Origin of the sequence: Streptomyces roseirectus (assembly GCF_014489635.1) — a bacterium.
Taxonomy (GTDB): Bacteria; Actinomycetota; Actinomycetes; order Streptomycetales; family Streptomycetaceae; genus Streptomyces; species Streptomyces roseirectus.
Map to the genome: position 1 here is coordinate 687,482 of NZ_CP060828.1, position 55,288 is coordinate 742,769.

The following is a 55,288-nucleotide window of genomic DNA, read 5'->3' on the forward strand; positions in this document are numbered from 1 at the left end:
GCGGGACGACGGCGGCGACCGCCTTCCCGTCGGCGTACGCCTGCGTGGAGCTGCCGAACTCCGACGACGCGCCGACGCTCCGCTGGGAAGGCCGTGCGCGCTGGGCAGTCGGTCACCCGCGGCACCGTCGTGGCTGGTCGCGCCCACGCGGCGGTAGCCGCATGTCACATACAGCCCCGCGCCCCTGGGGTGCGCCTCCTCGGCCGTCGGCTTTCCGCTGTCGACACGACCTCTAACACAGAAGCGGAGGTTCCACATATTCCCCTGGAGAGTGATGCGGGGGCGTCGCGGATCACGGTTCCTGCCTCAGTTGATCCGCCTGTGCGACCGGCATGCGATTCAGCCACCCCCGCACGCCGGTGCGCGTTCGTCGCATGACCGGGTTGGCTGCTCGTACGCATCCGGCCGGCGTCGGCCGGGGCCCGCTTCGTCCAGCTCGACGGGAGTGAATGTGTCCACACCGGACGGTGTCACCACCGCCCCGCTCACCAGTCTCGGCACCCGCGCCGCCCGGCAGCTCGCCACGACCACCAAGTCCGAGCCGCAGATGCGGGGCATCAGCTCGCGCTGGCTGATCCGCTCCCTGCCGTGGATCGATGTGCGGGGCGGCACCTACCGCGTCAACCGGCGCCTCCAGCTGTCGGTGGGCCGGGGCCGGGTGCGGTTCGAGCAGAACGGCGCGGACGACGTCCGGATCATTCCCGAGACGCTGACCGAACTCCCGGCGCTGCGCGGCTACGCGGACACCGAGGTGCTGCGGGAGCTGGCCGGGCGGTTCCGGGTGCGTGAGGTGCGGGCCGGCGAGGTGCTGTGCGAGGCCGGGCAGCCGGTGACCGAGACGTACGTGGTGGCGCACGGCCGGCTCACGCGGTTCACGGCGGGGGCGTACGGCGAGGAGGAGGTCGTCGGCGTCGTCTCGGGCGGCGACCAGCTCGGGGACGAGGCCGTCGGGCAGCGGGATCCGCTGTGGGGGACGTCGGTACGGGCGGACACGGCGGGCGTGGTGCTGGCGCTGCCCCGGGACGCCGTCCAGGAGCTGACCGCGCGGGTGCCGTCGCTCGCGGCGCACCTGGAGGGGTACGCGGCGAGAGCGCGGCTGCCCATGAACCGCCGGGGCGAGGCCGCGGTGCCCGTACAAGCGGGCCACGTGGGCGAGCCGACGATCGACGCGGGGTTCGTCGACTACGAACTGGCACCGCGCGAGTACGAGTTGTCGCTGACGCAGACCATCCTGAAGGTCCACACCCGGGTCGCCGACCTCTACAACGAGCCGATGGACCAGACCCACCAGCAACTGCGGCTCACCGTCGAGGAGATCCGTGAGCGCCAGGAGTGGGAGCTGGTCAACAACCGGGAGTTCGGACTCCTGCACAACACGGACTACGACCAGCGCATCCCCACGTTCACCGGCCCGCCGACGCCGGACGACATGGACGAGCTGCTGTCGATGCGGCGCAAGACCAAGCTGTTCCTGGCGCATCCGAAGGCGATCGCGGCGTTCTTCCGGCAGTGCAACCGGCGCGGTCTGATGCCGGCGTCGGCCGAGGTGAACGGGCATCACGTGCCCGCGTGGCGGGGCGTGCCGATCTTCCCGTGCGGCAAGATCCCGGTCGGCCCCGACCTGACGACCAGCATCATCGCGCTGCGCACCGGCGAGGAGGACCAGGGCGTCGTCGGCCTCTACCAGACGGGCATCCCCGAGGAGTACCAGCCGGGGCTGAACGTGCGGTTCATGGGGATCGACCAGAACGCGATCATCCGCTACCTCGTCACCGCGTACTACTCGATGGCCGTGCTGGTGCCGGACGCGGTGGGGATCCTGGAGAACGTACAGATCGGACGGACGCCGGAATGACCTCGTTCACGCTGCCCGGACCGCCCGCCCCCTTCCGGCCGCTGAACGCGCGCCGCACCGGGGCCGTACCGGGGCTGAAGTACCGCCAGGTGGAGCCCGCCGACCCGGTGAGGACAGCCGAGGTGGACCGCAGGCTGGAGGAGTGGGCGAACGAGCTGGAGCTGTTCCCGCCGGAGTGGCACGGCGACTTCGCGGGCTTCCAGTTCGGCCGGGCCGTCGTCCTCCAGCACCCGCGCGCGCTGGACGTCGAGCGGCTGGTGGCGGCCGGGAAGCTGCTGCTCGCGGAGAACATCGTCGACGACTGCTACTGCGAGGAGGCCGAGGGGCGGGGCGGCAGCGCGGCCGGGCTCGGCGGGCGGCTCGTGATCGCGCAGTCCGCGCTCGACCCGTTCCACGGCCCGGCGGACCTCACCGAGGAGTGGCATGCCGGGATGCAGGCCGACAGTCCGCTGCGCTCGTACTTCTGGGCCATGAAGGACTACGCGGCGCTCGCGACGCCGAGCCAGGCGGACCGGTTCGTGCACGACATGGCGCGGCTGCACCTCGGCTACCTCGGCGAGGCGGCGTGGGCGCAGACCGGGTACGTGCCGAAGGTCTGGGAGTACCTGGTGATGCGGCAGTTCAACAACTTCCGGCCCTGTCTGTCGATCGTCGACGCGGTGGACGGCTACGAGCTGCCCGAGCAGATCTACGCCCGCCCCGAGATCCAGCGGATCACCGCGCTCGCCTCCAACGCGACGACCCTCGTCAACGACCTGTACTCCTTCACCAAGGAGCTGGCCACCGATCCGGACCACCTGAACCTCCCGCAGGTCATCGCGAAGAACGACAAGCGCGGGCTGAAGGCCGCCTATCTGAAGGCGGTCGGGATCCACAACCAGATCATGGACGCCTTCGAGGAGGAGTCCGCCCGCCTCGCCGCCCTCTCCCCGCTCGCGGAGCGCTACGCGCGGAGCCTGGACGACTGGGTGGCGGGCAACCACGAGTGGCACGCCACCAACACCCACCGATACCACCTGCCCGACTACTGGTGAGACCCCCGGTCCACCACGCACCGACCCGTACGACAGAGGAGCAAGCGTTGACCACAGCCCACGACACCCGACCCGGCCTCGCCTCGGTGCCGACCCAGTCCGTGTACCAGAATCGCGTCGCGGACTACTGGAACGCCGAGGAGAACCCGGTCAACCTCGACCTGGGCCGGATCGACGACCTGTACCACCACCACTACGGCATCGGCGAGGCCGACTGGAGCGTCCTCGACGAGCCGGACGCCGTGCTGCGCCGTGAGCGTCTGACGGCCGAGCTGCACCGACTGGAGCACGCCCAGGCGGAGCTGCTGGCCTCCAAGCTGGGTCCGCTGACCGCCGAGGACCGGGTCTTCGACGCGGGCTGCGGGCGCGGCGGCGGCAGCGTGACCGCGCACCTGCGCTACGGCTGCGGCGCGGACGGTGTGACGCTCTCCACCAAGCAGGCCGACTTCGCCAACGAGCAGGCCCGCAAGCGCGGGATCGACGGCAAGGTCAGGTACCACCACCGCAACATGCTGGACACCGGTTTCGAGACCGGGGCGTACGCGGCGTCGTGGAACAACGAGTCGACGATGTACGTCGAGCTGGACCTGCTGTTCGCGGAGCACGCGCGGCTGCTGCGCCGGGGCGGGCGCTATGTCACGATCACCGGCTGCTACAACGACACGTACGGGCGGGCGTCGCGTGAGGTGTCGCTGATCAACGCGCACTACATCTGTGACATCCACCCGCGCTCGGAGTACTTCCGGGCGATGTCGCGCAACCGGCTCGTCCCGGTCCACGTCGAGGACCTGACGCAGGCTGCGCTGCCCTACTGGGAGCTGCGCAGCCAGGCCGACCACCTGGTGACCGGGATCGAGGAAACGTTCCTGACGGCCTACCGCAACGGCAGTTTCCAGTACCTGATGATCGTCGCGGACCGCGTCTGAGCCCTCCGCGCGCCGCAGAGCAGCGCCGTAGGGCACACGCTCCGGCCGGGTCTTTCCCGGCCGGAGCTTTTCGCGCGCCCGCGCCGGACTCACTCGCCCTCGGCCGCCCTCTCCAGGGCCGCGATGTCGAGCTTGCCCATGGCCAGCATCGCCTTGTTGACGCGGGCCGCCCTGTCCTGGTCGGGATCGAAGAAGAGCTCCATGAACCGGGTCGGGACGACCTGCCAGGACACCCCGTACTTGTCCTTGAGCCAGCCACAGGGGCCGGGCTCGCCGCCCTCGGTGAGCTTGGCCCAGTAGTAGTCGACCTCCTCCTGGTCCGCGCACATGATCTGGAAGGAGATCGCCTCGTTGAAGGTGAACTCGGGGCCGCCGTTGAGGGCGACGAACCGCTGGCCGTTCGCGGTGAACTCGACGGTCAGGACGCTGCCTGCGGGGCGCGGGCCGCCCTCGGGGTAGCGGGAGACCTTGCCGACGCTGGAGTCCTTGAAGATGGACGCGTAGTGGTGGGCCGCCTCCTCCGCCTGGTCGTCGAACCAGAGGCAGGTGATGAATCCGTCGGTGGTCATGGGCACTCCCCAAGGTCTCGGTCGACCTGAGGTCCTGGTCGACGCGTTCATGTGTGTCGACCGGAGCGGCGCCGAGAACTCATCGTTCCGCCGGGTAAAAACCCGCCGGGATGCCGGATCGCCGCGAACTAGCATCGTGATCATGACGATCCAGCCGTTCCGCATCGACATACCGCAGGCCGACCTCGACGACCTCCACGACCGGCTCGACCGCACCCGCTGGCCGGACCAGATGCCCGGTTCGGGCTGGTCGCACGGGGTGCCGGTGGACTATCTGCGGGAGCTGGCCCACCACTGGCGGCACCGGTACGACTGGCGCGCGGCCGAGGCCCGGCTGAACGAGTGGCCCCAGTTCACGACCACGATCGACGGCGCCCGGGTCCACTTCGCGCACATCCGCTCCCCCGAGCCCGGCGCGACCCCGCTGATCCTCACGCACGGCTGGCCGGGGTCGGTCGTGGAGTTCCTGGACGTCGTCGGGCCGCTCACCGACCCGGTCGCGCACGGCGGGGACGCGGCCGACGCCTTCCACGTCGTCGTGCCGAGCATCCCGGGGTTCGGGTTCTCGGGGCCGACCACCGAGGGCGGCTGGGAGGCGGGCCGGATCGCGGACGCGTGGGCCGAGCTGATGACCCGCCTCGGCTACGAGCGGTTCGGCGCGCAGGGCGGCGACTGGGGCGCCGGGATCTCCCGGGAGCTGGGCCGCGCGCACCCCGAGCGGGTCATCGGCGTCCACCTCAACCTGCTGCCCGGCGCGCAGGCGACGACCGAGCCGACCGAGGAGGAGCTGGCGGCGCTGAGCCCCGCCGAGCGGGAGCGGACGCTGCTGTCCTGGCGCGCCTGGTCGGCGTGGACGGCCGACGGCTCCGCGTACGCCGCGCTCAACGCGACCCGGCCGCAGACCGTCGGATACGGCCTCACGGACTCGCCCGTCGGTCAACTCGCCTGGATCATCGAGAAGTTCCGCGAGTGGTCCGACTGCGAGCAGCTTCCGGAGGAGGCGATCGACCGCGACCTGCTGCTGACCAACGTGATGGTCTACTGGCTGACCGCGACGGCGCACTCGGCGGCGCGCATCTACTTCGAGCGGGCGCACACGACGACCGGCCGCTTCGCCCGGCCCACCGAGCCGTCGACGGCGCCGACCGCCCTCGCCCTGTTCCCGGCGGAACTCCAGATCGCGCTGCGCCACCGGGCCGAGCGCACCGACCACATCGTCCGCTGGACGCCCTACGAGCGGGGCGGCCACTTCCCGGCGCTGGAGGAGCCGGAGCTGCTGGTCGCGGACGTCCGGGCGTTCTTCCGGCAGGTGCGCTGATCTGCTGACGGCAGATCCGCTCTGCCGCGGGCAGACAAACCCCGGGCGACCGCCGCCGCGGGCCGAGAGTGGAGTCATCGACGCCGACCAAGGAGACGCGATGACCCCACCCCTCACCCTCGCCGACGGCGACACGCGGCCGACGCGCTTCGACGACCACCTCGCGAGCCAGCTCCTCGCGCAGCGCATGGTGTTCCTCGGGACGCAGGTCGACGAGGTGTCCGCCCAGCGGATCTGCACCCAGCTCCTCGTGCTGGCCTCGGAGGACCCGCGCGCGGACATCGTGCTGTGCGTCAACAGCCCCGGCGGCGAGGTCCATTCGGGCCTCGCCATCCACGACACGATGCAGCTGATCCCCAACGACGTGGCCACTCTCGCCATGGGGTTCGCCGCGAGCATGGGCCAGTTCCTGCTGACCGTGGGCGCGCCCGGCAAGCGGTACGCGCTGCCGCACGCCCGCGTGATGATGCACCAGCCGTCCGCCGGGATCGGCGGGACGACCGCCGACATCGAGATCCAGGCGGCGAACCTGGAGCACACCAAGCGGACCATCGAACGCCTCACGGCCGAACGCACCGGCCGGCCCCAGGAGGAGGTCTCCAGGGACGGCGACCGCGACCGCTGGTTCACCGCCGAGGAGGCCCTGGAGTACGGCATGGTCGACCGGATCGTCAGCTCCCTCGCGGATCTGCGGCCGGTGACCCGGGAACGACGGATGGGACTGTGACCATGGGCAGCTACACGATCCCCTACGTCGTCGAGCGCACCCCGCAGGGCGAGCGGTCCTACGACATCTACAGCCGGCTGCTGTCGGAGCGGATCGTCTTCCTCAGCACGGAGATCGACGACGGCGTCGCCAACGTGGTGATCGCACAGCTCCTGCACCTGGAGTCGGCGTCGCCGGAGAACGAGATCGCGCTCTACATCAACTCCCCCGGCGGCTCGTTCACCTCGCTGATGGCGATCTACGACACGATGTCGTACATCCGGGCGCCGATCTCGACGTTCTGCGTCGGCCAGGCCGCCTCCACGGCGGCGGTCCTCCTCTCGGGCGGCGATCCGGGGCGCCGGTTCGTCCTGGAACACGCGCGGGTGCTGCTGGGCCAGCCCGCGAGCGGCGGACAGCGCGGCATGGTCTCGGACCTCGCCCTCCAGGCGAAGGAAATGGTCCGCATCCGCTCCCAGGTCGAGGAGGTACTGGCCCGCCACACCGGCCGCGACACCGCGACCCTGCGCGCCGACATGGACCGCGACAAGGTGTTCACGGCCCGGGAGGCGGTGGCGTACGGACTCGCGGACGACGTGCTCAGCCGCCGCTGAGGCAGGCTCTGAGGCTCAGGCGGCCAGGCACAGTCCGTTGTCGCGGTAGGAGGAGGTCGTCGCGCGGCGCCGGGCGGGGGTCCGGCGGCTGGTGACGCGGATCAGCTCGTCCTGGGTGCGGGAGAGGAGGTCGCCGAGGCTCAGGCCGAGGGCGTGGGCGGCGGCGGCCAGGACCTCGGAGGAGGCTTCCTTGCGGCCCCGCTCGACCTCGGAGAGGTAGGGCATGGAGATCCGGGCCGCCTCGGCGACGTCCTTCAACGTGCGTTCCTGCGCCTGGCGTTCGCGCCGCAGGACATCTCCGACCAGGTCCCGCCACAGGGGCTCGCGGGGCGGGGCCAGGGGGATGACTCGGGCCTCGTCGTGGTTGCTCACCGCCCCAGCCTAGAAGGGGGGTTGGGGACGTGGCCCGGCGTTCCGCCGTGGGCGGAAAAGGCGGGGCGGAAAAGAGGAGGCGCGGGCGGGAGTCGGGACGGGAGACTGCGGCCTCCTCGTCCCGGGAAGTTCCCGAGAACTCCCGGACGTCCCGGGACCTTCCCGCAAGCCTCCCGAAAGGCGGATCCCCCATGCTGCGCGAGACCTTCGACGCCGTCGCCGAACGCTACGACCGGGTGCGCCCCCGCTACCCCGCCGCCCTGGTCGACGCGATCGTCACGGCGGCCGGCCTCGGCGAGGGCAGCCGTGTCCTCGAAATCGCCCCGGGCACCGGCCAGTTGACGGTGCCGCTGGCGGCGACGGGGTGCCGGCTGACCGCCGTGGAGCTGGGCGCGTCCCTCGCCGCCGTCGCCCGGCGCAACCTCGCGGACCGGCCCCGCGCCGAAGTTGTCGTCGCCGACTTCGACACGTGGGAGGTGCCCGCGGGGGCGTTCGACCTGGTGGCGTGCGCGACCGCGTTCCACTGGCTGGACCCGGCGACGCGGGTGGCGCGGACGGCGGCGGCGCTGCGTCCTGGCGGGCTGCTCGCGGTGGTGGTGACCGAGCATGTCGCGGGCGGCACCACTCAGTTCTTCCACGACTCACAGGCGCACTACGAACACTGGGACCCCTCGACCCCGCCGGGCCCGCTCCTCAAGGACGCCTCCGAAGTGGCCGCGGACACCGGGGAGTTCGGGCGCGACCCGCGCTACGAGGCGGTGTCCGTACGCCGGTTCGTCCAGGACGTCACGTACACCGCCGACGGCTATCTGGAGGTCCTGCTCACCTACTCGGGCCACCTCGCGCTCGACGAGCCGTCACGCGCCGGGCTGCTGGCGGCGCTGCGGGAGCTGATCGACACCCGGTACGGGGGCACGGTCACCAAACGGTATCTCCACGAACTCGTCACCGCCCGGCGCACGTTGGAGTGAACCGGGGTGCATGCGCCGCGTGCCTGTGGGTAGGCGCCCGGAGAGTGGGCCTCGTGGCGTTCGCCCGCCCCGGGGCCGGCACACCATGAAGCGCGAGGGAGAGGGCATGCGCACCGCCGTGATCGGCTCGCAGACAACGCCGGCCGTCGAGAGGACGGCCGGGTCCGCCGGGCTGCCCGGGGTCAGCGACCCCCGCAGCGTGGCCCCGCGTGACGCGCGCGAACTGTCCCGGCAGTTCTTCCGGCGGCTGGGTGAGCTGGAGGAGGGCACGCACGCGTACCAGTACGCCCGCAACACGCTGATAGAGATGAACATGTCGCTGGTCCGGTTCGCGGCAGGCCGGTTCCGGGGCCGCGGCGACGACATGGAGGACATCGTCCAGACCGGGATGATCGGGCTGATCAAGGCGATCGACCGGTTCGAGCCCGACCGCGAGGTGGAGTTCACGTCGTTCGCGCTGCCGTACATCGTCGGCGAGATCAAGCGGTTCTTCCGGGACACCACCTGGGCGGTCCACGTGCCGCGCCGGCTCCAGGAGCTGCGGGTCGAGCTGGCGAAGGCCCGCGACGAACTCGCCGGGCGCCTGGATAGGGAGCCGACGGTCGCGGAGCTGGCGACGCTGATGAACATCGCCGACCACGAGGTCGTCGAGGCGCAGATCGCCGCCAACGGGTACACGTCCTCGTCGCTGGACGCGGCCCTCACCGGCGACGGCTCCGAGCACGGCGAGGCGGTCCTGGCCGACTTCATCGGCGTCGAGGAGCACGCGATGCGGCTCGTCGAGGACTTCCACACGCTGGCCCCCCTGATGGCCGGGCTCAGCGAACGCGACCGGCGCATCCTGCACCTCAGGTTCGTCGAGGAGGCCACCCAGGCGGAGATCGGCACCCAGCTGGGCTGCTCGCAGATGCACGTCTCGCGGCTGATCAAACGCATCATCGCGCACCTGCGGGAGGGCATGCTCGCCTAGCCGCTCAGCCGGTCGCCCAGTCGGCTGCTCACCCCGAACGGCACGACGGCCCGGACGCGTTTGCCCACGGGGACGCGTTCGGCGCTGACCTCGGCCGCGAGGGCGTGGACGATCTCCAGGCCGTGACAGCCGACGCGCTCGGGGTCGCGCGGGAAGCGCAGCGGGAGGGCGTCGCTGCTGTCGTACACGCAGACCGTCACCGAGGCGTCGGTGCCCTCCAGCTCCAGGATGTACGGGCCGTTGCTGTGCCGGTCGGCGTTCGTGACCAGCTCGCTCACCACGAGCATCACCTCGTTCACGATCCGGTCGTCGATGACCGCGCACCACTCGGTTCTCAGCTGGTCGACGAAGCGCCCCGCGAACGTGCGGGCCTCTCCGATGCAACCGGGGTCACCCGTGTAGTGCGCGGCCCGCCGTAGCGGTTCCACCGGTACGTCGAAACCAGTCGGTATCACTGCCCCGTCCAGATACTCGGTCGTGCTTCTCTCTCGTGCGTCGCTCTCGGAGGCCGGACTGGCCGGACGCTGCTGCATTGTGCTCGTACCCCGTGCCGGGCCGAGCAGTCCCCTCATACACCAGGGGAAGACGGGGGTTCCTCGGGAGCGGGGGACGGAGCGGCGGACACGGGGTCCGACGGGCTGAGGGTACCGGTGAGCGGCGAGGGCTCCGGCGAATCCGCCGCCGTACTGGGCGAGTCGGCCGGGGAGGGGGACGGGAACGGGCTCGGCGCCGGCTCGGAAGGCGAGGGGGACGGGGAGGTGCTGTCACCGGAGCTGGAGCTCGGACTGGTGCTCGGGCTCGGCGGGGGCGAGGGCGTCGGCGTCGCGCTGCTGCTCGGCGAGGCAGAGGGAGAGGGGGAGGGAGAGGGAGTGGGCGTGGGCGTGGGCGTCGGGCTCGGGCTCGGGCTCGGCGGCGGTGTCGTGGGCCGGTCCCCGTGGCCCGAGTCGCCCCGGGGCCGGGCGATCCAGCCGTGGTCGTCGTGGTCGTACAGGACGAACACGTTGACGACGGTGATCGACGGCGCGACCACGACCACGTTCGCGGGCCGGTACCCGGGCCAGGCGTCGCCGGTCGCGCGGGGCGCGCCGGACTGGGCGAGGGGCCGGCCGAGGGGGTTGCCGCAGGCGCAGCGCACGCGCGGGACGCCGTAGCCGTCGACGAGGACGGCCGTACCGGCCTGGAGGACGGACTGGTAGCTGGTCGCGGCGCCGTCGCGGAACCCGTGGTTGGTGACCCTGGTGTCGGCCCGGAGCTGGACGGGGGTGAGGGAGCGCAGGTAGGAGGGCACCTGGGAGGGCTGGACGCCGGCGACGGAGGCGAACGCGGCGTTCTTCGCGGGGGCCGCCGCGAGGACGCGGATCTGTTTCCCGACGTCGCAGGCGGCGACGTCCCTGCTGCCGCCGTAGAGGCCGGCCGAGCCGCCGTCGACGCTGCGCAGGGCGCCGTCGGGGGCCTGCGAGGGAGTGGTGGCGGGCGGGGCGGTGCCGTGGACGGCCGTCGACTCGGTGAACGGGTCGGGGCCCGGTCGCGCGGCGGCCTGGAGGAAGACCTCGCCGCCGCTCGCGCCGGTGTCCTTGCCGGAGTCGCCGGAGCGGGTGAGGAGCAGGGCGACGGCGGTGACGGCGACGGCGGTGGTCGTGGCGAGGGCGATCCGGGGCGCGGATCTCCACCAGGGCCGGCGCGGTTCGCCCGGGGGCGGTCCCGAGGACGGCGGTTCGACGCTCACGCACCCTCCTGAAGTGGGGTCGTTTTGTCAGCAAACCTCCCCATTGTGTGCTCCATTCGGGTGTCCCCCGCAAGCCGACACCGACGGCGCACCCGGCAGGCGCTCCCCGACGGGCCTGCCTAGCGTGACGGCATGATCGATTCCGTACCCGCCCGGCACGGCTGGCCGCAGGCCCTGGCCGCCGTGCTGGCCGGGGTGCTCACGATGGGGCTCGTGGCGGGGCTGGGGCTGCTGCTGGCGGGGGCCGGGGAGCTGCCTGACGGCGCGTTCCCGAGCGTGGTCGCGGCGACGGTGGTGACGGCGGTCGGCGGGACGGTGGAGCTGTCCGGCACGGCGGGGGCCCTGGCGGGCGGCGGGGCCGGGATGAGCGTGGTCCCGCTGTCGGTGACGCTGGCCGGGGCGCTGGTGACCGGCGCGGGGTTCCTGCGTCCGCTGCGCCGCCGCGCGGTGGCCGGGGCGGTGGAGCCGGCGGGGTGGGCGGCGCGGCTCGCGGCCGTCTGGCTGCTGGCCCTGCTGGGGCTGGCGCTCGCCGCGCGGCACACGTTCCGGATCTCCCTGGGCCAGGGGACGCTGGGCGACCTCGCGGACCTGTTCGGCGTCGACCCGGAGGTTGGGTTCACCACCGACGTGCCGCTCACCCTGGCCGTCGGCCTGGTGTGGCTGGCGGGCGTCCTGCTGCTCGCGCTGCTGGTGTCGCCCGGCGCGCCGCTGCCGGGGCGGCTGCTGCGGGCGCGGGAGACGGTGCGGCCGGTGTCGCACGCGCTCCTCGTGCTGCTCCTGGCGTGGGTCGCCCTCGGGGCGCTCGCCGCGCTGGGGGTGACGGTGGGCCGGGGGCACCGCGCGGAGACGGTCGCCGTGGTGCTGCTGGGCCTGCCGAACCTGATGTGGCTGACGCTGACGCTCGGCCTCGGGGCGAGTTGGGAGGGGCGCGTGCAGGGGCCGTTCGGGCTGCCGATGCCGCAGGTGCTCGACGAGGTGATGCGGACGCCGGACCTGTCCACCCTCGACCTGCGGGCGCTGGCCGCGCGCGACGGGCGGGTGTGGTGGCTGCTCGCGGTGGAGGCGGTGCTGCTGCTCGCGGCGGCCCGCGTGATGGTCCGGCGCTCACCGGCGGGGACCCCCGCCTGGCGGCACGGGCTGCACCTGGCGGTCGGCCTGACGCTCGCCGTCCTCGCGGTGTTCCTCCTGTGCCGCGCCGAGGCCCGTTACGGTCTGTCCCTCCTCGGCATCGGGGACCTCGCCGGCGGTCTCGGCGGCTCACTGGACCTGCGGCCCCGGTGGTGGCCGGGGCTGGGGCTCGCGGCACTGTGGGGGTTCGTGGCCGGGTTCGTCGCGGGGGCGCTGCCCAGAAGACGACGGCGCCCCAGCCCGGGGGCCGGGACACGCTCCTGACCTCCCTGACCTCCCCGCCCTCCCTGGCCTCCCGGTCCTGAGAGGGCGGCGGTGTAGCGGCGGACCAGGGTGGAGAGCTGGGCCCGCCGGCCGCGCGGGCGGGGCGTGGGCGGGACGGCGACCGGGTCGCGCCGGGGCAGCCGGGGCTGGGCGGTGGCGTCGCGGACGTACCGGCGGTGCTGCGGCGACAGCAGGTACTCGCCCGCCCAGTCCCGGTCGCGTTCGAGGGCTTCGAAGACCTCCGGCCACTGCTCGGCGCCGAAGCAGCCGAGCGCGTCGGCCGGCGGCCCGTAGTAGGCGGTGCGCCCGCCGGGGGCGAGTCCGGAGGTCGGCTCGTCGAGGAAGAGCAGGGACGGTTTCGTCAGGAGTTCCAGGGCGACGGACACCCTCTTGCGCTGCCCTCCCGAAAGACTGTGCACGGCCTGGTCGGCGCGCTGGTCGAGGCCGAGTTCGCCGATGACCTCCTCGACGCGGGCGCGGCGTTCGGCCCGCGCGGTGTCCTCGGGGAAGCGGAGTTCGGCGGCGTGGGTGAGGGCGGCGCGGACGGTGAGCTGGACGTGGAGGATGTCGTCCTGCGGGACGAGGCCGATGCGCCGGCGCAGTTCGGCGTGGTCGCGGTAGAGGTCGCGGCCGTCGTAGCCGACGGTGCCGTGGTCGGCGGGGCGCTGTCCGGTGAGCGCGCCGAGCAGCGTCGACTCGCCGACGCCGCTCGGCCCGACGACCGCGAGCAGCCACTTCTCCCCGACCGGGAAGGAGACGTGGTCGAGCAGGACGCGCCGGCCCTGGTCGACGGTGACGGTGAGGTCCTGGACGTCGAGGGAGACCTCGCCGGTGTCGACCTACTCCTGGAGCCGGCCGTCCGCGAGGAGGAAGGCGGAGTGGCCGAGGTCGGCGATCTCGAAGGTGCCGTCGGGCAGGGCGCGGGGGCCGTCGTCGGGGCTGCCGAAGCCGATGACGCTGCCGGGGCCGACGTCCGCCGCGTCGGCGCGGTGGCCCTCGATGCAGGTGCCGTTGGTGCTGTGCTCGTCCTCGACCCTCCAGTGGTCGCCGTCGGGGCGCAGGACCGCGTGGCGCCAGGAGACGCGGGAGTCGTCGAGGACGATATCGCTGAGGGGGTCGCGGCCGACGCGGTAGGCGTGGGCCGGGGTCAGCACGGTCGCGCCCGTCTCGGTCTCCAGCACGAGGTCGGGTGCGGTCGGGACGACCGACGGCTCCGCCATGCCCGAATTCTGACGATCAGCCCATTCGTGCGCCCCTCGGAGGCGCCTCAGCCGACCGGCATCACCAGCGCCGGGATCGTCCGCTGCATCCGCAGCGCGTCCACCGACTCCGCGAGGAGTTCGTACTCGGTGGTGTCGTCGCTCAGGGCGACCCGGACCAGCCGGCCGACCGCCAACTCGTCGGCCACCAGCTCCTGTTGGCCCATGTCGGCGCACCAGGCGCGCAGCGCGCCGGGGACGTCGGGGACGGTGTGGGCGACGGGGACGAGGGCTCCGGGAGGGACGGCGCCGCCCTCGGGCTGCGGATCGAGGCGTTCGGCGATCCAGGAGGCCCGGTCACGCAGCCACCACAGGGCCAGCGCGAGGGTCGGCGCGCGGTAGGTGCCGAGCGGTACGCCGATGCGGCGGCCGTCGCAGACACCGTACGCGGTGACATGGCACAGGAATTCGTCGTGCACGTCGTTCTCCCCCGTCGCTCGCCTGCCGGGTGGGTCCCCTCGCTCCCCCATGTGGTACCTGTGCGTGAACTACCCCTCACGACGAGTATGTTCACTTCTAAAACACTGTCACCATGTCTTTTTGGCCAGTCTCCTGGCATATTCGGCGCCCGGCTTGGCCGGAATGCGCGGGGCACCGAAGGGGCTTCGCCGTGACTGTCCGGGGCTGACTCCCCGCGCACCGTGGCCGGATCGCGTCCCGCCCCGCCGGAGCAGGACGGCCGGATCGTTGCCGTCCCGGAGCGGGTGTGAACGGCTCTGCCCGCCCGGTTCGTGACAGAGAGTGCCGGGCGGGCAGAGGAAGTGGATCAGCGGTCACCGCGCCACAGCCGCGCGAGGCGGGAGCGGAGCGCCGACCGGACGCTTCAACCGTTCACGATCTTGTCGATCTGCGCGAGTTCCGCGTCCTCGAAGTCCAGGTGGGCGAGCGCGCCGACGCTGTCCTCGATCTGCCGGTCGCTGCTCGCGCCGACCAGCGCGGAGGTGACCCGGCCGCCGCGCAGCACCCAGGCGAGGGCGAGCTGGGCGAGGGTCTGGCCGCGTCCGGCCGCGATCTCGTTCAGCGCGCGGAGCTTGGCGACCAGGTCCTCGGTGAGGGCGTCGGAGTTCAGGAACGGGCTGTCGCTCGCCGCGCGGGAGCCCTCCGGGATGCCGTCGAGGTAGCGGGAGGACAGGACGCCCTGCTCCAGCGGGGAGAAGACGATCGAGCCGACCTCCAGCTCGTCGAGCGCGTCCAGCAGGCCGCCGCTCTCCGGGCGCCGGTCGAGCATCGAGTACCGGGGCTGGTGGATCAGCAGCGGGGTGCCCAGCTCACCGAGGATGCGGGCGGCCTCGCGGGTCTGCTCGGCGGAGTAGTTGGAGACGCCGACGTACAGCGCCTTGCCCTGCTGGACCGCCGAGTGCAGCGCGCCCATGGTCTCTTCGAGCGGGGTCTCGGGGTCGGGGCGGTGCGAGTAGAAGATGTCGACGTAGTCGAGGCCCATCCGCTTGAGGGACTGGTCCAGCGACGACAGTACGTACTTGCGGGATCCCCACTCGCCGTACGGGCCGGGCCACATCAGGTAGCCGGCCTTGGTCGAGATGACCATCTCGTCGCGGTAGGGCGCGAAGTCGGCCTTCAGGAACTCGCCGAACGCGGACTCGGCGGCGCCGGGCGGCGGGCCGTAGTTGTTGGCGAGGTCGAAGTGGGTGATGCCGAGGTCGAAGGCGCGGCGCAGGATCGAGCGCTGCGTGTCGACCGAGCGGTCCGGGCCGAAGTTGTGCCACAGGCCGAGCGACAGCGCCGGGAGCTTGAGGCCGCTGCGGCCGGAGCGGCGGTAGGGCATGTCCGCGTAGCGGTCGGGGTGTGCGGTGTAGGACAACGCGACTCCATCAGGGGGTGAGGCACAGCAATCGAGCGTTTCCCACCTTTCCCGACCTGCGGGGAGAGGTCCAACAGAAGAATCCGATGGAATTCAGCGACTACGCTTCTCAGTCATGGAACTGCGCCACCTCCAGCACTTCGTCGCGGTCGCCGAGGACCAGCACTTCACCCGGGCCGCCGAACGCCTCATGGTGTCCCAGTCCGGCCTGTCCGCGTCGATCCGCGCCCTGGAGCGGGAACTGCGCGCTCCGCTGTTCGTGCGTACGACCCGCAGGGTGACGCTGACGGAGGCGGGCCGGGCGCTGCTGACGGAGGCCGAGCGCATCCTCGCGCAGGTGAGGTCGGCGCACGAGGCGGTGGCCGCCGTGCAGGGCGTGCTGCGCGGCACGCTGTCCGTCGGCGCCGAGCAGTGCATCGCGGGCGTCCACCCGCCGGGGCTGCTCGCGGCGTTCCGGCGCACCCATCCGGACGTCGAGGTGCGGCTGCGCCAGCACGGCTCGACGGTGCTCGCCGAGGAGGTCGCGGCCGGGCGCCTCGACCTCGCGTTCGCCTACCGGACGCAGGACGACACCGACCAGCTCAGGTCGGTGTCGCTGGCGGTGGAGCCGATGTACGTGCTGTGCCACCCCGAGCACCGGCTTGCGGGCGCGGCCGCCGCACTGAGCTGCGAGGACGTGGGTGACGAGGTGTTCGTCGACTTCCACCCCGACTGGGGGCCGCGCCGGGCGACCGACGCGGCGTTCGCGGAGGCGGGGGTGCGGCGGACCGTCGCCCTGGAGGTCAACGACGTGCACAGCCTGCTCGACCTGATCGACGAGAACCTGGGGGTGGCCGTCGTCCCGAGGCACTTCCGGCACAAGCGGCCCGCGCTCACCGCGCTGCCGCTGAAGGGCGCCGGGGAGCGGGGGTACGAGACGGTGGCGCTGCTGCCGCCGGACGGGGCGCGCAGTCCCGCGGCCCGTGCCCTCATGGGGTTGCTGGAAACCGGGGGCGGCTGAGGCCCGCGCGGGGCATGGTGGTCGTATGCATGCGAAGGACATTCTCATCGACGGGTACGGCCGCATCCGGGAAGAGGTCCACGCGGCGGTCGCCGGCCTCGACGCGGACGGACTCAACCACCGGCCCTCTCCCCAGGCCAACTCGGTGGCCTGGCTGATCTGGCATCTCACGCGGGTCCAGGACGACCATGTCGCCGACGCGTTCGGTCTGGAGCAGGTGTGGCACGCGCAGGGGTGGGAGAAGCTGTTCGGCCTCGACCTGCCCTCCCACGACACCGGGTACGGGCACGGGCCCGAGCAGGTGGCGCAGGTGCGGGTGGCCGGGGCGAACCTGCTGACCGGGTACTACGACGCCGTCCACGAACAGACGCTGGAGGCGCTGGTCACGGTGGGCGCGGAGGATCTGGAGCGGATCGTCGACATCCGCTGGGACCCGCCGGTCAGCCTCGGGGTGCGCCTGGTGAGCGTGCTCGCGGACGACCTCGAACACGCCGGCCAGGCGGCCTACCTGCGGGGGCTGATTCAGAGCGCGGAGGAGTAGCCCGGCAGGACGACGTCCTCGATCAGCCTGACGCGCTCGTCGAACGGGATGAACGCGCTCTTGAGGGCGTTCACGGTGACGTCGCGCAGGTCGGCGGTGCTCCAGCCGGCCTGCTCGACCAGCAGGGCCATCTCGCGCGTCATCGTCGTGCCGGAGACCAGGCGGTTGTCGGTGTTGAGGGTGACGCGGAAGCCGAGTTCCTTGAGCGCGGTGATCGGGTGCTCGGCGATGGAGGTGGCGGCGCCGGTCTGGAGGTTGGAGGTGGGGCACATCTCCAGGGCGATCCGCCGGTCGCGGACCCAGCCGGCGAGGCGGCCGAGCTTGCCGGCGGCGAGGTCGGCGATGTCGTCCGTGATGCGCACGCCGTGGCCGATGCGCTGGGCGCCGCAGGTCTGGAGGGCCTGGTGGATGCTGGACAGGCCGTCGGCCTCGCCCGCGTGGATCGTGAACGGCACGTTCTCGCCGCGCAGGTACGCGAACGCCTCGGCGTGGTCGGCGGCCGGGAAGCCCGCCTCGGCGCCGGCGATGTCGAAGCCGACGACGCCCGCGTCCCGGTAGGCGACGGCCATCTCGGCGGCCTCGCGGACGCGGTCGAACATCCGCATGCCGCACAGCAGGGTGCCGACGCGGACCGGGGTGCCCGCGGCGGCGGCCTTCGCCATGCCGGCCGCGAGCCCTTCCTGCACGGTCTCGACGACCTCCCGCATCGTCAGCCCGCCGCGCGTGTTCAGCTCCGGGGCGTACCTGACCTCGCCGTACACCACGCCGTCGGCGGCCAGGTCGAGGACGTACTCCTCGGCGACCCTCAGCAGGCCCTCACGGGTCTGGAGCACGGCCAGCGTGTGGTCGAAGGTCGCGATGTAACGGACCAGGTCACCGGAGTTGGCGGCCTCGAAGAACCACGCGGCGAGCTGGTCGGGGTCGGTGGTGGGGAGGGTGTGGCCCACCTCCGCGGCCAGCTCGACGAGGGTCGCGGGGCGCAGGCCGCCGTCGAGGTGGTCGTGCAGGACGGCTTTGGGGAGGGTGCGGATGACATCGGCGTCTACGCGCGTAGGCGTCATGGTGCGGGCTCCTTGCGGTCGAGGGGGTGGTGTCGGGGTGCGGTGCGGGAGGTCTGTGCGGGGGCACCCGCCGTGCGGGATCGGTCGAGGGGTGGGGCGGGGCGGCCGGAGCGGGGGCACCGGATACGGAGGGCGCTGGGGCCGTCGGCCCCGGCGCGTCGAGCGGGTCTCGCCGGGGCCGGTCGGCCGGCGGAGCGGCCGTCGAGGTCGGCGCCGACCGGAATTGCCTGCCCGGTGGGCATCGGTCCGGATCTGCGCCGAGGGCCGGCCGTTCGGCCGTCCGCGGCGGCCTCTCCGTCGGGGCCCGCCGCCGGGTTCGCCCTCGTCAGCCCTTCGGCTGGAGGAGGTCCCAGCGGTTGCCGTAGAGGTCCTGGAAGACGGCGACCGAGCCGTAGGGCTCGTGGCGGGGGGCTTCCAGGAAGGTGACGCCGGCGGCGGTCATGCGGGTGTGGTCGCGGGTGAAGTCGTCGGTGTGGAGGAAGAAGGCGACCCGGCCGCCGGTCTGGTCGCCGACGCGGGCGGACTGGGCGTCGTCCTTGGCTCGGGCCAGCAGGAGGGCGGTGCCGCCGTCGCCGGGCTCCACCACGACCCACCGCGAACCGTCGGGGCGGGGCTCGTCCTCGGCGAGGCGGAAGCCGAGGGCGTCGGTGTAGTGGCGGATCGCCTCGTCGTAGTCGTCGACGACGAGGGTGACCAGGGCGATGCGGGACATCGGGGCCTTTCCGAGGTGATCGGCTGGGCTGGTTAGCGGATGAGGTTATACGTAAAACCCAGCGGATGCCAACCTCTGTTTAGACCACTGGTACGAACCTCCAGCGGACCCTTCGGACCACTGGACCTAGGTCCGATGGCCGACGCGCGCACGGCCCCCGCGCGGATACGTTCCGCCCATGACGATCACCGGCCCGGTCAGGGACTTCGAGCAGCGCAGGCGGGACGTACTGGCCCGGCTGGAGAGCGAGTCGGACATCTGGGTGGCCACGGCGGGCCCGGACGGCGTGCCGTGTCTCGTGGCCCTCTGGTTCGTGTGGCACGACGACTGCCTGTGGCTGGCGACCCGCTTCACGAACCCGACCGGCCGCAACCTGCGCGACGGCGGACGCGCCCGCCTCGCCCTCGGCGACACCCGCGACGTCGTCCTCGTGGACGGCGAGGCCGAGTCCTACCCCCTGGACGCGGTCCCGGAGTCCGCCGCGCGGGCGTTCGAGGCCAAGACGGGGTGGGACCCGCGTCAGGACGCCGGGTCGTACGGGTTCTTCCGCGTCCGCCCGCTGGAGGTGCAGGCGTGGTGCGAGGTGAAGGAGCTGCCGCGCCGGCACCTCATGCGGGACGGGGTGTGGCTGGAAGAAAGCTAGGCCGGCGGGTCGTCGCGCAGGATCGCGTAGCGGACGAGGTCGCGCCAGTGGCCGTCGCGGAACGCGGCGCTGCGCAGGACGCCCTCGCGGGTGAACCCGAGCTTTTCCAGGGCGCGTTGTTCGGCGAGGTTGGCGATGTCGGTGTCGGCCTCGACGCGTGGGGCGGTGGTGTGGGCGAACAGGTAGCGGACGAGGAGGCGTTGGGCCTCGGTGCCGATGCCCCGTCCGCGTACGTCGGGCAGGAGCTGGATGCCCATGTTCCAGTAGTACGCGGCGCGGGTGACGCCGGTCTTGTGCCAGGCGACGAACCCGACGGGCGCCCCGCCGGCGGCGACAGTGAGGTGGCCGCCGTCGGGGGTGAGCATGCCGTCCTCGGCCCAGCGGCGGCGGAACCGCGCGGGGTCGGCCCAGCCGAACCACTGGAACGGGCCCGCGAGTTCGGGTTCGACCAGGAACGCCTCCAGGACCGGGAGGTCGTCCTCGCGGACCGGTCGCAGCGTCACGGAGTCACCATTCACCCCGCTACTTTACGGTGGGCCTCCTCAAGTCGGGCCAGCTCTCCCTCGCTCAGCCGCAGCGCGCCCGCCGCGACGTTCTCGACGAGGTGGTCGGGGTTCCCGGTGCCGGGGATGGCGAGGACGTGGGGCCCCTGGGCCAGCGTCCAGGCCAGCCGCACCTGCGCCGGGCCCACGCCGTGCGCCTCGGCGATCTCCCGTACGGCGTCGTCGTGTCGGGCGGTGGCGCCCTCCGCTCCGGCGTCGCCGGCGATCGCGTAGTACGGCACGAAGGCGATGCCGAACTCGCCGCACAGGCGCAGCAGTTCCTCGCCCTGGGGGTCGAACCGGCCGAGGGCGTACCGGTTCTGGACGCTGACGACGGGTGCGATGGCCTGGGCCTCGGCGAGGTGGCGGGGTTCGATCTCGGAGACGCCGAGGTGGCGGATGAGCCCGGCCTGCCTCAACTCCGCGAGGGCGCCGAAGTGTTCGGCGATGGAGTCCTGCCGCATCCGGCGCAGGTAGACGAGGTCGAGGTGGTCGCGCCCCAACTGCCGCAGGTTCTCCTCGACATGGCCGCGCAGGTCCTCGGGGCGGGCCGAGGTGCCCCACTCCCCCGTCCAGTCGCGGAACGGGCCGACCTTGACGGCGATGACCAGGTCGTCGGCGTAGGGGGCGAGCGCGGTGTTGATGAGTTCGTTCGCGGAGCGCAGGGCGGAGAAGTAGAAGGCGGCGGTGTCGATGTGGTTGACGCCGAGTTCGACGGCCGTGCGCAGGACGCCGAGCGCGCGGTCGCGGTCGCTGGGGGTGCCGAAGTGGAAGGCGGTGCCGTTGCCGGTCAGCCGCATCGCGCCGAGGCCGAGGCGGTTGACCGGCAGGTCACCGAGGGTCCAGGTGCCGGAGGCGGCCGCTGTGATCTTCGCTGGGGTCATCGGCGGAGTCTGGCACAGGTTCAGCCGAGGGGCTTGTCCAGGATGGCCTTGCGGTGGCTGAACGTCTCGATGGAGTAGCGGCCGTGGTAGTTGCCCATGCCGCTCTCGCCGACGCCGCCGAACGGCAGGTCGGAGACGGTGAGATGGGCGAGCGGGAGGCCGTAGCCGAGGCCGCCGGAGGAGGTCTCGGCGGCGATGCGGTCCCGGGTCTCGGCGGACTCGGAGAAGACGTACAGGGCGAGGGGCTTGTCGCGGTCGTTGATGAAGGCCAGTGCCTCGTCGAGGCCGTCGACGGTGACGATGGGCAGGATCGGGCCGAAGATCTCCTCGCCCATGACCGGGGAGGCGGGGTCGACGTCGGCGAGGACGGTCGGCGCGATGTACTTGTCGGCGCGGTCGCTCACGCCGCCCACCACGACGCGGCCGGAGCCGAGGAGGCCGGTGAGCCGGTCGAAGTGGCGTTCGTTGACGATGCGCCCGTACTCGCCGGAGCGCTGCGGGTCGGCGCCGTACGTCTTCTCGACGGCGCTCGCGAGCAGCGGCTCCAGCGCGGCGGCGGTCGCGGGGTCGGTGAGGACGTAGTCGGGGGCGACGCAGGTCTGGCCGGCGTTGAGGAACTTGCCGCGGGCGAGGCGGTCGGCGACGACCTGGAGGTCGGCGGTGGAGTCGACGAACGCCGGTGACTTCCCGCCGAGTTCGAGGGTGACCGGGGTGAGGTGTTCGGCGGCGGCGCGCAGGACGATCCGGCCGACGGCGCCGTTGCCGGTGTAGAAGATGTGGTCGAACTTCTCGGCGAGCAGGGCGGTGGTCTCGGGGATGCCGCCCTCGACGACGGCGACCGCGTCGGTGTCGAGGTAGGCCGGCAGGAGGCGGGCCAGGGCGGCGGAGGTCGCCGGGGCGAGTTCGCTGGGCTTGACGACGACCGCGTCGCCGGAGGCGAGGGCGCCGACGAGCGGGGCGAGCAGGAGCTGGGCCGGGTAGTTCCAGGGCGCGATGACCAGGACGACGCCGAGCGGGTCGTACTGGGTGCGGGCGGTGGCGTCGGCGCCGAGGTGGGCGGGGACGGGGGCGGGTTCGGGGCGCAGCCAGTCGGCGAGGTGGTCGAGGGTGTGGTCGATCTCGCGGACGGTGAAGTCGATCTCGGTGCGGTAGGACTCGGTGCTGCTCTTGCCGAGGTCGGTGTGGAGGGCCGCGGCGAGGTCGTCGCCCTTCTCCTTCAGCAGGTCGCGCAGACGGCGCAGTTGCGTCGTGCGCCACTCGACGGGCTTGGTGCGGCCGGTGCGGAAGGTGGCCCGCAGCCGGGCGACGACGTCGGCGGGCTGCTCGGGAGTGGCGGTGGTCACGGTGGTGCCTCGCTCGGGTAGGGGGGGTGTGGTTCGGATGCCATGCGCGGTTCAGATGTATATAGCAACTATCGGCTCCGGTCCAGCATTCCCCGGCCGTACGACTACTTTGCGCCACTCCTTCGCGCCACTCGGTGGTCACACGGCGGTCACACGCGCGTCGCGCCGTCCACCGTCTCCGCGAGGCGGGCGAGCAGCGCCTTCAGCAGTTCCTCGTCGCCCTCCCCGAGCGCGGGCCAGTCGGCGCGGACGGCGCGGTCGAGGCGGCGCCAGTGGTCGCGGCCGCGCGGGGTGAGGTGGACGAGGATGCGGCGCCGGTCGTGCGGGTCGACGCGGCGGTGGACCAGGTTCTGGTCGACGAGCTGGTCGACGAGTTTCGTCAGCGTCGGCGGCGGGAGGAACGCGGCCTCGGCGATCGCCGTCATGTGGTGCCCGGTGTCGTCGGCGAGCAGGGCGAGGACCCGCCAGGCGTCCAGGGAGCAGCCCTCCTCGTCGAGAACCGCTTGCAGGCGGCGGGCGGCCAGCCGTTCGGCCCTGGTGAGCAGGCGTATCAGATCGATGGGCCGGCGGGCGGACGAGGTGGGCATCCTGCTCCTAGCTCCGAGGGGGGTACATCCTATGAGACGCACTGGAGTTCACCGCGAGGACCCGTGACGATGGCGCCATGTTCGCCGACCCGTCCGCCTTCACGGTGGCCCTCGTCTTCCCGCAGCAGGGACCCGCCGGGATCTTCGGGCCCGCCTGCGAGTTGTGCGCGCGGCTCGCCGCCGAGGAGGTCAACCGGGACGGCGGTGTCCTCGGCCGGGAGCTGCGGCTGATCCCGGTCGACGGGGGCGCGGCGCCCCGCGAGGTCGCCGACCGGGTGGAGGCGCTGGTCGACGCCGGGGCCGTCCAGGGGGTCACCGGGTGGCACATCTCCTCCGTGCGCCAGGCCCTCGCGCCGCGGATCGCGCACCGGGTGCCGTACGTCTACACCGCGCTGTACGAGGGCGGCGAGGACCGCGCGGGGGTCTTCCTCACCAGCGAGACGCCCCACGACCAGCTCCGTCCGGCGATGGCGCTGCTGGGGCTCGAACGCCGGGTGCGGCGCTGGTTCGTCGTCGGCAACGACTACGTCTGGCCCCGGCGCACGGCCCGCGCCGCCCACGCGTACGCGCGCGCCACCGGTGCCCGGATCACCGGCGAGGCGTATCTCCCGCTGGGCACCCACGACTTCACGCCGGTCCTGCGCCGCGTCGAACGCTCCGACGCGGACGGCGTCCTCATGCTCCTCGTCGGCAACGACGCCGTGCGCTTCAACCGGGCCTTCGCCGCGTACGGTCTCGACGCGCGCTGTCTGCGGCTGAGCACCCTCATGGACGAGAACATGCTCCTCGCGAGCGGTGCCCGTGCCACCGCCGACCTCTACAGCACGGCCGGCTTCTTCACCTCCCTCGCCACCGCCGGCACCCTCGACTTCCACGGCCTCTACGCCCGCCGCTTCGGCCTCGACGCCCCCTCCCCCGGCAGCCTCGGCGAGTCCTGCTACGAGGGCGTCCTCCTCCTCGCCGCCCTCCTCCACCGCGCCGGCACCCCCGACATCACCCGCATCGACGCCACCGCCCCCACCGTCTCCTACGAGGGCCCCCGAGGCCACCTCCACCTCCACAACAACCACGTCCGCCAACGCATCTACCTCGCCCGAGCCGACGGCCTGGACTTCGACGTCCTCACAGAACTGCGGCCCTGAGTCAGAATCGCCTCATGGAACACCCTCTCCTCGTCCAGGCCCGTCGGCTCGCCGCCGAAGTTCTGGTGCCCCATGCCGAGCGTGTCGAGCGGGAGGGGGTTCCGGTGGGGCATGTCGAGGCGGTGAAGCGGGCGGGGGTGTTGGGGGTCAACGCGCCGGTCGAGTACGGGGGTTCGGGGGCTTCGGCCGGTGTGGGGCGGGAGGTCGCGGAGGTGTTGGCGGGGGCGTGTTGTTCGACGTGGTTCGTGCAGACGCAGCATCACACGCCGGTGCGGACGTTGGTGAGGGGGGAGGCGGGGGTGCGGGAGCGGTTGCTGGGGCCGTTGGCTCGGGGGGAGTTGTTGTCGGGGGTGGCTTACGCGCATCTGCGGGCTTATCCGCGGCGGCCGGTGCGGGTTGTGGATGAGAGGGGTGGGGTGCGGTTCGACGGGCGTGTGCCGTGGTTCACGGGGTGGGGGCTCAACGATGTGATGCTGCTCGCGGGGGTCACCGACGGCGGGGAGGTGGTGTTCGCGTTCGTCGAGGCTCGGGAGCGGGCGGGGTTGCGGGCGTCGGAGCCGTTGCGGCTCGCGGCGCTGGAGGGGGCGCGGACGGTTTCGCTGGAGCTGGACGGGCTGTGGGTGGGTGAGGAGGCGGTGGCGTCGCGGGTGCCGTACGAGGAGTGGGCCCGGGAGGACCGGGCGAAGGCGGCGAACGCGAATCCGGCGGTGTTCGGGATCGCGGGGGCGGCGCTGGAGTTGGCGGGGATGTCCACGGAGCGGTGGGCGGACGTCAGGGGGCGGGCGTACGCGCTGGCGGACGACCCGAACTCCTCGCCGGACGAGCGGTTGGCCGTCAAGGTGGAGGCGTTCCAGCTCATGCAGACGGCGACGACTGCGGCCGTGGTGGCGGGCGGCGGCCGGTCGATGCTGCTGGGCAGCAAGGCCCAACGCCTCGCCAGGGAGGGCCTGTTCCTGTTGGTACAGGCCCAGACGGCACAGTCCCGCACGGCGCATCTGAACGCGCTGGCGCACCCCGGGACCGCCCCCTTCGAGTAACCCCGGGACCACCCCCCTTCAGCTGGCGAACGGCACCTGCGCCGACGTGCGGGCCCCCGGCGCGGACGGATGCTTCCACAGCCCCTCCGCCGCCAGCCGGGGCAGCACCCCCTCCCCGAACCAGTACGCCTCCTCCAGATGCGGATACCCGGACAGCACGAACTCCTCGATCCCGATGGCCGCGTACTCCTTGATCAGCGTGGCCACCTCCGCGTGGGACCCGACCAGCGCGGTCCCCGCGCCCCCGCGTACGAGTCCGATCCCCGCCCAGAGCCCGGGGTGGATCTCCAGCCCGTCCCGGCTCCCGCCGTGCAGCGCCAGCATCCGCCGCTGCCCCTCGGACTCACTGCGGGCCAGCCCCGACTGCACGGCCTCGACGGTCTCGGGGTCGAACCCCGCCAGCAGCCGCCCGGCCTCGGACCAGGCCGCCTCGGACGTGTCCCGTGTGATGACGTGCAGCCGGATCCCGAACCGCAGGGTCCGCCCGTGCTTGGCCGCGAGCCCTTTGATCCAGGCGATCTTCTGGGCGACCTGGGCCGGCGGCTCGCCCCAGGTGAGGTAGACGTCCACGTACCGGGCGGCGACGTCCCCGGCGGCCGGCGAGGATCCCCCGAAGTAGACCTCGGGAACCGGATCGGGAACGCGCGCGAGCCTCGCGTCCTCGACCCTGATGTGCTTCCCCTTCAGCTCGACGGTCTCCCCCGCCCACAGCCCCCGCACGACATCGAGGAACTCCCCGGTGCGCCGGTAGCGTTCGTCCTTGTCGAGGAAGTCCCCGTAGGCCCGCTGCTCGTGGCTCTCGCCCCCGGTGACGACGTTGAGCAGCAGCCGTCCCCCGGTCTGCCGCTGGAACGTGGACGCCATCTGCGCGGCGAGCGTGGGCGAGACGAACCCGGGCCGGAACGCGACGAGGAACTTCAGCCGCTCGGTGTGCTGGCTGACCATCGCGGTGGTGAGCCAGGCGTCCTCGCACCAGGCACCCGTCGGCGTGAGCGCCCCGGTGAACCCCAACTCCTCGGCGGCGCGGGCGATCTGGCTGAGGTAGGCGACCGTGGGCGGCCGGTCCCGCCCGGACGCGGTCACGGACGTGCCATGTCCGCCGCCGACGACATGGCGGCTGTCACCGTTGGTGGGGAGAAACCAGTGGAAGGTCAGGGACATGGGAGTTCCTTGAGCGCGGCGGATTTCAGGGGAGTTGATCAGGCCGCGGCGCGACAGGAGGCGCTGGAGACGCGTGCGAGGTCGACATGGCGTCGCCGCGTAAGGTCCAGTCGCGTGTTCATGCCGTCGATCGTGACAGCCGCCCGTCGAGGCCGTCAAGCACTACACATAAGAGCAAAATAAGAGCACAATGGAGAAAAGCGGCGTTATTTCCGCTATGACGTCAAAGGAGACGAATCATGGCCAACGTCTCGCCCACCAGAGGTGACATATCGACTCACCCCGATGTCTCCGAGATGCGGGACCGCTACGCCCGCATGCTCGGCGGTCGTGATGTGGCGCTCGTCGACGGGCCGGTGTTCCTGCTCGGCCTGTACTGCGCCGTATCCCCCTGGATCCTCCACTACACCGCGAACCAGCCCCCGCTCACGACCCACAACCTGATCGTGGGCATCGCGATCGCCCTGATGGGTATCGGCTTCACGGTGGCGCCCGCCCGCATGTACGGCCTGAGCTGGGCCATGTGTGCCATGGGCGGGTGGATGATCATCGCCCCGTGGGTCGTCGGCAGCAGCCCGGACACCGGGGTGAAGCTGAACAACATCATCATCGGCGCGCTGGCCGTGATCCTGGGGGTGCTGTGCGCCGGCACGGCGGCCAGGAGCACGAAGCCGTCCTGACCCCGCTCACCCGACCGGGCCGCCCGGACCCGCCGGAACCGTCCAGGGTTCCGCCGGCCCGGGCCGCCCGGTCATCCACGCGTCCGGCGGGTCAGGACGCCTTGGACAGCCAGTCCGTCGCGTTCAGCGCGAGGGCCGCGTTCGTGGCGCCGGTGTCGTTCCAGCCGTCGTAGAGGGTGTTGCCGGACTGGCCGGTGCCGTCGTCGATGGGGCTGCTGTCGCCCCAGAACGCGATCCGGCCGGAGCCGAAGGTGGAGGTGAGGAAGAAGGCGCCGGTGTTGCCGGAGTAGCCGGAGCGGTAGAGGAGGCCCTTGACGGCGGAGTTGTCGGCGGGCTTCAGGGTGGCCGTCGTGCCGCTCGCGATGAGGCTCTTGGTGACCGTGCCGAAGGAGCCGTGCAGCACCGGGTCCGTGGAGTCGCTGATCGCGGCGGGGTAGCCGGAGCTGATGCTGAGGGAGTCGATGGAGAAGCCGAACGGGTCGGTCGAGTCGACGGAGTTGTTCGTCATCAGGTCGTTCAGGATCTCGACCGCGTCCTCGCCGTCGTTGTTGCGGTCGGCGCCCGTGTGGTCGGAGATCATGAAGAGGCCGCCGCCGTTCTTCACGAAGTTCATGATCGCCGTCTTCTCGGCGGTCGTGAACAGGGTGTTGGGCTCCGGCAGGACCAGTGTGTCGAAGTTCGAGAGGTCGGTGGCCGAGGTCCCGCCGTAGCTGAGACTGGAACCCGACGGCAGCGTCTTGAGGCTGTAGTTCCCGGTCTGCTGGAGCGCCACGCCCCAGGAGGACAGGGCGCCCGTCCAGTCCGTCTCGTCGGACGGGGACGCGTTCTCGCCCAGCGGGTCGGGCTGGCTGGTGGAGATGATCCAGTCCGCGTTGCCGGCGGTCTCGGCGTGCGCGTTGTCGAAGAGGACGCGGTGGGGGGTGGCCGCGTGCGAGGGGCTGGCGATCGTGACCTGAAGCGTGACCCCGGCGGCCAGCAGACCGAGCGCGGCGAGCGTGCTGGTGGCCTTGGAGCGGGGGCGAGCGATACCGGGCATCCGGCGGACCTCCGTGAAGGATGGGGGGGGAAGAGGCGGGTGCGGGTGCGGAATGCGTGCACGTAGGCCCAGGTCGGACGGCTCTACGCGCATTGATCGCTTGAAAGGTACATGGCGATTCGACGGGGAGAGAATCAAGAGCGGGCAATAACAGGGTCGGACTGTTCGGCCCGCCGCAGGGCACTCGCACAGCATCGGGATCCCGACACGAAGGGGCGAAGATGGAGATCTCCGGGATCATCAGCGCCATCGTCATCGGCTGCGTCATCGGCATCCTGGGCCGCCTGGTCGTCCCCGGACGCCAGCGCATCGGCGTCCTGTGGACCATCCTCGTCGGCATCGCCGCCGCCCTCGTCGGCTCCGCGATCGCCGCCGGTTTCGACGTCCAGGACACGGACGGCGTCGACTGGGTCGAGTGGCTGATCCAGATCGGCCTCGCGGCGCTGGGCGTGGCCGCGCTGGACCGGACGAAGGGGCGGACGAAGGGCCGGTCGAAGCGCCGGCGCTGAGCCCTGCGGGCGGCGTGGGAAACGCGTCGCCCGCGCGCCCGGCGCAGGGTGCGCGGAACCGCCGGTCGTCCGGGAACCCGGCGTGCGGGGTGCCTGACCGCCCGCCGGTCCGGCCTCCCTACGCCACCCCACGCGATCCCCCTACGGCGAACTGCCCCGTGCGCCGGTACGACGCCTCCGCGCGCCGTTCCCCCGCCGGTTCCCCGGGTCTACGCTGGACGGACACCGCAGAGGTCCGACACCGGGCCCGCCGACTCGGCTCCCCTCAACGCACGGCGGGCCCACCCGGACGGGGTACCCCTCACGGCGTGTAGAGATACGGCGTCGTCGTGCTCAGCTTCGCGAACCCCAGCCCCTCCAGGATCGGCCGGCTGTCCTCGGACGCGTCGACCTGAAGGAACTCGTACCCCCGCGCGGCGGCGATCCGCGCCCGGTGCGCGATCAGCGCCCGGTACACCCCGCGCCCCCGCCACTCCGGCACCGTCCCGCCGCCCCACAGCCCGGCGAAACGGGTACCGGGGATCAGCTCCATGCGGGCGGAGCTGACGGGCTCGTCGCCGGCGAGGGCGACGACGGCCACGATGACGTCGGGATCCTGGGCGAGGCGCACCCGCAGCAGGTCGCGCAGCCAGGAGGCGTCGCGGCCGAAGGCGCGTTCGTTGGCCCTGACCATCAGCTCGACGCCGGCCATGTCGGTGACGGGCTCGATGCGGACGCCCTCCGGGGGCTCGGCGCCGGGGAGCTGGGTCTTGGTCTCGGCGATCAGGAGGGTTTCGGCGTCGTCCGGCGTGAACCCGGCGGCCCTGAGGCGTCGGCCCAGGTCGGCGGGCGTGTCGTGGGCGTAGGTCTTCCACTCGAACTCGCGCCCGAGGGCCGTGTAGAGGGCGATCTGCTCGGCGATCTGCTCGTCCGCGTCGCTCTCGTCGAGGTCCGACCAGAGGATGCCGCTCCAGCCCTCCCGCGAGGCGATCTGCCGGACGACCTTGTCGGTGCGTTCGATCCGGGCGTCCGTGCTGTCGGGGCGGGCGCCCCGGCGCATCTCGTGGTCGTAGAGGGCGAGGATGTCAGCGTTGTCCATGCGGCCACTCCAACACCCGGGCCCGGCCGCCACAACACAATTACGCCGCGCGAACACAGGAGGTCACGGGCAGATGGTGAAGGAATCGGAGCTGGCGCACCTGCGCCGGGCGGTGGAACTCGCGGCCGAGGCGCTGGACGCCGGTGACGAGCCGTTCGGCTCGGTGCTGGCCGGCGCCGACGGGACGGTTCTCGCGGAGGACCGCAACCGGATCGCGTCCGGCGACCGCACCCGGCACCCGGAGTTCGCACTGGCCCGCTGGGCGGCGGACCACCTCACCCCCGGGGAGCGGGCCACGGCGACCGTCTACACGTCCGGCGAACACTGCCCGATGTGCGCGGCGGCCCACGCCTGGGTGGGCCTCGGCCGCATCGTGTACGTCGCCTCGTCCCGGCAACTCGGCGCCTGGCTCAGCGAGTTGGGCGTACCGGAACCGCCGGTGCGGGGGCTGCCGGTGCACGAGGTCGCGCCCGGCGTGGTGGTTGAGGGCCCGGTCCCCGAACTGGTCGGTGAGGTACGGGAGTTGCACCGCCGCTTCCACCAGGCTTGAGGGCCGCACCGGCTCGGTACGGCACGGCCCTCGGACTGCCGGGGGCTGGGGAGTGGGGCGACCCTCGGAGCGCCGGGGAGGCCAGGGGCGGGGGCGGCCTCCCCGCGCGCGAAGGGGCGACGCGCGGCGTGGTCTCGGCTCGGCGCGGGGCCTGCGGTTCAATGCCGGGGGCTGCGGCTCAGCGCAAGGGGCTGCGACTCGGCCTCCGGCCCGCCCCGCACACAGCTCGCCCCGCCCCACACACGGCTCGCGCCATTCAGCACACGACTCACGCCGCTCAGCGGGCAGGCCCGCTCGGGCAACCGCCCCGGCGTTGGGCGCGGGGAGCCGGCCTCGGGTTCTGCCCGCGAACCGCTGCCCGCGCCTCCCGGCCGCTCACCCCGGCCCGCCCACCAGCCCCCTCACCTCACCGCACCCCCTGCGGCCGGAACCGCCGGTAGAGCGCGGCGCCGCCCAGCAGCAGGGCCGCGCTGCCCGCGACCATCGCCGCCTGCCCGTCGCTGCCGGTGCTGGCCAGCGTCGCGTGGACGCCGGGCTCGGGGGGCACCGTGCGGGGCGGGGAGGCGGGGTCGCGGTGTGGGCCGGGGTGCTGCGGGGCGGGGTCGACGGGGCGGGCCGGCGGATCCTCGTGGGAGGTGTTGACCGCGTCGTTCCCGAACGCCGGGTTGAGCGCGCCGACCACGTTGACGCTGTTCCCGCTGACGTTCACGGGGATGTGGACCGGCAGTTGGACGCCGTTGCCGGACAGAAGGCCCGGCGAGTCGTGCGTGCGTCCGTCGGTGTGGGCCCCGCCGCCGTTGGCCGCCCCCGAGGACCCGGCGGTCTGCGATGTCGCCCCGCTCTCCGAGGAGTTCACGCACGTGTTGCCCATCGCCGGGTTCAGCAGCCCGACGACGTCCACGGTGTTCCCGCACACGTTCACCGGGATGTGCACCGGCACCTGGAGCGTGTTCCCGGAGACCGCCCCGGGAGAGTCTGCGGTGGAGCCGTCCGCCGCGGAGTCGGCGTGGGCGGGCATCGTCACGGCCATCGCACCGGACGCGGCGACGACGGCGAGGACACCGTTTCGGGTCGCTCGTCTCATGGGATCCCTGCCTTCCAGTCAGGGGCGCGGGCGTTCCCGCACCGGACACGGGCGCACCGCCCGCACCGGTTAAAACGCGGGCGAACCATCGGAGTTATGGCTCATCGTCCTTTCACTCCATCGAGTGGCCCGCTTGTCGAACAGGCAGTAAAGCCGCCTATCCAGCTGGACGGGACGGCCTCGACCAGCAACGGGTCGTCCGGTCCGCGAGGGGCACACCGGTTACGTGTCCTCGCGGTGTGCGCGGCGTACGGAGCGGGCCTCTTGACGGTCCGTGCGAGGCTGGTGATCGTCGCCGGGAGAGGAGCCGCAGGTCGTGACGGAGTCGCTGGGAGTCGCCGTGCTCGGGGCCGGGCACATGGGAGCGGACCACATACGACGGCTGGACCGGGTGGTGAGCGGGGCGCGGGTCGCGGCGGTCGCGGACCCGGACACCGACCGGGCGAAGGAGGCGGCGGCCGGCATCGAGGGTGTGAGCGTGCACGCGGAGGCCGAGGCCGCGCTGGACGCGCCCGGCGTCGGGGCCGTGCTGATCGCGTCGCCGGGTCCCGCGCACGAGGCGGCGCTGCTCGCGGCGTTCGCGCGGGGGCTGCCGGTGCTGTGCGAGAAGCCGATGGTGCCGGATCCGGCGGGCGCGCTACGGATCGTCGAGGCGGAGGTCCGGCTGGGGCGCAGGCTTGCGCAGGTGGGTTTCATGCGGCGCTACGACGCCGGGTATCTGCGGCTGAAGGCGGTGCTGGAGGAGGGGCGGCTCGGGCGGACGCTGATGCTGCACTGTGTGCACCGCAACGCGGCCTCGCCGTCGTTCTTCACGAGCGAGATGCTGATCGAGGACTCGGTGGCCCACGAGATCGACGCGGCGCGCTGGCTGCTGGGCGAGGAGCTGACGGCGGTGACGGTGCTGCGTCCGCGCGCCTCCGGCGGGGCGCCCGAGGGGCTTGCGGATCCGCAGTTCGTGGTGTTCGAGACGGCGGGCGGCGCCCTGGTGGACGTCGAGGTGTTCGTCAACTGCCGGGCGGGCTACCAGGTGCGCTGCGAGGCGGTGGGCGAGCTGGGGAGCGTGCGGATCGGGGACGACCAGGGGCCGCTGGTGACGGTGTCGGGGTCGGCGGCGGCCGAGGTGCCGCAGGACTATGTGGTGCGGTTCGCGGACGCGTACGACCGTGAGGTGCGGGCGTGGGTGGCGGCGATCCGGCGTGGGCGGGTGGGCGGGCCGTCGGTGTGGGACGGGTACGCGGCGTCGGTGGTGGCGGAGGCGGGCGTGCGGTCGCTGCGTGGCGGCGGGCGGGTGACCGTGGAGCCGGCGGCGCGGCCGGAACTGTACGCGGGCGGGGCCGGATAGCGCGTACGGGGTTCGAACACACTTGTGGGACACCCGTATTGCGCTGGTGCAACCGGCAACTCCCGTGCGGCGTCTGTGACTTGGAGTGCGTCACGGGGTTGCCCCGGTGGTCCGGAAAGCCGTCCGGAAGGACCGTGGCATATGCCGAGCGCATCAGGTCAAGGTGTGTTGCCAAATCCCTTACACGGCGTCGCGGGCTGTGCAACAGTCGTAACGGCCCTTTCGTCGCCAGCCCCGGCCGAACCGTCCCCGCATCGGAGTGCGTCATGCCGTCCCCTCTCTCCGCGGACCGCCCAGCCGCCCAGCCCGGCCCGGTCGACGCCCTGATATCGCTGGCGCGACGGTTGCGGGGGGACGTGGCCGCGGTGCGCCGGGACACGCAGTCGGCGGGGTGCGAGCCGGCGGACCTGTGGCAGCGCGCGCTGTACGACCTGGCGCTGCATCAGCTCACCGACCTGGACACGCACCTGGCGCAGTTGCGCGACGGGCCCGCCTCGGCGGCGGAGACCGCGCCGGCCGCTCCCCGGCGCGGCTCCCTGCTCAGCCGGGTCGGCAGCGCGGAGTGGAACCTGATGTCGGACGAGGCGGTGTGGTCGGCGGAGTTCCACCGCATCCTCGGCCGCGATCCGGCGGCCCCGGCGCTGACGCTGGACGAGTTCCCCTCGCTGCTGCTGGAGGAGGACCGGCCGAAGCTGACGGCGATGGTGACGGACTGCCTCGTCGACTCGCGGCCGATCGACGGCGAGTTCCGTGTGGTGCGGCCGGGCGGCGAGGTCCGGACCGTGCACATGATGGGCGAGCCCGTGCTCGGCGCTGACGGCTGCACCGCCTCGATGTGGGCGGTGCTGCGGGACGTCAGCGAACTGCGGCGCAGCCAGCGGGCGGTGACCGAGACCCGTGACTCGCTCCGCCGCAGCGGGCGGCGCACGCGCTCCGGGGCACGGCTCGCGGTCGAGACGCAGGAGGCCGCGCCCCCGCCCTGGTGCGGCGTCCTGCGACTCCCGCGCCAGGCGGCCCCGACCCTCGACGTCGCCGGGCTGCACCTGCCCGCGGCCGGCGGCCCTGACATCGGCACCGAGTGGTTCGACACCGTCCAACTGCCGGGCGGCGACACCCTGTTGACGGTGGGTTCGCTGACGGGCCAGAGCGCCGGTCTGGAGGCCACGACGACGATGCTGCTCGGCGCGGTGCGCGGGATGGCGCTGGCCGGGACCGAGCCGGGCCGGCTGCTCGGGCTGCTCGGTCAGCTCGTCGGGGCCGGCGACCACCCGGTGCTCGCCGCCGCCGTCTGCTGCCGCTACCGGCCCGCGACCCGCACCCTGACCTGGGCCCAGGCGGGTCCCGGTGGCCCGGTGCTGGTCCGGGGCGGGGCCGGGCGCAGGCTCGGCGGGCCGGGCGGTCCGCTGCTCGGGTCCGCGCCGGGCGCCGTGCACCGGCCGTCCGAGACGGTCCTCGAACCCGGCGACGTCCTGCTCCTGCACACCGACCCCGACGCCCCCGTCGACGCCCTCGCCGCGCGGCTCGCACGGGCGGGGACGGCGGCCGAGGGCGCCGAGGCGGCGGCAGGGCCGCACACCGGCGAGGACGCGGCGTGCGTCCTGGTCGCGCGGGTGCGGCCGTGAGGCGGGCTACGCCTGGGCCGCCGTGCCCCTGCCTCCCTTCGACTTCGGCAGCGCGAGCTTGATCTCCTCGCGCAGTTGGGCGATCTTCGGGTCCTTCGCGTAGGGACCGGTGAGCCGGTACATGTCGCCCAGCCGGTCCCAGGTGCGCAGGGAGGAGTTGGCGCCCATGGAGCGCAGGGCCTGGCTGGCGTAGTGGTGGGCGTGTTCGGCGTCGCCCGCGATGAACAGCGCCGACGCCATCGACAGGTGGTCGAAGATCATCGACCGCTGCTGGCTGTCGTCGCGCAGGGCGAGGGCCTTGTCGGCGAAGTACTGGGCCTGCGCCGCCGCGCCCGGGTCGTGCTCGGCGAGGGTGCGGTAGGCGAGGCCCTGCATGCCGTACAGGTCGGCCTCGTTGAACAACTGCATCCAGGTCGGCGTGGGCGAGTCGTCCTTGGCGGAGGTGAACAGGTCCTCCGCCTTGCCGAGGGTGCGGCGCATGGCCTGTCCCTTGCCCTCGGCGGCCTGCGCCCACGCCTCGATGGTGTGGAACATGGCGCGGGTGCGCGGCAGGGTCTCGGGACCGGCGCCGGACTGGGCGAGCCGCATGAGGTCCAGGGCCTCGTCGGGCTTGCCGAGGTGCACCATCTGGCGGGCCGCCCGCGACAGGGCCTCGCTCGCGCGGGGCCGGTCCCCGCCCTCGCGGGCGGCGTGGGCGGCGATCAGGAAGTACTTCTGGGCGGTGGGTTCGAGGCCGACGTCGTGGGACATCCAGCCCGCGAGGACGGCGAGGTTGGCGGCCACGCCCCACAGGCGGCGCTGGAGGGGGGCCGGATGGCGGTAGGCGAGCATGCCGCCCACCTCGTTGAGCTGCCCCACCACCGCCTTGCGCTGGAGTCCCCCGCCCCGGGCGGCGTCCCAGGCGCGGAACACCTCCACGGAGCGCTCCAGCGCCTCGATCTCCTCGGTCCCGATGGGGGCGGCCTCGTAGCGGTCGAACCCCACGGGGTCGGCGTTCAGGGGGTGGTCGAGGACGGGAGCGTCGGCGGAGAGGATCGGGTCGGTGTGCAGCCAGTCGTACATGGCGCTGCTGAGTGCTGAGCCCGCGGCGAGCGCGGCGCCCGCGCCCACCAAGCCGCGTCGGTTGAGCATGAGGTCCATTCCCGTGAATTCGGTGAGGAACGCGACCGTCCGGTCGGGCGTCCACGGCACCCCGTCGGGGCGCTCAGCGCTCCCGCCGCTCTGCCGTTTCCCTGTCCGCCCGTGCCGGACCAGACCGAGGTCCTCGATGGTCACGACACGGCCGAGACGCTCGGTGAACAGGGCTGCCAGCACCCTCGGCACGGGGTCGCGCGGGATCTCTCCCGTGTCGATCCAGCGCCGTACACGCGAGGTGTCGGTGGACAGTTGCGGGTGGCCCATGGCCGCCGCCTGCCGGTTCACCAGCCTCGCGAGTTCCCCCTTGGACCAGCCGGCCAGGCCGAACAGGTCCGAAAGTCGGGTGTTGGGATCTCCGCTCACGTCAAGCCCCCAGGTTCTCGGCTGGAGTTGACACTAGCCCCGCCACAGTTGCCGGGCGACTATTCGCCAGGGTTCGCCAGGGTCCGCCACGTGGTGTGCCACGGCCGTTCGGGTGTCAGGTAGGAATGCGCCACCCCGACCCGGTCGTCCGGGATCACTCCCCAGGGTGCGCCCGGGGGACCGGGTCGGGCAGCGCACCTACGTCGCAGGCACACGAAGGGATCTGTCTCGCCCATGTACGCAGCATCGTCCTCCGTGTCCGCACCGCCCCGGCCGCCGTCCCACCCCCGTCAGGGTGCCGGCGCCCCCTATCTCGCCCCCGCCCTGCCCGGCATGGTGAGGCAGCGCAGGCCCGCGGGCGTCGGCACGCAGCCGCTCAGCGGCAGACTGGACCTGTCGGGCCCGCAGGGCGCCCAGTTGCGCGCGGCGCTCGCGTCGGTGCAGCGGATCTGCCCGGAGTTCGCCCCGGTCCAGGTGCTGCGCCGCAGCGGCCGCTCGGTCCTCCTCGTCGGGACGACGGGACGCAAGCCGGCGGTGGCGAAGTGTCTGCTGGACCACTCCCCGGTGTGGACGGAGCGCGCCCGGCACGAGATAGCCGCGTACCGGACGTTCGTGCGGCAGCGTCCGCCGGTGCGGACGCCGAGGCTGATCGCCGCGGATCCGGAGAACTGCGTCCTCGTCATCGAGCGGATGCCCGGCCGGGTCGCCGCGCTGACGCGCCACCCGGTGGAGGCGCCGCCGCGCGCGGACATCAGGGCGGCGCTGACGGCGGTCTGCCGGCTGAACTCGTGGCGGCCCCCGGCGGGCGCGTTCGACGCGCCGCTGGACTACGCGGCCCGGATCTCCCGCTACCACGACCTGGGGCTGCTGACCGACCGTGACCTCGGTGACCTGCAGAAACTCCTGCACGGGATCGCGCAGTCGGCGGGCCGGGGCGGGATGGGGCAGTTCTGTCACGGTGACGCGCTGCTGTCGAACCTGCTGCTGTCCCCGGCGGGCCCGGTGCTGGTGGACTGGGAGCACGCGGGCTGGTACCTGCCGGGTTACGACCTGGCGGTGCTGTGGTCGGTGCTCGCCGAGGCGCCGGGGGCCCGGCGGCAGATCAGCCAACTCGCCCAGGCGGCGGGCCCCGCCTCCCGCGACGCCTTCCTGGTGAACCTGATGCTGGTCCTGACGCGCGAGATCCGCACCTACGAGACGGCTGTGCAGCGCGCGCTGCACGATCCGGCGCCGGCGCACGGCGGCGGTCTGCCGTCCGGCGAGGAGCAGCGGCTGCTGCTGCGGCGGCTGCACGACGACAGCCAGATGGCGCGCAGGGCGGTGCGGGCGGCGGTCGGCACGCGCTGAGCGAGACCTCGCCGGCGGCGGGGATCCCCTGGACCGAGGGCCTGCGGTGCGCCAGAGCGGCGGCGCATCGCAGGCCCTCAGCACGTCGGCATGCGGTCATGGCGGTCATATGGGCACACCGGCGCGTCGCCGTCGCCGTGCCGAGGGGAGCGGCTGTTCCCGGGCATGATTGACGGACCGTCAGCCGGCCGGTAGCAACGGACGTGTCCGGCCCGCGCGATCCCCCCACCGGAGGCCGCATTGCCCAGACGTATCCCCCAGGCCGTCGCCTCGGCCGTCCTGCTCCTGCCGCTGGTGGCCGCCGCCCCGCCCGCCGGGTCCGGCTCGGCCCGGCTCGCGCTGGAGCGCTCGTTCGCGTCGGCGTCGGCCGAGTACGGCGTCCCGCGCAGCGTCCTGCTGGGCGTCTCCTACCTCCAGTCCCGCTGGGACGACCACGCCGGCGCGCCCAGCGTCATCGGCGGCTACGGCCCGATGCACCTGACGGACGCCCGCACGGCCCTGACGTCCGCCTCGCACCACGGCGACGGCGCCGAGGACCCGCGCGGCGACACCGCCCGCCCGCCCCTGCGCCCCGAGGCGCACCTGCCGCGCGCGGTGGACGCCCCACGGCTGAGCACCCTCGTGCGGGCCGCCGAGCTGACCGGCCTCAGCCCCGAGGCGCTGCGCTCGGACCCCGCCGCGAACGTCGCGGGCGGCGCCGCCCTCCTGGCCGCCGCCCAGCGCGCCCTGGGCGAACCCCTCAGCGCGAACCCCGCCGACTGGTACGGCGCGGTGGCCCGTTTCTCGGGCGCCGACGACACGGCGACGGCCGCCGCGTACGCCGACGACGTGTACGAGGTGCTGCGCACGGGCGCCGAGCGCACCACGGACGCCGGTCAGTTCGTCGCGCTGGCGGGGCAGCCGCAACTCGTCGCGGACAAGGGGTCGTTGGCGCACGCCGGGCTGCGCCGGCCGGTGCGGGCCGGTACCGAGTGCCCGAAGGAGGTGTCCTGCGAGTGGATCCCGGCGCCGTACGAGGAGTTCGGCGAGGGCGACTACGGCAACCACGACCTCGCGGGCCGTCCGGTGTCGCAGCCGGTGCGCTATCTCGTCGTCCATGACACCGAGGGCGCCTGGGAGGGCGTCCTCAACATGGTCCAGGACCCGACGTACGTGTCCTGGCACTACACCCTGCGCTCCTCGGACGGCCATATCGCGCAGCACGTGAAGACGAAGGACGTGGCCTGGCACGCGGGGAACTGGTACGTCAACGCGGGGTCCGTCGGCATCGAGCACGAGGGGTTCCTCGCGTCCCCGGACACCTGGTACACGGAGGCGATGTACCGCACGTCGGCCCGGCTGGTGCGGTACCTGGCGGACCGGTACCGGATTCCGCTGGACCGGCAGCACATCCTGGGGCACGACAACGTGCCGGGGCCGACGGCGACGACGGTCGCGGGGATGCACACCGACCCCGGCCCGTACTGGGACTGGCGGCACTACTTCGAGCTGCTGAAGGCGCCGGTGAAGGCCACGGCCGGGGCGCACGGCGGGCTGGTGACGATCCGCCCCTCGTACGCCGCGAACCGTCCCGCGTACACGGACTGTGTGGCCAAGGGGCGGCCCTGCGCGGACCACGGATCCAGCGAGGTGCGGCTGTTCACGGGGCCCGGTGAGACGTATCCGCTGGTCAAGGACGTCGGCCGGGGCACGGCGCCGACGATTGGCGTCAACGACATCTCCTCGCGGGTCTCCACCGGCCAGCAGTACGCGGTCGCGGAGCGGCGGGGCGAGTGGACGGCGATCTGGTACCTGGGGCAGAAGGCGTGGTTCAAGAACCCCCGCAAGCACGCGACGGCCGTCCACGCGTCGGGCCTGGTCGTGCGGGCCAAGGCGGGGCGGGACGCGGTGCCGGTGTACGGGCGCGCCTATCCGGAGGCGTCCGCGTACCCGAAGGGCGTCCCGGTCCAGGCGGTCGTGCCGCTGGCGTACACGCTGCCCGCCGGGCAGGCGTACGTGGTCGGCGGGAAGGTGCCCGGTGAGTACTACTACGCGGTCACCTTCGCCACCGGCTCGCACCGGGTGGTCACCGGCAAGGACATGTACTACGAGATCCAGTACGGGCACCGCGTCGCGTTCGTCCGCGCCACCGACGTGGACGTGGTGCCATCCGTACGGGGGTGAGGGGCGGCCCTGCCGGGTTCAGCCCTGCTGGAAGAGTTCCGCCGGGAGGGGCTTCAGGAGGGCGTACAGGTCGTCCGTGATGGGGCGGTCCCAGGCGGCGATGGTCACCAGGACGTTGTCGCTGCGGTCGAACTGGACGCAGGAGATCCGGCTCTCGGAGAGCTTGAGGCGCCGGACGATGAGGAGGTTGTCGCCCTGCATCACCGGCATGTCCTCGGTGCCGGTGACGGTGACCTCCTCGTCGTTCTCCAGCGCGAGCAGGAGCTGCGCGACCTCGAAGGGGATCTCGCCGTCGGCGGTGTCGCGGGCCGGGGAGCCCTCGGGGAGGTTGCCGATGATCATCGCGGGGCCGCGCCCGCCGAAGAGGTCGTAGCGCAGGAAGACGCCCTGACAGGTGCCGTCGGGGGCGGGGAGGAGGCCGGCGCCGAGGTTGCCGGGCCAGTCGCCCGGGTCCATGGCGAGAACGTCGAAATCGGGGCCGGCGGGGGTTGCGCTTCGGCGGCGGAGGAACGACATACGGCCATCGTACGGGGTTGCGGGGGCGGGTGGCCGGGCGCGGGTCGGATGGCGGTGGAGCGTGCGGACGGGCCCCTGCGCGCGGCACGCGTGGCGGGGCCCGCCGGCTCGTCCCGGGCGGGCCCCGGGCGCGGTCTCAGATCAGGTCTCAGGTCAGGTCGAACTCGCCTTCGCGCGCGCCCGAGACGAAGGCGCCCCACTCCGCGGGGGTGAAGACGATGGACGGACTCTCGGGGCGGCCGCTGTTGCGCAGGGCGATGAAACCCTCGACGAAGGCTATCTGGACATCACCGTGCCCCCGGCTGCCCGGCTGCCACTGCGCCCCGCTGAGATCGAGGTCCGGCTTCTCCCAACCCGCCAACGGCTGCTGCTGGATGGTGCTTTCGGCCACGTCCGTGCTCCTCCCGGTTCCGTCGTCCGCGGGCCAGCCTAGCGATCGGCCGGGGGCGCCGACAGGGCACCTGAGGCGTACCTTTCGTGAAGCCGCGGCACAGGGCTGCGGGGGCCGGGTCAGGAGTCGGGGGCGTCGGCGCCCACGAGCCACATCGAGAAGAACTGGGAGCCGCCGCCGTACGCGTGCCCCAGCACCTTGCGGGCGCCGTCCACCTGGTGTTCCCCGGCCTGGCCGCGGACCTGGAGGGCGGCCTCCGCGAAGCGGATCATGCCGGAGGCGCCGATGGGGTTGGTGGACAGGACGCCGCCGGACATGTCGACGGGCAGGTCGCCGTCGAGTTCGGTCACCCCGGCCTCGGTGAGCTTCCAGCCCTCGCCCTCCTCGGCGAAGCCCAGGTTCTCCAGCCACATCGGCTCGTACCAGGAGAACGGCACGTACATCTCGACGGCGTCGATCTCGCGGCGCGGGTCGGTGATCCCGGCCTGCCGGTACACGTCGGCGGCGCAGTCCCGGCCCGCGCGCGGCGACACCGCGTCCTTGCCGGCGAACAGCGTCGGCTCGCTGCGCATGGCGCCGCCCAGCATCCAGGCGGGCGGGCGGGGCGAACGGGCGGCTCCCGTACGGTCGGTGAGGACCATCGCGCAGGCGCCGTCGGAGGAGGGGCAGGTCTCGGAGTAGCGGATCGGGTCCCACAGCATGGGCGAGGAGCGGACCTTGTCGAGGGTGATGTCGTGCTCGTGGAGGTGCGCGTAGGGGTTCTTGAGGGCGTTGCGCCGGTCCTTGTAGGCGACGAGCGAGCCGATGTTGTCGGGGGCGCCGCTGCGCCGGATGTACGCCCGCACGTGCGGCGCGAAGAACCCGCCCGCGCCGGCCAGCAGGGGCTGCTGGAAGGGGATCGGCAGGGACAGCCCCCACATGGCGTTGGACTCGGACTGCTTCTCGAACGCCAGCGTGAGGACGGTCGCATGGACGCGCGCGGCGACAAGACTGGCCGCCACCAAGGCGGTTGAGCCGCCGACGCTGCCGGCCGTGTGCACCCGCAGCATCGGCTTGCCGACGGCGCCGAGCGCGTCCGCGAGGTACAGCTCGGGCATCATGACGCCCTCGAAGAAGTCGGGCGCCTTGCCGATGACGACGGCGTCGACGTCGGCCCACGTCAACTCGGCGTCCGCCAGCGCGCGTTGAGCCGCCTCGCGGACAAGTCCCGCGAGGGAGACGTCCCTTCGCGCCGCGACGTGCTTGGTCTGGCCGACGCCGACGACGGCCACGGGTTCCTTGCTCATCGCGGATCCCCTTCCAGGACGGCGACCAGGTTCTGCTGGAGGCAGGGCCCGGAGGTGGCGTGGGCGAGCGCCCGGTCGGCCTCGCCCCGGTGGACGCGGGTCGCGGCCTCGCCGATCCGGATGAGCCCGGCGGCCATCACGGGGTTCGCGGCGAGCGCCCCGCCGGAGAGGTTGACGCGGACGCTGTCGTCGAGCTTGAGCGCCTTGCGCAGGACGACCTCCTGGGAGGTGAACGGGGCGTGCAACTCGGCGGTGTCGACGGGCCTTTCGAAGGCGCCGGCCTTTTCGGCGGCGAGGCGTGTGGACGGCGAGTCGGTGAGGTCGCGCACGCCCAGGGAGTGGGCCTCGATACGGTGGTCGATCCCGCGTATCCAGGCGGGCCGGTCGCACAGCTCGCGCGCCCGGTCCCCGGCGGCGAGGATCACGGCGGCCGCCCCGTCGCCGATCGGCGGGCAGTCGCCGTGCCGCAGCGGCGTGACCACGTAGTCGCCCTGCGGGTGTGAACCCCGTTGCTGGGCATGGGGGTTGAGGGTGGCGGCGCGCCTGCTGCGGGCGGCGATCTCGGCGAGTTCGCGTTCGTCGGTGTCGCCCGCGTCGATGAGGGCCTGCGCCTGGAGGGCGGCGAGGGCGACGGAGTCGGGCCACAGGGGGGCGACGTAGTAGGGGTCGAGCTGGCGGGTGAGGACGTCGCGCAGGTGGCCGGGCGAGGACTTGCCGTACGCGTAGACGAGCGCGGTGTCGGCGTCGCCGGTGCGCAGCTTCACCCACGCCTCGTACAGGGCCCAGGCGCCGTCCATCTCGACGTGGGACTCGGAGATCGGGGGCCAGGCGCCGACGCCGTCGAGGGCGAGGGTGAAGGAGAAGGCGCGGCCGGCGAGGTAGTCGGAGGAGCCGGAGCAGGTGAAGCCGATGTCGGCGGTCTTCAGGCCGGTGCGGTGCAGGACGTCGTGCAGGACCGGCATCAGCATCTCGACCTCGGACGACTCCTCGGTGGTGCGCCGTATGTCGCTCTGCGCGAAGGCGACGACCGCGATGTCCCGGGTCACAGCAGCTCCTTGTAGGTGTCGTAGTCCGCGTCGGGTTCGCCGGTCGGCCGGTAGTGGTCGGGGTAGCGGGCGCCTTCCGTCCAGACGGGCTCGACGCGCAGGCCCATGCGGACCTGGTCGTAGGGGATGCCGGCGATGCGTCCGTGCAGGGCGAGGTCGGCGCCGTCGAGGGCGATGTGGCCGTAGACGTAGGGGACTTCGATGTCCAGGTTCTTCGCTTTGATGTTGACGACGCAGAAGGTGGTGACGGTGCCGTGCGGGCCGACCTCGACCTGTTCGGCGGTCGCGACGCCGCAGGTGGGGCAGGCGCCGCGCGGGGGGACGTAGACCTTGCGGCAGCGGGGGCAGCGTTCGCCGACCGTGCGCTGCTGGGAGAGGGCGGTGATGTAGGCGGTCTGGGCGCGGCCGGGCGAGTAGGTGTAGTCGAGGCGGGCGGGGGCGACGATGCCGGTGACGGGGTCGGCGAACTCGCCGCTGTGGCCCGTGAGTTCGGGTGCCGGGCCGTCGTAGGGCTCAAAGCAGGCGATGTCGGTGATGGCGCCCTCGCGGTCGTCGGCCCAGCGGATGCGGACGCGCATGCCGGTGTGGACGGTGTCGGCGTCGACGGCGTGCAGGAGGGCGGTGTCGGCGCCGTCGAGGCGGATCAGGGCCCAGGCGAAGGGGGTGGCGAGGGGCTGATCGCGGCGCGGGGCGGGGTTGTGGGCCCAGGTGGTGACGGTGCCGGTGGGGGCGACCTCGACGAGGTCGCGCAACTCCTCGGCGGTGACGGGGTCGTACTCGACGGGCGGGACGAGGACACGGCCGTCGGTGGTGCGGACGCCGAGGACGGTCCGCTCGCGCAGTCCGGTGAGGAAGGCGCTCTGGACGGGGCCGAGGGAGCGGGTGAAGGGGAACTCGACGACGAGCGGTGCCTTGAGCACGGGGTGGCTCCTTCGGTCAGGCCCGCTTGTAGACGGGGGTGCGTTTCTCGGCGAAGGCGCGGGTGCCTTCCTGGGCGTCTTCCGTCGCGAACACCGGCCAGCCGCGCTTGAGTTCGGCGGCCAGGCCCTCGGTCTCGGTGAGTTCGGCGGTCTCGTACACGGACGCCTTGACGGCCTCGACGGCGAGCGGGCCGCAGGTGTTGACGAGTTCGGCGATCTCCAGGGCCTTGTCGAGGGCGGTGCCGTCGGGGACGACGTGTCCGATGAGGCCGATCGCGGCGGCTTCGGGGGCGCTGTAGGGGCGTCCGGTGAGCAGCATCTCCAGGGCGTGGGTGCGGGGGATCTGCCGTTGCAGGCGGACCGTCGACCCGCCGATGGGGAAGAGGCCGCGTCTCACCTCGTAGAGGCCGAAGGTCGCGGACTCGCCGGCGACGCGGATGTCGGTGCCCTGGAGCATTTCGGTGCCGCCCGCGACGCAGTGGCCCTCGACGGCGGCGATGACCGGCTTGCGGGGGCGGTGGTGGCGCAGCATCGCCTTCCAGTGCAGGTCGGGGTCGGCCTTCAGGCGGTGGCGGTAGTGCTCGCCGTCGATGCCTTGGCCGGCGAGGGCCTTGAGGTCCATGCCGGCGCAGAAGGTGCCGCCCGCGCCGGTGAGGACGATCGAGCGGATGCTGTCGTCGGCGTCGGCCTCGGTCCAGCCGTCGTACAGGCCGACCAGCATGGGCAGCGACAGGGCGTTCTTCGCTTCCGGGCGGTCGAGGGTGAGCACGAGGGTGGCGCCCTCGCGCCGGACTGTGAGGTGTTCCGTTCCGCTCATGGCGCTCTCCCCTGCCGGTCCTTGGGTGCAACAGGTTGCAGGAGGCAGGTGGGCACTTCAAGGGGCGACCGGCGACTTTCTGACAGGCAGTCAGATTTGTCTGCCGTGAGCCTTCCCAGTTGCCGCCGCCTTTGCTCTGATGACCGGCGAGCCGAGGTGAGGAGGAGCGGTGGAGTACAACCTTGCCGACCTGTTCGAGTCGGTCGTGGACGCCGCAGCGGACCGCGAAGCGCTCGTGTATGTCGACCATCCGGGGACCGGCGCCGAACTGCGGCTCACGTACGCGGAGTTGGACGCCGCCGCCAACCGGATCGGCCACCACCTGCTGGACCGGGGGTTCCGGCCGGGCGAGCATGTCGGGCTGCATCTCTACAACGGGGTCGAATACCTCCAGGCGGCGCTGGGCTGTCTGAAGGCGCGGCTGGTGCCGGTGAACGTCAACTACCGGTATGTCGAGGACGAGTTGGTGTACCTGTACCGGGACGCCGACCTCGTCGGGCTGGTCTTCGACGGGGAGTTCGAGGACCGGGTGCGCGCGGTGCTGCCCCGGGTGCCGGGGGTGCGGCATCTCCTGCGGGTCGGGGGCGGGGAGGCGGGGGTCGCGTTCGCGGACGCCGAGGGGTCGGCGGAGCGCGGGTTCCCGGCGCGGTCGGCGGACGACGTGTTCATCATCTACACCGGGGGCACGACCGGGATGCCCAAGGGGGTGATGTGGCGTCAGGAGGACCTGTTCTTCTCGGGGATGGGCGGGGGCGCGCCGACCGGCGAGCCGGTGAAGAAGCCGGAGGAGCTGGCCGAGCGGGTGGCCGCCGGGGGGTCGGGCATCACCTTCTTCCCCACTCCCCCGCTCATGCACGGCACGTCGACGCTGACCGCGTTCATCGGCTTCAACTACGGCCAACGGGTCGTGCTGCACCGCAAGTTCGTGCCCGAGGAGGTGCTGCGGACGGTCGCGAAGGAGCGTGTGAACGCGATCTCGCTGGTCGGCGACGCGATGCTGCGTCCGCTCATCGACGCCCTGGAGGGTCCGCTGCGCGGCACCGACTGCTCGTCGCTGTTCAGCGTCTCCTCGTCCGGCGCGGTCCTCTCGGACTCCGTCCGGCGCCGGTTCCGTGAACTCCTCCCGAACACCATGCTGCTCAACAACTTCGGGTCGTCCGAGTCCGGTTTCAACGGTACGGCCACGGACGACTCCGGGCCCGAGCGGGGCTTCCGCGTCCAGGTCAACTCCCGTACTTGCGTGGTGGATCCGGCGACCCACGAGCCCGTCGCGCCCGGCGAGGTGGGGCGGGTCGCGCAGCGCGGGCACGTGCCGCTCGGCTACTACAACGACCCCGCGAAGACCGCCGAGACGTTCTTCGCGCGCGACGGGGAGCGCTGGGTGCTGCTGGGCGACATGGCGACCGTCGACGCGGACGGGGTCGTCGTGGTCCTCGGGCGGGGGTCGCAGTGCATCAACACGGGCGGGGAGAAGGTGTATCCGGAGGAGGTCGAGCAGGCGCTCAAGGCGCATCCGGACGTGTACGACGCGCTGGTGGCCGGGGTGCCCGACGCGACCTGGGGCAGCCATGTCGCGGCCGTCGTCCAACTCCGCTCCGGGGCGCCCGCGTTGACACTCGACGCCGTGCAGGCGCACTGCCGGGGCAGCCTCGCCGGGTACAAGGTGCCGCGCCAGCTGGTGATCGCCGACACGATCCGGCGGTCGCCGAGCGGGAAGGCGGACTATCGGTGGGCGCGGGAGGTGGCGGTGGAGGCGGACCGCCGCTAGCGAACAGGTGGACGCGGGAAGTCGGCGATCGTCAGCGCAGGAAGTCCTCGACGTGCGCCAGGAACTCCTCCGGCCGCCTCTCGTGCACCAAGTGCCCGGCGTCGACGGTGACATGGCGTGCGTCGGGCAGCAGTCCCGCGAGTTGGGCGACCTGCGCCTGCGGGATCACGCTGCTCGGGCCGCCCCCGATGAGCAGGACCGGCGCGGTGATCCGTGCCGTGCCCTCCCGCCAGGCGGGGTCGGGGGCGTTGCGCTGGGCGTCGGTCGCGGTGATCATCGCCCAGTCGTAGGGCAGGTGCCCCTGAGGGCGTTCGGCGGGTGGACGGGGCGGGTCGAGGGGGACGGTCACCGGCACGTCCTCCAGCACCAACCTCCGTACGGCACCCGGGTGTTCCTGCGCGAGGAGGCAGGCGACGACGCCGCCCAGCGAGTGTCCGACGACGTCGGCGCGGGCGAGCCCGAGGGCGCCGAGGAACCCGTGGACGTCGTCGCGCATCGCCTCGTACCCGTACGCGCCCGGCCAGTCGCTGCGTCCGTGTCCGCGCAGGTCGGGGGCGTACACCCGGCGCGGCCGGGCGGCCAGCCGCTCGGCGACCCGCGTCCAGTCCGCGCCGTCCGTGCCCCGGGCGTGCAGCAGGACGACGGGCGGGGCGTCCTCGGGGCCCCAGGCTCGGTAGGCGAGCGTGATGCCGTTGGCCTTGACGGTGTCCATGCCGGGGACGCTACCCGGGGCCGTCCCGCCGGTCCGGGTCACTCTGCCGACCGCAGAAACCCGTTGACGCCCCGCACGAACCGCTCGGGGTCGTCGATCCACGGCAGGTGCCCGGCGCCGGGCTGCACGATGGCCTCGGCGCGCGGGAGGAGGGCGGCGGCGCGGTGCGTGAGGGCCGGGCTGGGGGCGCCGTCGCGTTCGCCGGAGAGGAGGAGGACGGGGGCGTCGAGGCGGGCCAGGGCTTTCAGCGTGGCCGGGGGGTCGTAGGCGTCGGGGGCGTGGAAGAGGTCGGACGCCTCGTCGTTCGTCAGGGCCTCCATGAGGGCGAGGTGGGCGCGGGCCGCCTCGTCCCAGCGACCGTAGACGAAGCCCCCGACCGCTTCGAGGTCGAAGGCGCGCTCGCCCGCCTGGACGGCCGTCAGGTGCGCGTACGCCTCCTCGAACCAGTCCTCGCCTTCGCGCAGCCGCGCGGCGGTGAGGTGGTCCTCGTCGGTGGCGTGCAGGCCGAGGGCGCGGGGTGTGACGGCGATCAGGGCGAGGCGGGCGACGCGGGTGGGGTGGCGGGCGGCGTACAGGAGGGCGAGGTTTCCGGCGGCCGAGTGGCCCAGCAGGTCGACGCGGTCGAGGGCGAGGTGGGCGCGGAGCGCTTCGACGTCGTCCACCTGGCGGTCGCAGCGGTACGTCGACGGGTCGGCCGGGGTCGCGGAGTCGCCGGTGCCGCGCAGGTCGAGGAAGAACAGAGTGCGGTGGGCGGTCAGGCCGCCGAGGTCGCCCAGGTAGGCGGAGGCGACCATCGGGCCGCCGGGCAGGACGATCAAGGGTGGGCCCTCGCCCCGTACGTGGTAGGCGAGTTCGGTTCCGTCGAGGGCGGTGAAGGTCGGCATGGGGTGATCTTCTCCTCCCGGCGGGCTGTGGGTCATCGGGTTATGGGCGGCGGGGGTTGTCCTGGTCATGGGTGTGGTGAGAAACAGGTGGGCGGGTGTCGGAGCCCTTGCTTCGGGTGGGGCGGAGCGTCGATCGTGTGACCGGAGGTGAGGCCGGTGCTGGACTCCGGTGAGCTGATGGGCGTCGAGGAGCTGCGGGCCACTCAGGTGGAGCGGCTGCGGTGGTCGTTGCGGCACGCGTACGAGAACGTGCCGTTCTACCGGGCCGCCTTCGACAAGGCCGGGGTACGGCCGCAGGACTGCGAGACGCTGGCGGATCTCGCGCGGTTCCCGTTCACGGTCAAGGCGGATCTGCGGGCGAACTATCCGTACGGGATGTTCGCGGTGGAGCGGGAGCGGGTGCGGCGGATCCACGCGTCCAGCGGGACGACGGGGGTGCCGACCGTCGTCGGGTACACGCAGGGTGATCTGGACCGGTGGGCGGATCTGGTGGCCCGGTCGATCCGAGCGGCGGGCGGGCGGCCGGGGGACGTCGTCCATGTGGCGTACGGGTACGGGCTGTTCACCGGCGGGCTCGGCGCGCACTACGGGGCGGAACGGCTCGGCTGCACGGTCGTCCCGGCGTCGGGGGGTGTGACGAGCCGGCAGGTTCAGCTGATCCGGGATCTGGGGCCGCGGATCATCATGGTGACGCCGTCGTACATGCTGACGCTCCTCGACGAGTTCGAGCGGCAGGGCGTCGATCCGCGGTCGACCTCGCTGGAGGTGGGGGTGTTCGGGGCGGAGCCGTGGACGGAGGAGATGCGGCGGGAGATCGAGGGGCGGTTCGGGATCGACGCGGTGGACATCTACGGGCTGTCGGAGGTGATGGGGCCGGGGGTGGCGCAGGAGTGCGTGGAGACGAAGGACGGGCCGCACATCTGGGAGGACCACTTCTATCCGGAGGTCGTCGACCCGGTGACGGGTGAGGTGCTGCCGGACGGCGAGGAGGGCGAGCTGGTGTTCACCTCGCTGACGAAGGAGGCGATGCCGGTCGTCCGCTACCGCACCCGTGATCTGACGCGGCTGCTGCCGGGGACGGCCCGGGTGTTCCGCCGGATGGCGAAGGTGACCGGGCGCAGCGACGACCTGGTGATCCTGCGCGGGGTGAACCTGTTCCCCACGCAGATCGAGGAGATCGTGCTGCGCACGCCGGGGGTCGCCCCGCACTTCCAGCTGCGGCTGACCCGCGAGGGCCGCCTCGACGCGCTGACCGTCCGCGCCGAGGCCCGTCCCGACGCGGCTCCCGAGGACCGGCGGGCGGCGGAGGCGGCGATCACGGCGGCCGTGAAGGACGGGATCGGCGTCACGGTGAGCGTGGAGGTCGTCGACCCCGAGACCCTGGAGCGGTCGGTCGGCAAGATCCGCAGAATCGTGGACCTCAGGCCCCGCTGAGCCTGTCCCTCAGCTCGCGCTTGAGGATCTTCCCGCTGGCGTTGCGCGGCAGTTCCCCGGCGAAGACGATCCGCTTCGGCGCCTTGAAGTGGTCCAGCTTCTCCCGGGCGTGGGCGAGGAGTTCGGCCTCGGTGACGTCGCCCCGGGGGACGACGACGGCGGTGATCGCCTCGATCCACTTGTCGTCCGGCAGCCCGATCACGGCGACCTCGGCGACCTGGTCGTGGGTGTAGAGGGCGTCCTCGACCTGCCGGGAGGCGACGAGGACGCCGCCGGTGTTGATGACGTCCTTCACGCGGTCGACGATCGTGTAGTAGCCGTGCGCGTCCCGTACGGCGAGGTCCCCGGAGTGGAACCAGCCGTCCCTGAACGCCTCGGCACTCTCCTCGGGCTTGTCCCAGTAGCCGTCGCACAGTTGCGGCGAGCGGTACACGATCTCCCCGGCGGTCCCGTCGGCCACCTCCGCCCCGTTCTCGTCGACGACTTTCGCGTCCACGAACAGGACCGTCCGCCCGCAGGAGTCCATCCGGCCCTTGTGCTCGTCGGGCGCGAGGACCATCGCGAGCGGGCCGATCTCGCTCTGTCCGAAGCAGTTGTAGAAGCCGAGTTTCGGAAGCCGTTCCTTCAGCCGTTCCAGAACCGGGACCGGCATGACCGAGGCCCCGTAGTACGCCTTGCGCAGCCCGCTGAGGTCCCGGGTCGCGAAGTCCGGCCGGTTGGCGAGAGCGATCCACACGGTGGGCGGCGCGAACAGGCTGTCCGCCCGGCCGGCCTCGATCAGGTCGAAGAGGTGGTCACCGTCGGGCGCGTCGACGATGACGTTGGTCGCGCCGACCGCGAGGTAGGGGAGCAGGAACACGTGCGTCTGGGCCGAGTGGTACAGCGGCAGCGAGTGCACGGGCCGGTCCCCGGCGCTCAGGTCCAGTGCCGCGATCGCGCTCAGGTACTCGTGGACCAGCGCGCGGTGGGACATCATCGCGCCCTTGGGGAGGGCGGTCGTCCCGGACGTGTAGAGCAGTTGGGCCAGGTCTTCGGTGCGCGCCTCCGCTCCGTCGTACGGGGGTGTCGTGGTGAGCCGGTCCAGGAGGGAGCCGTCGGTGTCCCTCAGCGGCAGGTGTCTCGTGCCGTCCGGGAGCCGGTCGGCGAGGTCGGGGTCGGTGAGGACGAGGGCGCTGCCGGACTGGCCGATCAGGTAGGCGAGGTCCGTGCCGGTGAGGTTCTGGTTCACCGGGACGTGGACCAGTCCCGCCCGGGCGCAGGCGAGGAACGCGATGAGGTAGGCGTCGGAGTTGTGGCCGTAGGCGCCGACCCGGTCCCCCTTCTCCAGGCCCTCGGCGAGGAGGACGGCCGCCGCGCGGGAGACGGCGTCGTCGAGTTCCTGGTAGGTCCAGGTGCGGTCGCGGTACTCCACCGCGACGCGCGCCGGGGTACGGGTGGCAGTGCGCCTGAGCACCCCGTCGACCGTGGTGCTGGGTTGTCCGGACGTCATGGGGGTGATCCTGGGCGGGCCGGGTCGGCCGGTCAAGTCGGGCCGCTGTCACACCAGTCGGCCGCCCACCCCCGTCCGGCCCTCCGGCACGCCCACCAGGGTCACCAGGGTCTCCTGCCGTGTCTCCTCGCCCAGGACTCCGGCGACGGCGTCGGTGATCGCGCCGATCAGGCGCTGCGGCGCTTCGGGGACGGCGGGGTGGGTGTAGGCGGCCTCTCTCATGCTCAGCGTCACCTGCGGCGCGGGGCCGGTCTGGGGCAGGCCGCCGGTGGCCCGGCGGTGGGGCGGGAGGCCGATCAGGTCGACGCCGACGAGTTTGCCGAAGTCGGGGCCGAAGACGGAGCCGACGGCGTCGGTGAGGGCGGTGATGAGCTGCGGTTCGCGGCCCGTGAGGGCGTCCTCCCGGAGGTGAACGGTGTAGTGCGGCACTGCGTGTCCCCTTCCCGTGGGCGGCATGCGTACGATGGCCGCCGCATTACCTTGCCAGACAAATTAGCTTTGACCTCAAAGGTAAAGGAAGAGGAGCCGCCTGTCCATGCCCTCCAGCGAAAAGAATCCGGACGCGAAGAATCCGGACGGGGAGCGCGCCGTCGATCCGGGCGAGGAGCGCGCCGTCGATCCGGCCGTCCGCGAGCTGCTGCTGCTCATGCCCCGTCTGGTCGGCCGGGCCAAGAAGCTGCCGGTGCCCGAGGCGCTGCGGTCGCTGTCGCTCGCGCCCCGGCACCTCTCCCTGCTGTCGTACCTGCTGTTCGACGGCCCGATGACGGTCAACGAACTGGCGGCGCGGCTCGGCGTCGCCCCGACGACCGCCAGCCTCCTGATCGGTGATCTGAGCCGCAAGGGTGTCCTGGAGCGCCGCGAGGACGAGCGCGACCGGCGCCGTCGGATCGTCGCCCTGTCCCCCGAGCACGAGCCGGCGATCTCCGCGTGGCTCGCGCCGGGCGCGGCGGCGTGGCGGCGGGTGCTCGCGCCGTTGACACCGCTGGAGCGGCGGCTGTTCGTGGACACGCTGCTGGCGTACGAGACGGAGGTGGGCGGGGAGCGGGGCAGTGCGGCGGATCCGGGAAGTTCCTGACGCACCATTTACCCGTTGATAGGCTCAACGTCCCTTTCCATCAACGATGTTGGGAGGCACGATGCGCACCCGCCTCAGACGGCTGACCGTCGCGGCCGTCGCCCTGTTCACCGGGGCGACGGTTCTTCCCGCGGCGGCGGCACAGTCGCAGAGCCGTCAGGACACCCTCTCCTCGGGCCGGTTGTCGGCGGTCGTCCGCTACACCGAGTACGGCATCCCGCACATCACCGCGAAGAGCTACGCGGACCTGGGCTTCGGCACCGGCTGGGCGCAGGCCGCCGACCAGGTGTGCGTGCTCGCCGACGGTTTCGTGACCGTGAAGGGCGAGCGCTCCCGCCACTTCGGCCCCGGCCCGACGGCCGACCGGTCGCTGTCGGCGGCGACCACGAACCTCTCAAGTGACCTGTACTTCCGGGGCGTCCGGGACACGGGCACGGTCGAGAAGCTGCTCGCCGAGCCGGCGCCGCGCGGCCCGAGCCGCCAGGCGAAGGACCTGATGTCGGGGTTCGCGGCCGGCTACAACGCGTGGCTCGCGCAGAACCGGATCACCGACCCGGCGTGCGCGGACGCGCCCTGGGTCCGCCCGGTCACCGCGACCGACGTCGCCGCCCGCTTCTACGCCCTGTCGGTCCTCGGCGGCCACGGCGACCACGTCGACGCGATCACCTCGGCCCAGCCGCCCACCGCCGGCACCCCCGCCGCGAAGGCCGATCCGCGGGCCCTGATCCGCGTCGTCGAGCGGCGCGCCGCCGACGCCGCGATGGGCTCGAACGCGGTCGCGTTCCGCGGGGACACCACGGCGAACGGCCGCGGTCTGCTGCTGGGCAACCCGCACTACCCGTGGCACGGCGGACGCCGGTTCTGGCAGTCGCACCAGACGATCCCGGGTCAACTGGACGTCGCGGGCGGCTCGTTGCTCGGCCTGCCGACGGTCTCCATCGGCTACAACGCGCACGTCGCGTGGAGCCACACCGTCGCCACGGGCGTCCCGTTCAACCTGACCCAGCTCACCCTGGACCCGTCCGACCCGACGGTCTACCTGGTGGACGGCACACCGGAGCGCATGACCGAGCGCACGGTCACGGTCGCGGTGAAGGACGGCGCGCCGGTGACGCGCACCCAGTGGTGGACGCGGTACGGCCCTGTCGTCGCCCCCTCGGGCTCCGGGCTCCCGCTGCCGTGGACCACGGCGACGGCGTTCGCGCTGAACGACCCGAACGCGGCCCAGTTCCGGTTCGCGGACACCTCGTTGGGCTTCGGCAAGGCCCGGGACACGGCCGGGGTCGCCGCGGCCCTCGCCCGCCACCAGGGCCTGCCCTGGGTCAACACGATCGCCGCCGACTCCGCCGGGCACACCCTGTTCACGCAGTCGCAGGTGCTGCCCCGGATCACGGGCGACCTGGCCGCGACCTGCTCGACGCCCCTGGGTTCGGCGACGTACCCGGCGGCCGGTCTCGCGGTCCTGGACGGCTCGCGCGCCGCGTGCGCGCCGGGCAGCGACCCCGACGCCGCGCAGCCCGGCATCTTCGGCCCGGCGAGCATGCCGACGCTGGCGGACGCCCCGTACGTGGAGAACTCCAACGACAGCGCCTGGCTCACCAACGCCGCGAAGCCGCTGACCGGTTACGAGCGGATCTTCGGGACGGTCGGCACGCAGCGGAGCCTGCGGACGCGGGGTGCTTTGCAGGACGTGGCGGCGCTCGCGGAGCGCGGAAAGCTGACCGTGCGGGACCTTCAGGCGCAGCAGTTCGCGAACCGCGTCCCGGCCGGTGACCTGGCGGCGGCCGACACGGCGACGGCGTGCGCGGCGCTGCCGGGCGGAACGGCAACCGGCAGCAACGGCACGGCAGTCGACGTCTCCGAGGCGTGCGGGGTCCTCGCGGCCTGGGACCGGACGATGGACACCGGCAGCAGGGGCGCGCTGCTCTTCGACCGGTTCTGGCGGAAGCTGCCCGCCCAGCGCTGGAAAGTGCCGTTCTCGGCGGCCGACCCGGTGAACACGCCGCACACCCTGAACACCGACAGCCCGGCCTTCGCGACGGCTCTCGCGGACGCGGTGAGCGAGCTGCGGGCGGCGGGCATCCCGCTGAACTCCCCGCTCGGCGCGCACCAGTTCGTCGTCCGCGACGGCAAGCGGATCCCCATCTCCGGCGGGACCGAGAGCCTGGGCGTGTGGAACAAGATCGAGGCGTCGTGGAACCCGGCCGGGGGCGGTTACCCCGAGGTGTCGATGGGGTCCAGCCACATCCAGGCCGTCGGCTGGGACGCGAGCGGGTGCCCGGTGGCACGGACCTTGCTGTCCTACTCGCAGTCCTCGAACCCGAGTTCACCGCACTACGCCGACCAGACGCGCCTGTACGCGCGGGAGCGGTGGGTGACGGCGCGGTTCTGCGAGAAGGACGTCAAGGCGTCACCCGTGCTGCGGACGGTCCGTGTCCACTCCTGAGCCGGCCAGGTACGGCTCCCGCAGACGGCGTTTGTAGAGCTTGCCGTTGGGGTCGCGGGGCAGCTCGGCGATGAAGTCGAGGCTCCTGGGCCGTTTGTAGCCGGCGAGGTGTCCGGCGCAGTGGGCGAGGAGGGCGGCGGTCAGATCCGGTCCGGGGGTGAATCCGGGTGCCGGTTCGACGACCGCCTTGACCTCCTCGCCCCAGTCGTCGTGGGGGATCCCGAAGACGGCGGCGTCCGCGACGGCCGGGTGGGCGAGGAGGGCCGCCTCGATCTCGGCAGGGTAGATGTTGACGCCGCCGGAGATGATGAGGTCGATCTTGCGGTCGCGCAGGAACAAATAACCGTCCTCGTCGAGGAGTCCGAGGTCGCCGACGGTGAAGAAGTCACCGATGCGGTTCTTGCGGGTCTTCTGCTCGTCCTTGTGGTAGGCGAACCCGCCCGTGTTCATCTTCAGGTACACCGTGCCGAGTCGCCCCGGCGGCAGCCGGTTGCCGTCGTCGTCGAAGATGGCCAACTCGCTGATGGGCCAGGCTTTTCCGACCGTGCCGGGCTTCTTCAGCCAGTCCTCGGCGCTCGCGAACGCCCCGCCGCCCTCGCTGGCCGCGTAGTACTCCTCGACGCACTCGCCCCACCACTCGATCATCGCCCGCTTCACGTGCTCCGGGCAGGGGGCGGCGCCGTGGACGGCGTGCCGCATGGCCGACACGTCGTAGCGCGCCCGGACGTCCTCGGGGAGGGCGAGGAGGCGGTGGAACTGGGTGGGCACCATGTGGGTGTGCGTGCACTTGTGACGGTCCATCAGGCGCAGCATCTCCTCCGGCGTCCACTTGTCCATCATCACCAGCCGGTGCCCGATGTGCAGGGACGCGCCCGCGAACTGGAGGACGGCCGTGTGGTAGAGCGGCGAGCACACCAGGTGGACGTTGTCGCCGAAGGGCTGGATGCCGAAGAAGGCCAGGAAGCCGCCCAGGTAGGTCTCCTCGGGGAGCTTGCCGGGCAGCGGGCGGCGGATGCCGCGCGGGCGTCCCGTCGTGCCGGACGTGTAGTTCATGACCCAGCCGAGCGTGCGCTCGGGCGGCGCCGACTCCGGTTGCCCGTCGAGGAGTTCGGCGTACGGGCGGAAGCCGTCGATGTCACCGAGGGCGTAGCGGTGGTCCGCCGGGAGGCCGGCCTCGTCGGCGGCGCGGGCCGCGTCGGAGGCGAACCGTTCGTGGGCGATGAGGACCTTCGCGCCGCAGTCGGCGAGGATCCAGGCGATCTCGGGGGCGACGAAGTGGTGGTTGACCGGCACCAGATAGAAACCGGCCTGGGTGGCGGCGAGGTAAGTGGCGATGAACTGGGGGGAGTTGGGCAGGACGACGGCGAAGGCGTCGCCGCGTTCGAGTCCGGCCGCGCGCAGCCCGTGGA

General features: G+C 72.6%; 53 protein-coding genes and 2 pseudogenes (1 of these 55 only partly in view). 25 read left to right on the forward strand and 30 right to left on the reverse strand.

Annotated elements, in window-relative coordinates:
- Positions 1-451: 451 nt before the first annotated feature.
- Genes IAG44_RS02630 through IAG44_RS02640 form a run of 3 tightly spaced genes read left to right on the forward strand, consistent with a single transcriptional unit; the run spans position 452 to position 3,815 of the window.
- On the forward strand, positions 452-1,855 hold the full coding sequence (locus tag IAG44_RS02630; RefSeq protein ID WP_187745514.1) for a family 2B encapsulin nanocompartment shell protein: 1,404 nt from the start codon (positions 452-454) through the stop codon (positions 1,853-1,855).
- Positions 1,852-2,889, forward strand: coding sequence for a family 2 encapsulin nanocompartment cargo protein terpene cyclase (locus IAG44_RS02635; RefSeq protein ID WP_187745515.1), 1,038 nt, complete (start codon positions 1,852-1,854; stop codon positions 2,887-2,889). The genes IAG44_RS02630 and IAG44_RS02635 overlap by 4 nt, the downstream gene beginning before the upstream one ends.
- Positions 2,890-2,936: 47 nt before the next feature.
- On the forward strand, positions 2,937-3,815 hold the full coding sequence (locus tag IAG44_RS02640; RefSeq protein ID WP_187745516.1) for a geranyl diphosphate 2-C-methyltransferase: 879 nt from the start codon (positions 2,937-2,939) through the stop codon (positions 3,813-3,815).
- Between the two features lie 89 nt (positions 3,816-3,904).
- On the opposite strand, the gene IAG44_RS02645 is transcribed toward IAG44_RS02640, so the two are convergent.
- Positions 3,905-4,384 (reverse strand): VOC family protein, encoded by a 480-nt coding sequence (locus IAG44_RS02645; protein WP_187745517.1) that lies wholly within the window; start codon positions 4,382-4,384, stop codon positions 3,905-3,907.
- 142 nt (positions 4,385-4,526) lie between these two features.
- Here IAG44_RS02645 and IAG44_RS02650 point away from each other — a divergent pair, with 142 nt between their 5' ends.
- The 3 genes from IAG44_RS02650 to IAG44_RS02660 all read left to right on the forward strand — a co-directional run bounded on the left by IAG44_RS02650 (position 4,527) and on the right by IAG44_RS02660 (position 7,022).
- Positions 4,527-5,702, forward strand: coding sequence for an epoxide hydrolase family protein (locus IAG44_RS02650; protein WP_187745518.1), 1,176 nt, complete (start codon positions 4,527-4,529; stop codon positions 5,700-5,702).
- 100 nt (positions 5,703-5,802) lie between these two features.
- Entirely contained in the window at positions 5,803-6,429 is a 627-nt protein-coding gene (locus IAG44_RS02655; RefSeq protein ID WP_187745519.1) for an ATP-dependent Clp protease proteolytic subunit, read from the forward strand.
- A gap of 2 nt (positions 6,430-6,431) precedes the next feature.
- Positions 6,432-7,022, forward strand: coding sequence for a ClpP family protease (locus tag IAG44_RS02660; protein WP_187745520.1), 591 nt, complete (start codon positions 6,432-6,434; stop codon positions 7,020-7,022).
- 15 nt (positions 7,023-7,037) lie between these two features.
- Here IAG44_RS02660 and IAG44_RS02665 read toward each other — a convergent pair whose 3' ends face one another.
- A complete protein-coding gene (locus IAG44_RS02665; protein WP_187745521.1) occupies positions 7,038-7,394 on the reverse strand; it encodes a helix-turn-helix domain-containing protein in 357 nt (118 codons plus the stop codon).
- 191 nt (positions 7,395-7,585) lie between these two features.
- Between IAG44_RS02665 and IAG44_RS02670 the strand changes: the two genes are divergently transcribed.
- Both IAG44_RS02670 and IAG44_RS02675 read left to right on the forward strand, forming a co-directional pair.
- On the forward strand, positions 7,586-8,365 hold the full coding sequence (locus IAG44_RS02670; protein ID WP_187745522.1) for a class I SAM-dependent methyltransferase: 780 nt from the start codon (positions 7,586-7,588) through the stop codon (positions 8,363-8,365).
- Between the two features lie 106 nt (positions 8,366-8,471).
- Positions 8,472-9,335, forward strand: a complete 864-nt coding sequence (locus IAG44_RS02675; protein ID WP_187745523.1) for a SigB/SigF/SigG family RNA polymerase sigma factor — start codon at positions 8,472-8,474, stop codon at positions 9,333-9,335.
- Here the strand turns inward: IAG44_RS02675 and IAG44_RS02680 are convergent.
- Positions 9,332-9,868 carry an ATP-binding protein gene (locus IAG44_RS02680; RefSeq protein WP_187745524.1) on the reverse strand — a complete coding sequence of 179 codons (537 nt, stop codon included), beginning with the start codon at positions 9,866-9,868 and terminating at the stop codon, positions 9,332-9,334. The genes IAG44_RS02675 and IAG44_RS02680 overlap by 4 nt on opposite strands.
- A gap of 35 nt (positions 9,869-9,903) precedes the next feature.
- Positions 9,904-11,061 carry a DUF6777 domain-containing protein gene (locus IAG44_RS02685; protein ID WP_187745525.1) on the reverse strand — a complete coding sequence of 386 codons (1,158 nt, stop codon included), beginning with the start codon at positions 11,059-11,061 and terminating at the stop codon, positions 9,904-9,906.
- A gap of 132 nt (positions 11,062-11,193) precedes the next feature.
- Here IAG44_RS02685 and IAG44_RS02690 point away from each other — a divergent pair, with 132 nt between their 5' ends.
- Positions 11,194-12,453, forward strand: coding sequence for a streptophobe family protein (locus tag IAG44_RS02690; RefSeq protein ID WP_187745526.1), 1,260 nt, complete (start codon positions 11,194-11,196; stop codon positions 12,451-12,453).
- Positions 12,454-12,491: 38 nt separating this feature from the next.
- On the opposite strand, the pseudogene IAG44_RS02695 reads toward IAG44_RS02690, so the two are convergent.
- The 3 genes and pseudogenes from IAG44_RS02695 to mgrA form a co-directional block, all read right to left on the reverse strand.
- Positions 12,492-13,673: pseudogene (locus IAG44_RS02695) on the reverse strand (ATP-binding cassette domain-containing protein); the annotation flags it as partial.
- Between the two features lie 47 nt (positions 13,674-13,720).
- Positions 13,721-14,131: a hypothetical protein gene (locus IAG44_RS02700; protein WP_187745527.1), complete on the reverse strand. Its 411-nt coding sequence runs from the start codon at positions 14,129-14,131 to the stop codon at positions 13,721-13,723.
- Between the two features lie 404 nt (positions 14,132-14,535).
- Complete coding sequence (gene mgrA, locus IAG44_RS02705) at positions 14,536-15,531, reverse strand: L-glyceraldehyde 3-phosphate reductase (RefSeq protein WP_187745528.1); 996 nt, start codon at positions 15,529-15,531, stop codon at positions 14,536-14,538.
- 115 nt (positions 15,532-15,646) lie between these two features.
- Between mgrA and IAG44_RS02710 the strand changes: the two genes are divergently transcribed.
- Complete coding sequence (locus IAG44_RS02710; RefSeq protein ID WP_187745529.1) at positions 15,647-16,531, forward strand: LysR family transcriptional regulator; 885 nt, start codon at positions 15,647-15,649, stop codon at positions 16,529-16,531.
- A 25-nt stretch (positions 16,532-16,556) separates the two neighbouring features.
- Positions 16,557-17,072: a mycothiol transferase gene (locus tag IAG44_RS02715; RefSeq protein WP_187745530.1), complete on the forward strand. Its 516-nt coding sequence runs from the start codon at positions 16,557-16,559 to the stop codon at positions 17,070-17,072.
- Here the strand turns inward: IAG44_RS02715 and IAG44_RS02720 are convergent.
- Both IAG44_RS02720 and IAG44_RS02725 read right to left on the reverse strand, forming a co-directional pair.
- Complete coding sequence (locus tag IAG44_RS02720) at positions 17,054-18,133, reverse strand: adenosine deaminase (RefSeq protein ID WP_187745531.1); 1,080 nt, start codon at positions 18,131-18,133, stop codon at positions 17,054-17,056. The genes IAG44_RS02715 and IAG44_RS02720 overlap by 19 nt on opposite strands.
- A 325-nt stretch (positions 18,134-18,458) precedes the next feature.
- Positions 18,459-18,845, reverse strand: coding sequence for a VOC family protein (locus tag IAG44_RS02725; RefSeq protein ID WP_187745532.1), 387 nt, complete (start codon positions 18,843-18,845; stop codon positions 18,459-18,461).
- A 178-nt stretch (positions 18,846-19,023) separates the two neighbouring features.
- Here IAG44_RS02725 and IAG44_RS02730 point away from each other — a divergent pair, with 178 nt between their 5' ends.
- Entirely contained in the window at positions 19,024-19,488 is a 465-nt protein-coding gene (locus tag IAG44_RS02730) for a pyridoxamine 5'-phosphate oxidase family protein (protein WP_187745533.1), read from the forward strand.
- Here the strand turns inward: IAG44_RS02730 and IAG44_RS02735 are convergent.
- From IAG44_RS02735 to IAG44_RS02750, 4 genes are all read right to left on the reverse strand, one after another.
- A complete protein-coding gene (locus IAG44_RS02735; protein ID WP_246561393.1) occupies positions 19,485-19,991 on the reverse strand; it encodes a GNAT family N-acetyltransferase in 507 nt (168 codons plus the stop codon). The two genes, IAG44_RS02730 and IAG44_RS02735, sit on opposite strands and share 4 nt — an antisense overlap.
- Positions 19,992-20,002: 11 nt before the next feature.
- Positions 20,003-20,914: an aldo/keto reductase gene (locus tag IAG44_RS02740; RefSeq protein WP_187745535.1), complete on the reverse strand. Its 912-nt coding sequence runs from the start codon at positions 20,912-20,914 to the stop codon at positions 20,003-20,005.
- A 20-nt stretch (positions 20,915-20,934) separates the two neighbouring features.
- A complete protein-coding gene (locus tag IAG44_RS02745; protein WP_187745536.1) occupies positions 20,935-22,257 on the reverse strand; it encodes an aldehyde dehydrogenase family protein in 1,323 nt (440 codons plus the stop codon).
- A 149-nt stretch (positions 22,258-22,406) separates the two neighbouring features.
- Positions 22,407-22,844, reverse strand: coding sequence for a MarR family winged helix-turn-helix transcriptional regulator (locus IAG44_RS02750; RefSeq protein WP_187745537.1), 438 nt, complete (start codon positions 22,842-22,844; stop codon positions 22,407-22,409).
- A 77-nt stretch (positions 22,845-22,921) separates the two neighbouring features.
- Between IAG44_RS02750 and IAG44_RS02755 the strand changes: the two genes are divergently transcribed.
- Complete coding sequence (locus IAG44_RS02755) at positions 22,922-23,986, forward strand: substrate-binding domain-containing protein (protein WP_187745538.1); 1,065 nt, start codon at positions 22,922-22,924, stop codon at positions 23,984-23,986.
- Positions 23,987-24,000: 14 nt separating this feature from the next.
- A complete protein-coding gene (locus IAG44_RS02760; RefSeq protein WP_187745539.1) occupies positions 24,001-25,023 on the forward strand; it encodes an acyl-CoA dehydrogenase family protein in 1,023 nt (340 codons plus the stop codon).
- An 18-nt stretch (positions 25,024-25,041) separates the two neighbouring features.
- On the opposite strand, the gene IAG44_RS02765 is transcribed toward IAG44_RS02760, so the two are convergent.
- Both IAG44_RS02765 and IAG44_RS44670 read right to left on the reverse strand, forming a co-directional pair.
- A complete protein-coding gene (locus IAG44_RS02765; protein WP_187745540.1) occupies positions 25,042-26,184 on the reverse strand; it encodes an LLM class flavin-dependent oxidoreductase in 1,143 nt (380 codons plus the stop codon).
- Positions 26,185-26,222: 38 nt separating this feature from the next.
- Positions 26,223-26,306, reverse strand: a complete 84-nt coding sequence (locus IAG44_RS44670; protein WP_425508510.1) for a putative leader peptide — start codon at positions 26,304-26,306, stop codon at positions 26,223-26,225.
- A 117-nt stretch (positions 26,307-26,423) separates the two neighbouring features.
- Between IAG44_RS44670 and IAG44_RS02770 the strand changes: the two genes are divergently transcribed.
- The gene (locus IAG44_RS02770; protein WP_187745541.1) at positions 26,424-26,864 is read left to right on the forward strand and encodes an SPW repeat protein; all 441 of its coding nucleotides are present in this window, start codon (positions 26,424-26,426) and stop codon (positions 26,862-26,864) included.
- Between the two features lie 94 nt (positions 26,865-26,958).
- On the opposite strand, the pseudogene IAG44_RS02775 reads toward IAG44_RS02770, so the two are convergent.
- Positions 26,959-27,900, reverse strand: a pseudogene (locus tag IAG44_RS02775) (hydrolase); the annotation flags it as partial.
- 221 nt (positions 27,901-28,121) lie between these two features.
- Here IAG44_RS02775 and IAG44_RS02780 point away from each other — a divergent pair.
- Positions 28,122-28,409: a GlsB/YeaQ/YmgE family stress response membrane protein gene (locus IAG44_RS02780; RefSeq protein ID WP_187745543.1), complete on the forward strand. Its 288-nt coding sequence runs from the start codon at positions 28,122-28,124 to the stop codon at positions 28,407-28,409.
- Positions 28,410-28,710: 301 nt separating this feature from the next.
- Here the strand turns inward: IAG44_RS02780 and IAG44_RS02785 are convergent, their stop codons facing one another.
- Positions 28,711-29,487, reverse strand: coding sequence for a GNAT family N-acetyltransferase (locus IAG44_RS02785; protein ID WP_187745544.1), 777 nt, complete (start codon positions 29,485-29,487; stop codon positions 28,711-28,713).
- Between the two features lie 73 nt (positions 29,488-29,560).
- On the opposite strand from IAG44_RS02785, the gene IAG44_RS02790 reads away from it, so the two are divergent.
- Positions 29,561-30,037 (forward strand): nucleoside deaminase, encoded by a 477-nt coding sequence (locus IAG44_RS02790; RefSeq protein ID WP_187745545.1) that lies wholly within the window; start codon positions 29,561-29,563, stop codon positions 30,035-30,037.
- Between the two features lie 406 nt (positions 30,038-30,443).
- On the opposite strand, the gene IAG44_RS02795 is transcribed toward IAG44_RS02790, so the two are convergent.
- Entirely contained in the window at positions 30,444-31,121 is a 678-nt protein-coding gene (locus IAG44_RS02795) for a chaplin (RefSeq protein WP_187745546.1), read from the reverse strand.
- Positions 31,122-31,437: 316 nt separating this feature from the next.
- Here IAG44_RS02795 and IAG44_RS02800 point away from each other — a divergent pair, with 316 nt between their 5' ends.
- Both IAG44_RS02800 and IAG44_RS02805 read left to right on the forward strand, forming a co-directional pair.
- Positions 31,438-32,463 (forward strand): Gfo/Idh/MocA family protein, encoded by a 1,026-nt coding sequence (locus tag IAG44_RS02800; RefSeq protein WP_187745547.1) that lies wholly within the window; start codon positions 31,438-31,440, stop codon positions 32,461-32,463.
- 266 nt (positions 32,464-32,729) lie between these two features.
- A complete protein-coding gene (locus tag IAG44_RS02805; protein WP_187745548.1) occupies positions 32,730-34,085 on the forward strand; it encodes a SpoIIE family protein phosphatase in 1,356 nt (451 codons plus the stop codon).
- A 6-nt stretch (positions 34,086-34,091) separates the two neighbouring features.
- On the opposite strand, the gene IAG44_RS02810 is transcribed toward IAG44_RS02805, so the two are convergent.
- A complete protein-coding gene (locus IAG44_RS02810; RefSeq protein ID WP_187745549.1) occupies positions 34,092-35,585 on the reverse strand; it encodes a DNA-binding protein NsdB in 1,494 nt (497 codons plus the stop codon).
- A 234-nt stretch (positions 35,586-35,819) separates the two neighbouring features.
- Between IAG44_RS02810 and IAG44_RS02815 the strand changes: the two genes are divergently transcribed.
- Both IAG44_RS02815 and IAG44_RS02820 read left to right on the forward strand, forming a co-directional pair.
- On the forward strand, positions 35,820-36,932 hold the full coding sequence (locus tag IAG44_RS02815) for an aminoglycoside phosphotransferase family protein (RefSeq protein ID WP_187745550.1): 1,113 nt from the start codon (positions 35,820-35,822) through the stop codon (positions 36,930-36,932).
- 240 nt (positions 36,933-37,172) lie between these two features.
- A complete protein-coding gene (locus IAG44_RS02820; protein ID WP_187745551.1) occupies positions 37,173-39,095 on the forward strand; it encodes an N-acetylmuramoyl-L-alanine amidase in 1,923 nt (640 codons plus the stop codon).
- An 18-nt stretch (positions 39,096-39,113) separates the two neighbouring features.
- Here IAG44_RS02820 and IAG44_RS02825 read toward each other — a convergent pair whose 3' ends face one another.
- From IAG44_RS02825 to IAG44_RS02850, 6 genes are all read right to left on the reverse strand, one after another.
- Positions 39,114-39,611, reverse strand: coding sequence for a hypothetical protein (locus tag IAG44_RS02825; protein WP_010357694.1), 498 nt, complete (start codon positions 39,609-39,611; stop codon positions 39,114-39,116).
- Between the two features lie 148 nt (positions 39,612-39,759).
- Positions 39,760-40,002, reverse strand: coding sequence for a DUF397 domain-containing protein (locus IAG44_RS02830; RefSeq protein ID WP_187745552.1), 243 nt, complete (start codon positions 40,000-40,002; stop codon positions 39,760-39,762).
- 119 nt (positions 40,003-40,121) lie between these two features.
- Complete coding sequence (locus IAG44_RS02835) at positions 40,122-41,288, reverse strand: thiolase domain-containing protein (protein ID WP_187745553.1); 1,167 nt, start codon at positions 41,286-41,288, stop codon at positions 40,122-40,124.
- Positions 41,285-42,334: a thiolase domain-containing protein gene (locus IAG44_RS02840; protein WP_187745554.1), complete on the reverse strand. Its 1,050-nt coding sequence runs from the start codon at positions 42,332-42,334 to the stop codon at positions 41,285-41,287. Before IAG44_RS02840 ends, IAG44_RS02835 begins: the two co-directional genes overlap by 4 nt.
- A complete protein-coding gene (locus tag IAG44_RS02845) occupies positions 42,331-43,254 on the reverse strand; it encodes a Zn-ribbon domain-containing OB-fold protein (protein ID WP_187745555.1) in 924 nt (307 codons plus the stop codon). The genes IAG44_RS02840 and IAG44_RS02845 overlap by 4 nt, the downstream gene beginning before the upstream one ends.
- Before the next feature lie 16 nt (positions 43,255-43,270).
- Positions 43,271-44,071, reverse strand: a complete 801-nt coding sequence (locus IAG44_RS02850) for a crotonase/enoyl-CoA hydratase family protein (protein WP_187745556.1) — start codon at positions 44,069-44,071, stop codon at positions 43,271-43,273.
- 169 nt (positions 44,072-44,240) lie between these two features.
- On the opposite strand from IAG44_RS02850, the gene IAG44_RS02855 reads away from it, so the two are divergent.
- Positions 44,241-45,839 (forward strand): acyl-CoA synthetase, encoded by a 1,599-nt coding sequence (locus IAG44_RS02855; protein ID WP_187745557.1) that lies wholly within the window; start codon positions 44,241-44,243, stop codon positions 45,837-45,839.
- A gap of 31 nt (positions 45,840-45,870) precedes the next feature.
- Here IAG44_RS02855 and IAG44_RS02860 read toward each other — a convergent pair whose 3' ends face one another.
- Positions 45,871-46,551, reverse strand: coding sequence for an alpha/beta fold hydrolase (locus tag IAG44_RS02860; RefSeq protein ID WP_187745558.1), 681 nt, complete (start codon positions 46,549-46,551; stop codon positions 45,871-45,873).
- A gap of 38 nt (positions 46,552-46,589) precedes the next feature.
- Positions 46,590-47,435 carry an alpha/beta fold hydrolase gene (locus tag IAG44_RS02865; protein WP_187745559.1) on the reverse strand — a complete coding sequence of 282 codons (846 nt, stop codon included), beginning with the start codon at positions 47,433-47,435 and terminating at the stop codon, positions 46,590-46,592.
- Positions 47,436-47,612: 177 nt separating this feature from the next.
- Here IAG44_RS02865 and paaK point away from each other — a divergent pair, with 177 nt between their 5' ends.
- A complete protein-coding gene (gene paaK, locus IAG44_RS02870; protein WP_187752465.1) occupies positions 47,613-48,869 on the forward strand; it encodes a phenylacetate--CoA ligase PaaK in 1,257 nt (418 codons plus the stop codon).
- On the opposite strand, the gene IAG44_RS02875 is transcribed toward paaK, so the two are convergent.
- Both IAG44_RS02875 and IAG44_RS02880 read right to left on the reverse strand, forming a co-directional pair.
- On the reverse strand, positions 48,856-50,358 hold the full coding sequence (locus tag IAG44_RS02875) for an acyl-CoA synthetase (protein WP_187745560.1): 1,503 nt from the start codon (positions 50,356-50,358) through the stop codon (positions 48,856-48,858). The genes paaK and IAG44_RS02875 overlap by 14 nt on opposite strands.
- Before the next feature lie 48 nt (positions 50,359-50,406).
- Positions 50,407-50,787, reverse strand: coding sequence for a hypothetical protein (locus IAG44_RS02880; RefSeq protein ID WP_187745561.1), 381 nt, complete (start codon positions 50,785-50,787; stop codon positions 50,407-50,409).
- 217 nt (positions 50,788-51,004) lie between these two features.
- Here IAG44_RS02880 and IAG44_RS02885 point away from each other — a divergent pair, with 217 nt between their 5' ends.
- Entirely contained in the window at positions 51,005-51,433 is a 429-nt protein-coding gene (locus IAG44_RS02885; protein ID WP_187752466.1) for a MarR family winged helix-turn-helix transcriptional regulator, read from the forward strand.
- A 61-nt stretch (positions 51,434-51,494) separates the two neighbouring features.
- Positions 51,495-53,879, forward strand: coding sequence for a penicillin acylase family protein (locus tag IAG44_RS02890; RefSeq protein ID WP_187745562.1), 2,385 nt, complete (start codon positions 51,495-51,497; stop codon positions 53,877-53,879).
- On the opposite strand, the gene IAG44_RS02895 is transcribed toward IAG44_RS02890, so the two are convergent.
- Positions 53,844-55,288 carry the 3' portion of an acyl-CoA synthetase gene (locus IAG44_RS02895; protein ID WP_187745563.1) on the reverse strand. 115 nt of this gene lie beyond the right edge of the window, so the window shows 1,445 of its 1,560 coding nt (coding positions 116-1,560); its start codon lies off the right edge, out of view; its stop codon occupies positions 53,844-53,846. The two genes, IAG44_RS02890 and IAG44_RS02895, sit on opposite strands and share 36 nt — an antisense overlap.

Bases quoted from the DNA above. Each gene is read 5' to 3' on its own strand.
- IAG44_RS02635 (WP_187745515.1), top strand. From the start codon at position 1,852: ATGACCTCGTTCACGCTGCCCGGACCGCCCGCCCCCTTCCGGCCGCTG.
- IAG44_RS02645 (WP_187745517.1), bottom strand. From the start codon at position 4,384: ATGACCACCGACGGATTCATCACCTGCCTCTGGTTCGACGACCAGGCG.
- IAG44_RS02650 (WP_187745518.1), top strand. From the start codon at position 4,527: ATGACGATCCAGCCGTTCCGCATCGACATACCGCAGGCCGACCTCGAC.
- IAG44_RS02655 (WP_187745519.1), top strand. From the start codon at position 5,803: ATGACCCCACCCCTCACCCTCGCCGACGGCGACACGCGGCCGACGCGC.
- IAG44_RS02660 (WP_187745520.1), top strand. From the start codon at position 6,432: ATGGGCAGCTACACGATCCCCTACGTCGTCGAGCGCACCCCGCAGGGC.
- IAG44_RS02670 (WP_187745522.1), top strand. From the start codon at position 7,586: ATGCTGCGCGAGACCTTCGACGCCGTCGCCGAACGCTACGACCGGGTG.
- IAG44_RS02675 (WP_187745523.1), top strand. From the start codon at position 8,472: ATGCGCACCGCCGTGATCGGCTCGCAGACAACGCCGGCCGTCGAGAGG.
- IAG44_RS02680 (WP_187745524.1), bottom strand. From the start codon at position 9,868: ATGCAGCAGCGTCCGGCCAGTCCGGCCTCCGAGAGCGACGCACGAGAG.
- IAG44_RS02690 (WP_187745526.1), top strand. From the start codon at position 11,194: ATGATCGATTCCGTACCCGCCCGGCACGGCTGGCCGCAGGCCCTGGCC.
- IAG44_RS02710 (WP_187745529.1), top strand. From the start codon at position 15,647: ATGGAACTGCGCCACCTCCAGCACTTCGTCGCGGTCGCCGAGGACCAG.
- IAG44_RS02715 (WP_187745530.1), top strand. From the start codon at position 16,557: ATGCATGCGAAGGACATTCTCATCGACGGGTACGGCCGCATCCGGGAA.
- IAG44_RS02720 (WP_187745531.1), bottom strand. From the start codon at position 18,133: ATGACGCCTACGCGCGTAGACGCCGATGTCATCCGCACCCTCCCCAAA.
- IAG44_RS02725 (WP_187745532.1), bottom strand. From the start codon at position 18,845: ATGTCCCGCATCGCCCTGGTCACCCTCGTCGTCGACGACTACGACGAG.
- IAG44_RS02730 (WP_187745533.1), top strand. From the start codon at position 19,024: ATGACGATCACCGGCCCGGTCAGGGACTTCGAGCAGCGCAGGCGGGAC.
- IAG44_RS02740 (WP_187745535.1), bottom strand. From the start codon at position 20,914: ATGACCCCAGCGAAGATCACAGCGGCCGCCTCCGGCACCTGGACCCTC.
- IAG44_RS02750 (WP_187745537.1), bottom strand. From the start codon at position 22,844: ATGCCCACCTCGTCCGCCCGCCGGCCCATCGATCTGATACGCCTGCTC.
- IAG44_RS02755 (WP_187745538.1), top strand. From the start codon at position 22,922: ATGTTCGCCGACCCGTCCGCCTTCACGGTGGCCCTCGTCTTCCCGCAG.
- IAG44_RS02760 (WP_187745539.1), top strand. From the start codon at position 24,001: ATGGAACACCCTCTCCTCGTCCAGGCCCGTCGGCTCGCCGCCGAAGTT.
- IAG44_RS02765 (WP_187745540.1), bottom strand. From the start codon at position 26,184: ATGTCCCTGACCTTCCACTGGTTTCTCCCCACCAACGGTGACAGCCGC.
- IAG44_RS44670 (WP_425508510.1), bottom strand. From the start codon at position 26,306: ATGAACACGCGACTGGACCTTACGCGGCGACGCCATGTCGACCTCGCA.
- IAG44_RS02770 (WP_187745541.1), top strand. From the start codon at position 26,424: ATGGCCAACGTCTCGCCCACCAGAGGTGACATATCGACTCACCCCGAT.
- IAG44_RS02780 (WP_187745543.1), top strand. From the start codon at position 28,122: ATGGAGATCTCCGGGATCATCAGCGCCATCGTCATCGGCTGCGTCATC.
- IAG44_RS02785 (WP_187745544.1), bottom strand. From the start codon at position 29,487: ATGGACAACGCTGACATCCTCGCCCTCTACGACCACGAGATGCGCCGG.
- IAG44_RS02790 (WP_187745545.1), top strand. From the start codon at position 29,561: ATGGTGAAGGAATCGGAGCTGGCGCACCTGCGCCGGGCGGTGGAACTC.
- IAG44_RS02795 (WP_187745546.1), bottom strand. From the start codon at position 31,121: ATGAGACGAGCGACCCGAAACGGTGTCCTCGCCGTCGTCGCCGCGTCC.
- IAG44_RS02805 (WP_187745548.1), top strand. From the start codon at position 32,730: ATGCCGTCCCCTCTCTCCGCGGACCGCCCAGCCGCCCAGCCCGGCCCG.
- IAG44_RS02815 (WP_187745550.1), top strand. From the start codon at position 35,820: ATGTACGCAGCATCGTCCTCCGTGTCCGCACCGCCCCGGCCGCCGTCC.
- IAG44_RS02825 (WP_010357694.1), bottom strand. From the start codon at position 39,611: ATGTCGTTCCTCCGCCGCCGAAGCGCAACCCCCGCCGGCCCCGATTTC.
- IAG44_RS02835 (WP_187745553.1), bottom strand. From the start codon at position 41,288: ATGAGCAAGGAACCCGTGGCCGTCGTCGGCGTCGGCCAGACCAAGCAC.
- IAG44_RS02850 (WP_187745556.1), bottom strand. From the start codon at position 44,071: ATGAGCGGAACGGAACACCTCACAGTCCGGCGCGAGGGCGCCACCCTC.
- IAG44_RS02860 (WP_187745558.1), bottom strand. From the start codon at position 46,551: ATGGACACCGTCAAGGCCAACGGCATCACGCTCGCCTACCGAGCCTGG.
- IAG44_RS02865 (WP_187745559.1), bottom strand. From the start codon at position 47,435: ATGCCGACCTTCACCGCCCTCGACGGAACCGAACTCGCCTACCACGTA.
- paaK (WP_187752465.1), top strand. From the start codon at position 47,613: ATGGGCGTCGAGGAGCTGCGGGCCACTCAGGTGGAGCGGCTGCGGTGG.
- IAG44_RS02875 (WP_187745560.1), bottom strand. From the start codon at position 50,358: ATGACGTCCGGACAACCCAGCACCACGGTCGACGGGGTGCTCAGGCGC.
- IAG44_RS02885 (WP_187752466.1), top strand. From the start codon at position 51,005: ATGCCCCGTCTGGTCGGCCGGGCCAAGAAGCTGCCGGTGCCCGAGGCG.
- IAG44_RS02890 (WP_187745562.1), top strand. From the start codon at position 51,495: ATGCGCACCCGCCTCAGACGGCTGACCGTCGCGGCCGTCGCCCTGTTC.